The 57,671-nt window shown below is 60.3% G+C and carries 45 protein-coding genes (2 of these 45 cut by a window edge); 9 read left to right on the forward strand and 36 right to left on the reverse strand.

Features of this window, described 5'->3' with window-relative positions; all coding sequences use genetic code 11:
- The 10 genes from CFU_RS11285 to deoC all read right to left on the reverse strand — a co-directional run.
- On the reverse strand, positions 1 to 4,012 hold the 5' portion of the coding sequence (locus CFU_RS11285; RefSeq protein WP_050808561.1) for a non-ribosomal peptide synthetase. The gene continues 12,059 nt to the left of window position 1, outside the view; the window shows 4,012 of its 16,071 coding nt (coding positions 1-4,012); it begins with the start codon at positions 4,010 to 4,012; its stop codon lies beyond the left edge, outside the window.
- A gap of 72 nt (positions 4,013 to 4,084) precedes the next feature.
- Positions 4,085 to 5,485: an MFS transporter gene (locus tag CFU_RS11290; RefSeq protein WP_014006168.1), complete on the reverse strand. Its 1,401-nt coding sequence runs from the start codon at positions 5,483 to 5,485 to the stop codon at positions 4,085 to 4,087.
- A gap of 604 nt (positions 5,486 to 6,089) precedes the next feature.
- On the reverse strand, positions 6,090 to 7,127 hold the full coding sequence (locus CFU_RS11295) for an ABC transporter permease (RefSeq protein WP_014006169.1): 1,038 nt from the start codon (positions 7,125 to 7,127) through the stop codon (positions 6,090 to 6,092).
- Positions 7,124 to 8,701, reverse strand: coding sequence for a sugar ABC transporter ATP-binding protein (locus CFU_RS11300; protein WP_081466456.1), 1,578 nt, complete (start codon positions 8,699 to 8,701; stop codon positions 7,124 to 7,126). Before CFU_RS11300 ends, CFU_RS11295 begins: the two co-directional genes overlap by 4 nt.
- Positions 8,702 to 8,772: 71 nt before the next feature.
- On the reverse strand, positions 8,773 to 9,783 hold the full coding sequence (locus CFU_RS11305; protein WP_014006171.1) for a substrate-binding domain-containing protein: 1,011 nt from the start codon (positions 9,781 to 9,783) through the stop codon (positions 8,773 to 8,775).
- Positions 9,784 to 9,799: 16 nt separating this feature from the next.
- A complete protein-coding gene (locus tag CFU_RS11310; RefSeq protein ID WP_014006172.1) occupies positions 9,800 to 10,837 on the reverse strand; it encodes an ABC transporter permease in 1,038 nt (345 codons plus the stop codon).
- A gap of 32 nt (positions 10,838 to 10,869) precedes the next feature.
- Positions 10,870 to 11,811 (reverse strand): ribokinase, encoded by a 942-nt coding sequence (locus CFU_RS11315; protein WP_014006173.1) that lies wholly within the window; start codon positions 11,809 to 11,811, stop codon positions 10,870 to 10,872.
- A gap of 4 nt (positions 11,812 to 11,815) precedes the next feature.
- A complete protein-coding gene (locus CFU_RS11320) occupies positions 11,816 to 12,268 on the reverse strand; it encodes an RbsD/FucU family protein (protein WP_014006174.1) in 453 nt (150 codons plus the stop codon).
- 56 nt (positions 12,269 to 12,324) lie between these two features.
- Complete coding sequence (locus tag CFU_RS11325; RefSeq protein ID WP_014006176.1) at positions 12,325 to 14,715, reverse strand: aldehyde dehydrogenase family protein; 2,391 nt, start codon at positions 14,713 to 14,715, stop codon at positions 12,325 to 12,327.
- 3 nt (positions 14,716 to 14,718) lie between these two features.
- Positions 14,719 to 15,783 (reverse strand): deoxyribose-phosphate aldolase, encoded by a 1,065-nt coding sequence (gene deoC, locus CFU_RS11330; RefSeq protein WP_014006177.1) that lies wholly within the window; start codon positions 15,781 to 15,783, stop codon positions 14,719 to 14,721.
- Between the two features lie 288 nt (positions 15,784 to 16,071).
- On the opposite strand from deoC, the gene CFU_RS11335 reads away from it, so the two are divergent.
- Positions 16,072 to 16,863: a DeoR/GlpR family DNA-binding transcription regulator gene (locus CFU_RS11335; RefSeq protein ID WP_041743347.1), complete on the forward strand. Its 792-nt coding sequence runs from the start codon at positions 16,072 to 16,074 to the stop codon at positions 16,861 to 16,863.
- A 94-nt stretch (positions 16,864 to 16,957) separates the two neighbouring features.
- Here CFU_RS11335 and CFU_RS11340 read toward each other — a convergent pair whose 3' ends face one another.
- Positions 16,958 to 17,521, reverse strand: a complete 564-nt coding sequence (locus CFU_RS11340) for a hypothetical protein (RefSeq protein WP_014006179.1) — start codon at positions 17,519 to 17,521, stop codon at positions 16,958 to 16,960.
- Here CFU_RS11340 and CFU_RS24880 point away from each other — a divergent pair.
- The gene (locus CFU_RS24880) at positions 17,520 to 17,690 is read left to right on the forward strand and encodes a hypothetical protein (RefSeq protein ID WP_190275144.1); all 171 of its coding nucleotides are present in this window, start codon (positions 17,520 to 17,522) and stop codon (positions 17,688 to 17,690) included. The genes CFU_RS11340 and CFU_RS24880 overlap by 2 nt on opposite strands.
- Positions 17,691 to 17,840: 150 nt before the next feature.
- Entirely contained in the window at positions 17,841 to 19,295 is a 1,455-nt protein-coding gene (locus tag CFU_RS11345) for a sensor histidine kinase (protein ID WP_041741792.1), read from the forward strand.
- 33 nt (positions 19,296 to 19,328) lie between these two features.
- On the opposite strand, the gene CFU_RS11350 is transcribed toward CFU_RS11345, so the two are convergent.
- The 8 genes from CFU_RS11350 to cyoA form a co-directional block, all read right to left on the reverse strand.
- Positions 19,329 to 19,868 (reverse strand): acyl-CoA thioesterase, encoded by a 540-nt coding sequence (locus tag CFU_RS11350; RefSeq protein ID WP_014006181.1) that lies wholly within the window; start codon positions 19,866 to 19,868, stop codon positions 19,329 to 19,331.
- Positions 19,869 to 20,017: 149 nt separating this feature from the next.
- Complete coding sequence (locus tag CFU_RS11355) at positions 20,018 to 20,554, reverse strand: response regulator transcription factor (protein ID WP_041743349.1); 537 nt, start codon at positions 20,552 to 20,554, stop codon at positions 20,018 to 20,020.
- Positions 20,544 to 21,893 (reverse strand): ATP-binding protein, encoded by a 1,350-nt coding sequence (locus CFU_RS11360; protein ID WP_050808562.1) that lies wholly within the window; start codon positions 21,891 to 21,893, stop codon positions 20,544 to 20,546. Before CFU_RS11360 ends, CFU_RS11355 begins: the two co-directional genes overlap by 11 nt.
- Positions 21,883 to 22,731, reverse strand: a complete 849-nt coding sequence (locus tag CFU_RS11365) for an SURF1 family protein (protein WP_014006184.1) — start codon at positions 22,729 to 22,731, stop codon at positions 21,883 to 21,885. Before CFU_RS11365 ends, CFU_RS11360 begins: the two co-directional genes overlap by 11 nt.
- Entirely contained in the window at positions 22,728 to 23,213 is a 486-nt protein-coding gene (gene cyoD, locus CFU_RS11370) for a cytochrome o ubiquinol oxidase subunit IV (protein WP_014006185.1), read from the reverse strand. Before cyoD ends, CFU_RS11365 begins: the two co-directional genes overlap by 4 nt.
- Positions 23,210 to 23,839, reverse strand: coding sequence for a cytochrome o ubiquinol oxidase subunit III (gene cyoC, locus CFU_RS11375; protein ID WP_041741793.1), 630 nt, complete (start codon positions 23,837 to 23,839; stop codon positions 23,210 to 23,212). Before cyoC ends, cyoD begins: the two co-directional genes overlap by 4 nt.
- Positions 23,832 to 25,835, reverse strand: coding sequence for a cytochrome o ubiquinol oxidase subunit I (gene cyoB / locus CFU_RS11380; RefSeq protein ID WP_041741795.1), 2,004 nt, complete (start codon positions 25,833 to 25,835; stop codon positions 23,832 to 23,834). The genes cyoC and cyoB overlap by 8 nt, the downstream gene beginning before the upstream one ends.
- Positions 25,836 to 25,934: 99 nt before the next feature.
- A complete protein-coding gene (gene cyoA, locus CFU_RS11385) occupies positions 25,935 to 26,888 on the reverse strand; it encodes a ubiquinol oxidase subunit II (protein WP_014006188.1) in 954 nt (317 codons plus the stop codon).
- Between the two features lie 170 nt (positions 26,889 to 27,058).
- On the opposite strand from cyoA, the gene CFU_RS11390 reads away from it, so the two are divergent.
- The gene (locus tag CFU_RS11390) at positions 27,059 to 28,402 is read left to right on the forward strand and encodes an MFS transporter (protein ID WP_041743354.1); all 1,344 of its coding nucleotides are present in this window, start codon (positions 27,059 to 27,061) and stop codon (positions 28,400 to 28,402) included.
- Positions 28,403 to 28,455: 53 nt separating this feature from the next.
- Here the strand turns inward: CFU_RS11390 and CFU_RS23300 are convergent, their stop codons facing one another.
- Complete coding sequence (locus CFU_RS23300; RefSeq protein WP_014006190.1) at positions 28,456 to 28,923, reverse strand: transposase; 468 nt, start codon at positions 28,921 to 28,923, stop codon at positions 28,456 to 28,458.
- Positions 28,924 to 29,024: 101 nt separating this feature from the next.
- Positions 29,025 to 34,598, reverse strand: coding sequence for an ESPR-type extended signal peptide-containing protein (locus CFU_RS24485; RefSeq protein WP_014006191.1), 5,574 nt, complete (start codon positions 34,596 to 34,598; stop codon positions 29,025 to 29,027).
- 512 nt (positions 34,599 to 35,110) lie between these two features.
- Here CFU_RS24485 and CFU_RS11410 point away from each other — a divergent pair.
- A complete protein-coding gene (locus CFU_RS11410) occupies positions 35,111 to 36,355 on the forward strand; it encodes an ectonucleotide pyrophosphatase/phosphodiesterase (protein WP_041743361.1) in 1,245 nt (414 codons plus the stop codon).
- A gap of 32 nt (positions 36,356 to 36,387) precedes the next feature.
- Here the strand turns inward: CFU_RS11410 and CFU_RS11415 are convergent, their stop codons facing one another.
- Complete coding sequence (locus CFU_RS11415) at positions 36,388 to 37,047, reverse strand: class I SAM-dependent methyltransferase (RefSeq protein ID WP_041741797.1); 660 nt, start codon at positions 37,045 to 37,047, stop codon at positions 36,388 to 36,390.
- 205 nt (positions 37,048 to 37,252) lie between these two features.
- On the opposite strand from CFU_RS11415, the gene CFU_RS11420 reads away from it, so the two are divergent.
- The 3 genes from CFU_RS11420 to CFU_RS11430 all read left to right on the forward strand — a co-directional run bounded on the left by CFU_RS11420 (position 37,253) and on the right by CFU_RS11430 (position 40,582).
- Positions 37,253 to 38,215 carry a sulfonate ABC transporter substrate-binding protein gene (locus CFU_RS11420; RefSeq protein ID WP_041741799.1) on the forward strand — a complete coding sequence of 321 codons (963 nt, stop codon included), beginning with the start codon at positions 37,253 to 37,255 and terminating at the stop codon, positions 38,213 to 38,215.
- Positions 38,216 to 38,251: 36 nt separating this feature from the next.
- Positions 38,252 to 39,553 carry an LLM class flavin-dependent oxidoreductase gene (locus tag CFU_RS11425; protein ID WP_041743362.1) on the forward strand — a complete coding sequence of 434 codons (1,302 nt, stop codon included), beginning with the start codon at positions 38,252 to 38,254 and terminating at the stop codon, positions 39,551 to 39,553.
- Positions 39,554 to 39,847: 294 nt separating this feature from the next.
- Entirely contained in the window at positions 39,848 to 40,582 is a 735-nt protein-coding gene (locus CFU_RS11430) for an SDR family oxidoreductase (protein WP_014006196.1), read from the forward strand.
- Between the two features lie 179 nt (positions 40,583 to 40,761).
- Here the strand turns inward: CFU_RS11430 and CFU_RS11435 are convergent, their stop codons facing one another.
- From CFU_RS11435 to CFU_RS11450, 4 genes are read right to left on the reverse strand one after another with little or no spacing between them, the layout of a single operon-like run.
- The gene (locus CFU_RS11435; protein WP_014006197.1) at positions 40,762 to 41,082 is read right to left on the reverse strand and encodes a hypothetical protein; all 321 of its coding nucleotides are present in this window, start codon (positions 41,080 to 41,082) and stop codon (positions 40,762 to 40,764) included.
- An 8-nt stretch (positions 41,083 to 41,090) separates the two neighbouring features.
- Positions 41,091 to 41,984: a type II secretion system F family protein gene (locus CFU_RS11440; protein WP_014006198.1), complete on the reverse strand. Its 894-nt coding sequence runs from the start codon at positions 41,982 to 41,984 to the stop codon at positions 41,091 to 41,093.
- Positions 41,985 to 42,017: 33 nt separating this feature from the next.
- On the reverse strand, positions 42,018 to 42,875 hold the full coding sequence (locus CFU_RS23305) for a type II secretion system F family protein (RefSeq protein WP_014006199.1): 858 nt from the start codon (positions 42,873 to 42,875) through the stop codon (positions 42,018 to 42,020).
- Positions 42,868 to 44,718, reverse strand: a complete 1,851-nt coding sequence (locus CFU_RS11450) for an ATPase, T2SS/T4P/T4SS family (protein WP_202946118.1) — start codon at positions 44,716 to 44,718, stop codon at positions 42,868 to 42,870. Before CFU_RS11450 ends, CFU_RS23305 begins: the two co-directional genes overlap by 8 nt.
- Between CFU_RS11450 and CFU_RS23310 the strand changes: the two genes are divergently transcribed.
- On the forward strand, positions 44,717 to 45,055 hold the full coding sequence (locus CFU_RS23310; RefSeq protein ID WP_014006201.1) for a DUF192 domain-containing protein: 339 nt from the start codon (positions 44,717 to 44,719) through the stop codon (positions 45,053 to 45,055). The two genes, CFU_RS11450 and CFU_RS23310, sit on opposite strands and share 2 nt — an antisense overlap.
- Positions 45,056 to 45,070: 15 nt before the next feature.
- On the opposite strand, the gene CFU_RS11460 is transcribed toward CFU_RS23310, so the two are convergent.
- The 10 genes from CFU_RS11460 to CFU_RS11505 form a co-directional block, all read right to left on the reverse strand.
- Positions 45,071 to 46,732: a type II and III secretion system protein family protein gene (locus CFU_RS11460; protein ID WP_190275145.1), complete on the reverse strand. Its 1,662-nt coding sequence runs from the start codon at positions 46,730 to 46,732 to the stop codon at positions 45,071 to 45,073.
- A gap of 26 nt (positions 46,733 to 46,758) precedes the next feature.
- Positions 46,759 to 47,742, reverse strand: coding sequence for a Flp pilus assembly protein CpaB (gene cpaB / locus CFU_RS11465; protein WP_041741801.1), 984 nt, complete (start codon positions 47,740 to 47,742; stop codon positions 46,759 to 46,761).
- A 101-nt stretch (positions 47,743 to 47,843) separates the two neighbouring features.
- Positions 47,844 to 49,142 (reverse strand): TadE/TadG family type IV pilus assembly protein, encoded by a 1,299-nt coding sequence (locus CFU_RS11470; RefSeq protein WP_014006204.1) that lies wholly within the window; start codon positions 49,140 to 49,142, stop codon positions 47,844 to 47,846.
- A 23-nt stretch (positions 49,143 to 49,165) separates the two neighbouring features.
- Complete coding sequence (locus tag CFU_RS11475) at positions 49,166 to 49,372, reverse strand: hypothetical protein (protein WP_041741803.1); 207 nt, start codon at positions 49,370 to 49,372, stop codon at positions 49,166 to 49,168.
- A gap of 25 nt (positions 49,373 to 49,397) precedes the next feature.
- The gene (locus tag CFU_RS11480) at positions 49,398 to 50,111 is read right to left on the reverse strand and encodes a hypothetical protein (protein ID WP_148264824.1); all 714 of its coding nucleotides are present in this window, start codon (positions 50,109 to 50,111) and stop codon (positions 49,398 to 49,400) included.
- Between the two features lie 24 nt (positions 50,112 to 50,135).
- On the reverse strand, positions 50,136 to 51,311 hold the full coding sequence (locus CFU_RS11485) for a hypothetical protein (RefSeq protein ID WP_148264825.1): 1,176 nt from the start codon (positions 51,309 to 51,311) through the stop codon (positions 50,136 to 50,138).
- 24 nt (positions 51,312 to 51,335) lie between these two features.
- Positions 51,336 to 53,741: a Tad domain-containing protein gene (locus CFU_RS11490; protein ID WP_238531294.1), complete on the reverse strand. Its 2,406-nt coding sequence runs from the start codon at positions 53,739 to 53,741 to the stop codon at positions 51,336 to 51,338.
- 201 nt (positions 53,742 to 53,942) lie between these two features.
- Entirely contained in the window at positions 53,943 to 54,233 is a 291-nt protein-coding gene (locus CFU_RS11495; protein WP_041741812.1) for a Flp family type IVb pilin, read from the reverse strand.
- Between the two features lie 180 nt (positions 54,234 to 54,413).
- Positions 54,414 to 54,737 (reverse strand): MerR family transcriptional regulator, encoded by a 324-nt coding sequence (locus CFU_RS11500; protein ID WP_238531295.1) that lies wholly within the window; start codon positions 54,735 to 54,737, stop codon positions 54,414 to 54,416.
- A gap of 1,017 nt (positions 54,738 to 55,754) precedes the next feature.
- Positions 55,755 to 57,671 carry the end of a putative Ig domain-containing protein gene (locus CFU_RS11505; protein WP_050808565.1) on the reverse strand. Its footprint extends 3,816 nt past the window's final position, so the window shows 1,917 of its 5,733 coding nt (coding positions 3,817-5,733); the start codon falls outside the window, past its right edge — the gene reads right to left on this strand; its stop codon occupies positions 55,755 to 55,757.

Below are 57,671 nucleotides of genomic sequence, written 5' to 3' on the forward strand. Positions count from 1 at the left end.
GCCGCGCCGCCAGTTCGGACGGCAACGCCAGCCTGGCTTGTGCGACTTGCGTACCGTCGCCCTGCACATCCAGCAAGCCGAACGGCGCTGTCGGTTCATCGACATCCGCCAGCATCTGCTGGAAAAAATCCTCGTGCTCGGCTTGGCTCACGCCCAGCCTCGCCTGCGCCACAAAATTGCGGAACGGCACGGGCGCAGGAAGTTCAGCCTGGCGGTTCTGCAAGACCATCACCACTTCCTGCAGGATCAGCTCGGTTGTAGTGTGATCCAGTGTCAGGTGATGGTGCAGAAGTTGCAGCAGCCAGCGCTGGCCGGCGGCATCGTGGGCGGCAAAACCGCGCAGCATGGGCGCGCTGCGCACATCGAGCCGGAAACGGCGGGCATCGGCGTGTTGCTGCAGCTGGGACTGGATGTCGCCCTGCTCCGCCTCGAGCGGCAGCACCTGGACCACCAGCGCGGCATGACGCCAGACCACTTGCAGCGGCTGGTCCAGTCCTTCCCATAGCACCGCCGTGCGCAGGATGTCATGGCGCGCGATGACGGCATTGAGCGCATCTGTAAAACGATCGAGCCGGTCCTTGCTGTCGAAGCGCAGCAAGGCCGGCAACACATAAGCATCGCCATCGGTCTGCAGCATGTGGTGAAACAGGATGCCTTCCTGCAGCGGCGCCAGCGGGTAAATATCCTGGATATTGCGCATGCCGCCGGAGACGACGTCGGCGACCACGGCGATCTGCTCGGCGCTTAACCGTACCAGCGGCAGCATTTCGGGCGTGATGGCGTCGCAGTCGTGGGGAATGCCGTTGGGCGGCGCCACCGGCTGCTGCCGGTCCGCTTGGCGGGCCAGCGCAACGGTCGCAGCCAGCGCGGCCAGGGTCGGTTCGGCGAAAAAGCTGCGGATGTCCGAGAAATATCCCTTGCGCTGCATGCGCTCCAGTAACTGCACCGCCAGTATCGAATGTCCGCCCAGTTCAAAGAAGTGATCACGACGGCCGATGCTGTCGACCCCGAGCAATCCCGACCACATCTGCGCCAGCGCCTGTTCGATCTCGCCTTGCGGCGCCTCATAGGTGCGCTGGATGAGGGCATCTCCTTCCGGCGTCGGCAGCGCCTTGCGGTCGAGCTTGCCGTTGGGCGTCAGCGGCAAAGCTGCCAGCGATACGTAAGCCGCCGGCACCATGTACTCGGGCAGCTGCTCCTTGAGCTGCGCACGCAACGCGGCCGGCTCCGTCAGCGAAATGCCTGCTTGCGCCAGCAGGTAAGCCACCAGCCGTTTGTCTCCGGCCTGGTCTTCACGCACTACTACCACTGCTTCACGCACGCCGGCCACCCGCGCCAGCTGCGCTTCGATCTCACCGAGTTCGATGCGGAAGCCGCGGATTTTCACCTGGCTATCGTTGCGCCCCAGGTATTCGAGGCTGCCGTCATGCAGGTAACGTCCCAGGTCGCCGCTGCGATACATCCTGGCGCCGGCCGTTGCGCTGAAAGGATCCTGGAGGAAGCGTTCGGCCGTGAGCTCGGGCCGCCTCAGGTAGCCGCGCGCCACGCCGACGCCGCCGACATATATTTCTCCCGTCATGCCGACCGGCGCCGGCCTGCCCTGCGGATCCAGCACATACAGGCTCAGGTCGGGAATGCGCACTCCGATCGGACTGGGTCCCGCCCGCTCCGCATCGGCCGGGACCAGCAGCCGGCAGGTCACGTGCACCGTGGTTTCGGTGATGCCGTACATATTGACCAGGCGCGCGCCATGGTTGCGCGCCGACGCATACCAGGGTTTCAGGCTGGCGAGTTCCAGCGCTTCGCCGCCGAAAATCACGTAACGGAGCTTGTGCCTGGCGCCGGCATCCTGGTCGGCCGCGATGAACTGGCGGAACGCGCTGGGCGTCTGGTTCAGCACCGTGACCCCATGTTTGCATACCAGCCGGTGGAACTCCTGCGGCGAGCGGCTGGCGGCCTGCGATACGATCACCAGCTTGCCGCCGTGGATCAAGGCGCCCCACAATTCCCAGACCGAAAAATCAAAGGAAAACGAATGGAACAAGGTCCAGACATCGTTATGATCGAAATGGAAGCAATCCTTGGTAGCGGTAAACAAGCGCGTGACATTGCGGTGCTCAACCATGACACCCTTGGGCGCGCCGGTAGAACCGGAGGTATAAATGACGTAAGCCAGGTGCGAGGCGTCCAGGCAGGCATCGGGATTGCCGCTTGATGCATTGGCCCAGGCCGATTGCGCCCACGGCACGGCGTCCATCACCAGCAGCGGGCAATCCTGCGGCGCTTCGATCTGGCCGGTCAGGCTGGCTTGGGTCAGCAAGGCCAGCGGCGCGCTGTCCTGCAGCATGTGCGCCAGGCGTTCCGGCGGATACACCGGATCCAGCGGTACATAAGCAGCGCCGGCTTTCAGCGTGGCCAGGATCGCCACTACCATTTCCAGGCCACGCTCCATGCAGATCGCCACCAGGTCGTCGGGCCGCAGGCCGAGGCCGCGCAGGTGATGGGCCAGCTGGTTGGCGCGCCGATTGAGTTCCTGGTAGTTCAGCTGCCGGCCGTCGTATTCCACGGCAGTGGCGTCAGGATCACGCAACACCTGCTGCTCGAACAATTCATGGATCAGCGTGTTCGTAGCAGTTGCCAGCTGCGGCTGGTTGAAGACATGCAGCAGCCGGCTGCGTTCGGCCTCATCCAGCAAAGGCAGGTCGGACACTTTCATGCCGGGGGTGTCGATGGCGGCCAGCACCAGCCGCTCGATGCGTTTGACGTGGTTGCGCACGTCTTCCGGCGCCAGCACGTCCGGGTCGAAATTGAACTCGATGTGGACAGGCTTGTCCTGCTCGTAATCCCGGACATAGATGGCAAGCGGCTGCCGCTCGTAACCGTTATGCAAGGGAAATACCGCCGTACGGACTTCGTCTTCGAACGCGAGGTCGCCCTGGAATCCTTCGACGGAGAGAGATATGTCAAACAAGCCGCGGCGGTCGCTAGCGCCGGCCAGCAGATGGCGATGGATTTCTGCCAGCGGAAAACGCTTGTGCCGATAGCAGCGCTTCAGCTCGGCAGCGACCTCTTGCAGCAGGCTCGCGAACGACTGAGCGGGATCGACCGCGATGCCGACCGGGATAGCAGAGGAAAACATGCCTATCGTGCGCCGCTGCAGCGGGCCGGTGCGGTTATGCACCGGCATGCCGATGACAACCTCGTCGCGGCGGTTGAAGAAGCGCCAAAAATAGACCGCCAGCGCCGCCAGCAGGAAATGCGTGCTCGAACCACCCTGCGCGGCCGCCGCCTGGTTCAGGCGCGAAAACGCTTGCCGCTCGAGCTGCCACACGACTTGTCCGAACAGGCGGCCGGAACGTCCTCTGCGCCCTGAGGCTGCTTCGAACAACGGCTCAGGCAAGCTGGCGAACCGCCCCAGCCAGAACTCGCGATCCTTGGCGAAACGCAGGGACGACAGGTATTCGCTGTCCTTCGCCAGGAAATCGCCATACGAAGCCGCCGCGCCGCCCACGGTCAGCGGTTCGCCGCGCCGCAGGCGGTTGTAGGCTTCTACCACGGCGCTGCCGACCAGCGAGATCGACATGCCGTCCGCCACCAGGTGATGGAAACATAACAGCCAATAGGCGCGCTCTGGTCCCGCCTGCAGCCACTGCATGGTCCAGAGCCGGCCGCCATACAGTTCGAAAGGCGTGCCGAATATTTTCCTGATATGCGACCAGGCCTGTCCCTGCGGGTCATCGTGCGCAGAGAAATCGAAGCGCTGCAACGACGGCCGGCCATCTGCTGCAAAGCGCTGCATGCAGCCGCCCTGGTCCTGTTCCAGCATGATGCGCAAGGCTTCGTTTGTTTCGGCTACGTGCCGGACCGCCGCTTCGAAACGATCGACATCGTGCAAGCCATCCACCTGGACCGCGGTGCCGATGTTATAGCAAGGCAGGTCCGGCGCCAGGAGCTGGTCCAGCCACACCGCTTGCTGGGTTGAACTCAAAGGGTAAAGGACATCGTTGCTCATGGGATGGGCTCGCGGTTGACAGCTCAAGGAAGGGAAGCGCGGCAGCGGCGCATGCAAGGAACCGGCATAGGCTCAATCCTCTGCTCGCTCTGGCACCAGCACATCGAGCCGCCGCAAGCGGCTGCTGGCGAGGGCCAGCAAGGTCAGCGCCAGGCCGCAGAGACCGCACAGGAAAAACAGGAAACCGATGCCGCGTCCCTTGCCGCTGCCGAACCAGCCGCCGATCGAGGCGCTCAAGGCGCCGCCGGCGGCAAACGCCGGTTCCAGCACCGCGTCGGCCAGGTAGCCGCCGGCCAGCAGCACCAGGCACATGACCAGCATGTTGGACGCCGCCAGCAGCGCAAAGACGCTGCCCTGATGGGCCAGCGGCGCCTTGCGCATCCATAGCGCGTATGAGCAGGCGACCGAAGTGCTGCCGCAAAACAGGCAGGCGAATGCGCATGCGCACCAGACCGCAACCGAAGTCGACAGGCCGGCGCCGAGGACCGCTGCAGACTGGACCGCATCGCAGACCAATATCCACAGCATCAGGTCGCGCTTGATGACTGAGCTCGCCACCAGCATCGACCCGGCCAGGCCGCCGACGATGCCGACCGACATCACCGTGCCGAGCGCTTCGGTGGCATGGGTCGACAGCACCATCGGCGTCAGCATGGTGGTCGCCAGCACCATCAGGCATTGCACCAGCGCGCCGTACAGCAGCAGGCTGCGCATCAGAGGCTGTTCTTTCAGATAACCCAATGCACCGGAAAAACTGGTCCTGGCGCTGGTCCAGAACGAACCCTGCGCCAGTGCGGCAGAGGCAGAGCCGCCGCGCGCCGCGCCGCCGGCCCTGGTCAGCGCGCCGAACACCAGCAGCGCGCCCGCCGCCAGCAGGCAGAACTGCACCGCCATCACTGCCTGCAAGCCGAAATACGCCATCAGGAAACCGGACGCAGCCGGCGCCCCGACCTGCACGATGGATCGCGAAATGCCGGTCAGTCCGCCGACCTGGGCAAACCTGTCCTTGGGAATGAAATTGCTGACCGCAACCCGGATCGCCGGCCGCCGCAAGGCGCCGATCGCTGCCGCGGCAGCTGCATACAGATAAAAGGCAGTGACGCTCATGCGGTCCGCCAGCAGCGACAGCAGCACCGCAGCCGTACAGAGGATGGCGGCAACATCGCAGCCGAGCACTACCCAGCGCCGGTCGTAACGGTCCGCCAGCGCGCCTGCCACGGGCGTCACCAGCATCGACGCCAGCGCCGCCGCCAGCACCGACAAGGAGTAATCCTGGGCCGAACCCGTATGGGAAAAAATCCAGACGCCGACGGCGAAGCTCACCAAGGTGCTGCCGAGATCGAACGCGGTTTCGCTCAGCCACAGCAGCCCGAATGTCAGCCGGGCGACTGCCGGCGATGCGGCTTGGCGGAACTGCTTCCTTACTTCTTCGTTCGACGAGGGTAGCTGGCCTTCAACGCTTACCTCAGGCATACGTCAGCCGCGCCTGCATGGCGGCAGGATTGATCGTGCGGCCGCAGCGGCGTCGCGCTGCAGCCACGGCGTAGGAAAGGTGCGGTCCCGGCAATGAAGTTTTTGATGCAATGCGCTGTCATGGAGTAGTCCATCCTTTTGATTAATCGATAGCACTGCGCGATAGCACGGCGCAGCAGCGCTTCGGAAAAAATTAGGCATAGCCGCGCTTCGCGGGACACAACCCTTTCATCTCGGAAAGCTTTCCTTGGAGATATGGCCATCGCTAAAGTTTCAAAAAATACTCAAATAAAACAATTATTTTAAATTTACCTAAAAATATCGGATAAATATAACGAATTAATTGTTTTTTAATTGAATTCCATGACAGTAAAGTCAATATGGATGAGCAAATTGACATGACGACAGGGCCATATGCGCCGTGGACTGCCTTGGGAAAAACAAGCTTAGTGGAGTTTATTTGGACTATCTACTGTCGGAGTTGACAGGATTTTTCCGGGCAGACGAAGCCGGATGCAAGCGTCCCGTGCTCAGCGATCAGGCACGGGACTTTATGCAAGAGGATAGACGGATGCGCCGCCGGGGTTGCGAGTTTGCCGCTGGTTCAGTCGACACGCTTGCTGGCGAATACCGTGCCGGCCAAGACGATGAACGCGCCGACAATCACCTTTTGCCAGGTGCTCGGCACGCCGGCCAGGATCAGCACATTATTGATCAGGGTAACCAGCACCACGCCCAGCAAGGTGCCGACCACGGTGCCGCTGCCGCCGGTGATGCGGGCTCCGCCCAGGATCACGGCGGCGATCACGTCCAGTTCGCTGCCCACCAGGTCAAAGGGATTGGCCAGGCGCGTGCTCGATACGTGCACGATGCCGGCCAGGCCCGACAGGAAGCCGGCGTAGCCGAAGACAAACAGGTGCACGGTGCGCAGGTTGTAGCCGAGCCGCTCGGCAATCGCCAGGCTGCCGCCGATGGCATACACCGCCCGTCCCATCAGCGTACGGTTGAGCAGCCACCAGGTCAGCAAGCCCGCGGCGACCAGCACCAGCACCGTGGCCGGCAGCACGGCATGCAATCCTTCGGCAGTATCGTGGCGCCACAGCGCCAGCTTGCCGAACGCGTCCATCGAATGCGGGATGTTCATGAAGAACACGGTGCCGACAAAGGTCAGCAACAGCCCGCGGTACAGGTATTGCGTGCCTATCGTCACGATCAGCGACGGCGCCTTGAGCCAGTCCACCAGCAGGCCGTTGAGCACGCCCAGTGCCGTGCCGCCGACAGCGCCGCTGGTCAGTATCAGCGCCATGCTCGCGTCCGGGAAATAAACCAGCACGACCTTGGTGATGCTGTACATCGTCAAGGCGGCGATCGCCGCAAACGAAACGTCGATGCCGCCGGCCGCCAGTACGATCATCACGCCCAGGGAAAACAAGCCCAGCACGGTGCAGGCGCGAACGATGTCGAACAGCATCGCCAGCTGGAAGAAACCCGGGTTGAGCGCGCCGATGGCGATGCAGACCAGGACGATCAGCAGCAGCGTGAATGCGGAAGGATGGCGGGTAAGCCAGCTGCGCAGCAGAAACTTGCGCCTGGCCGGGCTCGCGGCCGTGGCAGCGTTGGTGGACAATATAGTAGTGTTCATGCAGTTGCCTTAGGAATGCTGTCGGAGACCAGGGTGCGGTACAGCTCGCTTTCGGTCAGCCCTTCGACGTCGAAATTGTGGGCGATGCGTCCCTTGCGCATCATCAGGATGCGGTCGCAGTTCTGCAGCAGCTCCGGCAGGTCGTCGCTGACCAGGATCACGCCCAGACCCTCTTCCGCCAGGCGCTGCACGATCTTGTAGATGATGTCCTTGGAGCCGACGTCGACGCCGACGGTAGGCCCGTGCAGGATCAGCACCCGCGGCCGGATGGCGAGCCAGCGGCCGATCAGGACTCTCTGCTGGTTGCCGCCCGACAGCGACTGCACCGGCCGGTCCACATCCGGCGTGGCGATCTGCAGGCTGGCCACGGTGTCTTCCGCCAGTTGCTGGCTGCGGCGCGCGTCGAGTGCGCCGCAGCGGCCGCGCAGGCTGTTCAGTACGGTGGTGATGATGTTGTCGCGGATCGATTTGTCGAGGAACAGGCCTTCGCTGAGGCGGTCTTCCGGCACATAACCGATATTGTGGCGGATGGCGTCGCCGGGCGTGCGCAGAACCACCTCGCCGCCTTCCAGCGCGATGCGTCCCCGGTCTGCTGCCTGCACGCCTGCCAGCGCCAGCGCGAGTTCGTTGCGGCCGGAGTCGAGCAGGCCCGTGATGCCGAGGATTTCTCCCTTGTGCAGCACGAAGTCGACATCCCTGAAATAATCTTTGCGGCCCAGCCCTTGCACCTCCAGCAATTCGCCGTTGCCGTACGAGCGATTGCGGTAGCGGGCGCCGTCCAGCTGCTTGCCGGTCATCCAGTGCGCCAGCTGCGCCTTGGTGAAACCCGCGATCGGTCCCTGCACCACCTTGGCGCCGTCGCGAAACACGATGGCCTGGCCGCCGATGGCAAAACATTCATCCAGCTTGTGGCTCACGAACAGCACCGCCACGCCCTGGGCGCGCAAGCCCTCGATCACCGCCACCAGGTTGTCCACTTCCTTCTGCGTCAGCGAGGTGGTCGGCTCATCCATGATGACCATCTGCGCGCGAGTGGCGATAGCCCTGGCAATCGCCAGCAGCTGCCTGGTGGCGATCGGCAGTTCGTCGGCGCGGGTGGCGAGGAAGGCGGCGTCGGTCGGCAAGTTCACTGTCGCCAGCGCCCGCATGGCGGTGGCCTCGACCGCGCGCCGATCGAAACGCCGCACCAGCTTGCCGTTGCCGTTGACCAGCTGTTCGCTCAGCGCCACATTTTCCGCCACGCTCATGTTGGGCAGCAGCGACAGGTCCTGGTACACCGTTTCAATGCCTAGCGTCAGTGCTTGCAGCGGCGACAGCGAGGCGTGCGATACGCCGTTGATCAGCAGGCGGCCCTGGCTCGGGGCCTGGGCGCCGGAAATGATCTTGATCAAGGTGCTCTTGCCGCAGCCGTTCTCTCCCAGCAGGTGGTAGATTTCTCCGGCCTCGATAGTGAGGTCGATGCCGCGCAAGGCGTGCACGCCGGCAAAGCGCTTGTGCACATCCTGCACTTCCAGGAATACGCGCTGGCGGTCGTTGGAGGCCGCGCCGTCTTGGCTGAGCATGGTACTGGTCATGGATAGCTTCTTTCTGCGATAGTCATTGCTGCTTTCGGGGCCGGCCCATGCGGTCCGGCCCGGAACAGATACTAGAACGCGTACTTCTTGTAATTGCTCTTGTCGACTTCGACCCATGCCTGGCCGGTGACGATCACGCCGGCGCCCGGGCCCTTTTTCACCGCCACCTTGTTGTAGCCGGACACACCCATGTCCATGCCGTCGGTGATCTTCTTGCCCTGGACCAGCATCACCGCCGCCTTGTTCATCATGATGCCGGCGTCTTTCGGATCCCAGAAGGCAATCCCGCCGACCGCGCCGGATTCCAGGAACTTGGCGGCCTCGCTAGGCAAGCCGGTGCCGTAGACGCAGATCTTGCCTTGCAGGCCGGCCTCTTCCACCGCTCGCCCGATGCCCAGCACGTCGAGCGACGAAGAGCCCTGGAAACCCTTGATATCGGGATGCTTGCGCAGGATTTCCTTGGCCTTGGAATAAGCTTTCTCGGCATCGTTGGCAGACTCGTTCTTGGCGTCGACCAGGGTCATGCCAGGATATTTCTTGGCGGCGTTGGAAGCGCCGCCGTCGGCCCATTGCACTTGCGACTGGCTGCCCAGCGAACCGACCAGCGACGACCATTTGCCCTTTTGTCCCATGCAGGCGGCGAGCCGGTCGTTAAGCCGCGCACCGTAGGCGGTATTGTCGAAGGCTTCGATGTCGACCATGGTGTTCTTTTGATTATCGGCTTCATGCGTCACCACCTTGATGCCGCGTTCCATGGCGCGCTTGAGCACCGGCTCCAGCGTCGGCGGATCCATCGACACCACGGCGATGGCGTCCACCTTCTTGGCGACCAGGTCTTCCACCAGGCGTTGCTGCTGGGCGGCGTCGGACTGTGCCGGACCGATCTGCCGGGTAGTGACGCCGGGATTGCCGGCGCCGAACTCCTTGACCCCGACTTCCATCCGGTTGAACCAGCTGATGCCGGTGATCTTGACCACGGTGACGACGTCAATCGGTTTGTTTTCTGCCTGGATTGCGCCGGTATAGGCCAGCGAGGCCAAGGCGCCCAGGACCAGCGCAGCGCATGTAGTTTTTTTTAGCATGATGTCTCCTACCCCTCTAAAGGTTCGGCGTTTTTCCAGGAGGGGACTGGTTCAACGGTGCGCTGTTGCGCGATGAAAACGGATGGAAATCCTTCAGGTTGATACGGGCGGACGCCAGGAAGCACAGCAACAGCAGCCCCCATGCGCAGTCGCGGAAAAAATTCGAGATATCCAGCAGGTTGAAGGTGCTGGACAGCAGCTGCAGCGCCATGGCCGAGAAAAACAGGCAGACCATGCGCCCGTATCCGCCCTGCGGCCGCACTCCCGCCATCACTGCGATCAGGATCGCGATCAGCAGGTAGGAGCTGCCGTAATCGGCCTTGACGCTGGCGGTGCGCGCCGCAATGATCACTCCCGCCACCCCGGCCAGCAGGCCGCACAGCGTGTAGGTGGCGATCAGCATCCGCTCGCCGGGGATGCCGGCGTAGCGCGCCGCTTTGGCATTGGTGCCGAGCAGGAACAGGCGGATGCCGAACGGGCTGTAGCGTAGCAGCCAGCCGATGCCGACCAGCAGTAGCATGAAAATGACGAAGGGAATCGGCACTCCGAACAGCATTTCGTTGCCGATGGCGGACATCGGATCGACGCTGCTGATGCGCAAGCTGGAGCCGTTGGTCAGCACCACCGCCAGGCCGGTAAAAATCAGCTGGCTGCCCAGCGTGCACAGGATCGGCGTCAGGCCGACGCGGGCAATCAGCCATCCGTTCAGGAATCCGCCGGCCAGTCCCACGCCCAGCGCCACCAGCACGAACGACCCGGTGTACAGCCACGGCGAGGTATCGGCAACCACCAGCTGCGGCACCACGCTGGCGGCGACCACTCCCGCCAGGTTGGCGAGGCCGACGCCGGACAGGTCGATGCCGCCGTTGCCGGAAATCATCGCCAGCGCGACGCCGATCGCCAGCAAGCCCAGTTCAGGCAGCTGGCTGGCCATCGACTGGAAATTGTAGATATCGATGAAACCGCCGTGCGAGAGGACCGTCGCGGTCAGCAGGATGAGCGCATTGATGCCCACCAGGAAATTGAGCTGAGGATCGGCAAACTTGAATTTCATGGGCGTGTCCAGTCGTAGTGGCGCGGCAAGGGTTATGCCGCCGAGCGCAGCAGCGCATCGATTTCGGCGCGGGCCGGCATGGAAGGCGCGGTGCCGGCGCGGGTGACGGAAATGGCTGCGACTGCAGAGGCAAAGCGGGCGGCGTCCCTTGGACTGGCGCCCTCTGCCAGCGCGGTGGCGAAGCCGCCGGTGAAGGCATCGCCGGCGCCGGCCGTCTCGACCACCGGGCCGACGCTGAATGGCGCGATCAGCACCGACTCGCTGGCGCTATGCAATAAAGCGCCCTGCGCGCCGAGTGTGATCAAGGCGCAGCCCACGCCCCTGGCAAGGAATACATCGCCGGCGCGGCGCGCCTGTTCAAGCGTAGTCACCGGCAAGCCGGTCAGCAGCGCGGCTTCGTGTTCGTTCGGCGTGATGTAATCGCACAGCGGATAAAAAGCGCTGTCGAACTCTACTGCCGGCGCCGGGTTGAAGACAGTGATGGTGCCTGCGGCGCGGGCGATTTCCAGTCCGCGCCGGGCGGCGGCAGCCGGCTGTTCCAGCTGCGTCACAAAAACGCAGGCGCCGGCGATGGCGTCGGCGGCGGCCTCGACGTCAGCGGCGCAGATCAGGCTGGCGGCGCCGGGCACCACGATAATGGCGTTCTCGCCGTTGCTGTGATTGATATAGATGAAGGCGGCGCCGGTAGGCTGGTCGGCTACCTGCTGCACGCGCGGCACGATGCCTTCGCCGGCCCACAGGGCCAGTGCGTTATCGGCAAACGGATCGCGTCCGATGGTGGAGATGAAACTCACCCGGGCGCCGGCGCGGGCGGCGGCCACGGCCTGGTTGGAACCCTTGCCGCCCGGCCCCATCGCAAAACCGGAGCCGGCGATGGTCTGGCCCACGCCCGGCATGTGGCTGGCGCGGAAAGCCAGGTCGGCGACATAAATGCCCAGGATGGCGACACCGGAGCGCTTGACGAACGCAGTCATGGATTCAGGCCTCAGGGGCGATGACGCCCTTTTTGAACAGGAAACAGCCGTAGAAACGGCGCTCGCCGGTGGCGATGACGCAGTAAGCCTTGCGCGCCGTCTCATAGAAAGCGAAGCGCTCGACCGAACCCATGACGCGCACCCGGCCTTCAGCCTGGTCGATTTCCAGCTGGACTTCCTGCTGCACCGGCGGCACATTGCCGGGTTCGCCGGCGACTTCCATGCGCCTGGCCGGAGCGTCGACTGCGTTATCCAGCGGCAGCACTGACAAGATGGCGCGCGCCGCTTGCGCGGTGCCGACGCCGTCAATCCGCAACAGCCGCCCGAGCGTGGTCTGGCGCGCCACCGAATCGGCCGGGAAGTTGGCGTCGCACAGCACCAGTTCATCGCCGTGTCCCATGGCCCGCAGGGCATACAGCACATCGGCGTTGAGCAAGGGATCAATCAGTTTCAGCATGTGTTCTCCTGGAAAACGGACTTGGGTTGGATCAAGGTTGCTGCGCGGCCTACTGTTTACTCTCCGTACGGAATCCAGATGTTCTTGACTTGCACCGCATGGCGCAAAAAGGCAGGCCCTTCGGCCACCATCGCATCGTGCCAGTCGGTAGCCAGTCCGTAGTCCACCAGCGTCCGTTTCAGGTTGCCCGCGGACAGCCGTTCGGCGGCCTGCGACCTGGCCTTGGCGCCGAATGTCCATACGGCGTCGACATCGTCATGTGCAGCCAGCGTTTGCAGCAGGCTGTCGCTGGCGCCGGTGACGATATTGACCACGCCTGCCGGCAAGTCGGAGGTTTCCAGTACCTGGTAAAAATCGGTGGCTATCAGTGGATGGCGCTCGCTGGGCACGATCACCACCCGGTTGCCCATCGCAAGCAGAGGCGCCAGCAGGCTGATGAAAGCCAGCAGCGGCGCTTCATCCGGGCACACTACGCCGACCACGCCGATTGCCTCCACCATGGCCAGGGCCACGCCGCGCAACGGCGGCACGTGCACCGTGCCCTCGTATTTGTCGGCCCATGCGCCGTAGCTGAACAGGCGCTGGATGGATGCCTCTACCTCGGCCTGCGCCGCGCCGGCGCTGACGCCGGTGGAGGCAGCGATGCGTGCGGCGAATTCGGCCGAGCGGGCCGACAGGTTTTCGGCAAGGTAATACAGCCCCTGGGCGCGGCGGTGCGGCGTGGCGTTCGACCATGCGGCAGCGGCATGCGCGGCAGCGACCGCATTGCGGATATCCTTGCGGTTGCCGGCGCCGACCTCGCCGAACAGCTGTCCCGCGGCGCCGAACACGGCTTGCGCATGCTCGCCGTCCGGCCTGACCTGCTTGCCGCCGATGTACAGCTTGGCGGTGCGGTCGAGCGCGGGCAAGCCCGTAGCGCTGCGCGGCTCATGTGCCGCCGGTTCTATGTTCGCGGCGTTCGCGGCAACACGCTGGCGACGTTCAGCCCAGGCCCGCGGTTTAAGATATTCGTAGCAGCCTTCGCGGCCGCCCTCGCGTCCGAATCCCGATTCGCGATAACCGCCGAATCCGACGCCGGCATCGAACAGGTTGGTCGAATTCACCCAGACCACGCCCGCCTTCAGCTGCGGCGCAATGCCCAGCGCCAGGCCGATGGTTTCGCTCCAGACGCTGGCTGCCAGGCCGTAGCGTGTGTTGTTGGCCAGCGCCACGGCTTCGTCGGGCGTGCGAAAAGTCATCGCGGCAAGCACCGGCCCGAAAATTTCTTCGGTGGCCACCGTGGAGCTCGGATGCACGTTGGTGAGCAGCGTCGGCGGATAAAAACAGCCGCCCGCCGGCAAGTCGATAGCCGGCTGGTAGCAGCTGGCGCCTTCCTTGACGCCCAGCTCCACCAGTGTGCGCACCCGTTCAAGCTGCGACGGCGCTATCAGCGAACCGATATCGATGGTCTTGTCCAGCGGCTGGCCGGCGCGCAAGCTTTGCATGCGGCGCTTGAGGCGCGTTATGAAATCCTCGGCGATGCCTTCCTGCACCAGCAGGCGCGCGCCGGCGCAGCAGACCTGGCCCTGGTTGAACCAGATCGCATCGACCACGCCCTCGATGGCGGCGTCGATGTCGGCGTCCTCAAATACGATGAACGGCGATTTGCCGCCCAGCTCCAATGTCAGCGATTTTCCCGATCCCGCGGTTTGTTCGCGGATCAGGCGCCCGACCTCGGTCGAGCCGGTAAACGCAATCTTGTTCACATCCTGGTGCGCGACCAGCGCCGCACCGGTGGCGCCGTCGCCGGTAACCACGTTAAGCACGCCGGCCGGCAGCCCGGCTTGCACCGCCAGCTCGGCAAACAGCAATGCGCTCAGCGACGTGAATTCCGCCGGCTTGAGCACTACCGTATTGCCCAGCGCCAGCGCGGGCGCGATCTTCCAGGCCAGCATCAGCAAGGGAAAATTCCAGGGAACGATCTGGCCGATCACTCCCAGCGGCGCCTGGTCGGCAAATTCGCGTTCCTGCAGCTGCGCCCAGCCGGCGTGATGGTAAAAATGCCGCGCGACCAGCGGCACGTCGATATCGCGCGTTTCGCGGATCGGCTTGCCGTTGTCGAGCGCTTCTATTACTGCAAACAGGCGAGCGTGCCGCTGCACCATGCGCGCCAGCGCATACAGGTGGCGTGCCCGGCCGTGGCCGCCCAAGGCTTGCCAGTCTAGCTGGGCATTGCGCGCAGCCGCAACCGCAGCGTCAACGTCCGCTGCGCTGCCTTGCGCGATGCGGGCCAGCAGCTTACCGGTGGCCGGTTCGGCCGTATCGAAATGGGCGGCAGCCGTGGTAAAGCGGCCGCCGATATGATGGCCGAAGCCGTCGGCATGACGCGCCAGCCACAGGCGGGCTTCGGAATCGCTTTCAGGTGCAGGGCCGTAGTCCATGGTGTCGAAATAATGTGAAACACTCATCGTTTATCCGATCGGGTGATGGTGGAAAGCCGAATAGCGGCCGGTGACGTGGTGCTCCAGCTGACGCTCTATGTCGGCCAGCAGGGAAGAAGCGCCGACGCGGAACAGTTCCGGTTCCAGCCAGGCCCTGCCCAGCTCTTCTTTCATCAGGACCTGGTAATCCAGCATGCCCTTGGCGCTGGATACGCCGCCGGCCGGCTTGTAGCCGACGCGAAAGCCGGTGCGCGCTTCATACAGGCGGATCATGCGCAGCATGACCAGCGTCACCAGCGGCGTGGCGTTGACGGCTTCCTTGCCGGTGGAAGTCTTGATGAAGTCGGCGCCGCCCATCATGCATATCATGGAAGCCTTGGCGACGTTGCGCATGGTCTTCAGCTCGCCAGTCGCGAGGATCGCCTTGACATGGGCGCTGCCGGCAGCCTGGCGAAAATCCTGCATTTCGGCATACAAAGCGCGCCAGTTCCCGGTCAGCACATGCTCCCGGGTAATGACGATGTCGATTTCCGCGGCGCCGTCGCGCACCGAAGCTTCGATTTCCTTCAGCTTCAGCTCGTGCGGAATCAGTCCCGCCGGAAAACCGGTAGACACGGCTGCCACCGGAATCCCGGAATCGCCCAGCGCCTGCACCGCCGTGCTTACAAAACGGTGGTAGACGCACACCGCGCCGGTATGCAATGTGCGTTCGCCGAAGCCGAGCGCGTTCAACAGGTCCGGACGCACCGGCATGATGGCCTTGGCGCACAGGCGTTTGACGCGTTCGGTAGTGTCGTCGCCGTTGAGGGTGGTCAGGTCGATGCAGGTGACGGCCTTCAGCAACCAGCCCGCCTGCGCATCTTTCTTCACCGAGCGGCGCCCGGGCAACGTTGCTATGCGGCGCTCCGCCGCGGACAGGTTGACGCGGATGTCGTCGATCCAGCTGCTGTCGAAGCTGTGGCCGGCATTGCGGGAGTCTTCGTGCAATCCGCCAGGATTGCCGACGATGGGAGCGCTAACAATCTCACTAGCGGGATTGAGCGCAACGGCGCGCGGACGCGGCACGGCGCTTGGTGTTTTGGAGGCGGATGTCATAATTGTGGCGACGCCGCGAAGGCGTGCGCAAACCGGGTCGAGAGGATGCTGGCAACAGGCATGTCGGTTATCTCCGTGAACGCATTGAATGCGTTTCCTTTTTTGGCGATCATGCGGACTGGTCGCCGCCGGCTGGTTTTGGCGGGACTGAAGCACGCAAGTTCACAATGGGTTTTATGTTACGCCAATAACATTTATTCCTGCAACATATTTTTTGTAATAACATATCGGCTAACATTGCATCAAATGACATCAAAATCGATCAACACTCACAACGGAAATTCCAAGATGCTGCAAACCGCTGGCGCCAAAGCCCGAACTCTCCGGCTGGTTCGGATGCAGGAACTGATCAACAGCAAGGGCCCGACGCAACTCGGCAAGGTGGCGGAACAGCTGGGCGTGACGGAGATGACGATCCGCCGCGACCTGGCTTCGGCCGATTCGCCGCTGGCCTGCCTGGGCGGTTTTGTGCTGGAGGCCACCTTGCCGAGCGCTGACGAAAAATATTCCCTGGACGAAGAAATCGACCACCACACGGTACGCAAGCGCCTGGCCTGCCAGCGCGCGGCGCAGTGGGTGGAAGACGGCGACAGCCTGTTCATCGATTGCGGCACTACCATGATCCATTTCGCCGAGGCGCTGCCGCCCGCCATGACACTCAGCGTGGTGTGCTATTCGATGAATATCGCCGCCATTGTCAGCCGGCGACCGAACACGCAGCTGATCCTGCTGGGAGGTTTGTACCACCCCTCCTCCGCCACTTTCTACTCGGACGAGGCGGTGCACTACCTGGGCAGCCTGGGCGTGAACAAGGCTTTCCTGTCGGCCGGCGGCGCAGACCTGCAGCGCGGCGCCAGCTGTTCGAATTTCCACGAAGTGGCGGTCAAGCAGGCGGCGATACGCAGCGCCGGGCAGAGTTTCCTGGTGGTGGACGAGAGCAAGCTGGGCCGTGTGCGGCCGGCGTTTTTCAGTCCGCTGGACGTTTTTTCGCGGATTGCGGTGGGAGGCGTGCCGGATGCTGCGCTACGCAAGCAATTCAAAGGGCTGCCCTTGGATGTAGCGGCTCCGCCCGTGACCTGAAAACATGCGAATCAGGACGAGGAATGGAAAGGTCGAGACTGCATATATCTCGACCTTTCCAACTATGTAGCGATGCTGGCAAAGAGCGCCGGACCTAGTGGCTGACTACCTGCACTGCTTGGTAAAGGAAAGCGGAAGCCACCGGCGCACCGTCCATTTTTGCAGGAGAAAAGCGGGTCGACTGCAGTGCCTTTATTGCGGTATAAGCCAGAACTTTTTCATTGTCGGTGAGCGTCATTTCGCCGTTTTTTTCCGCGCCCATGATGTCGACGGCGTTAACGACTCCATCGTCGCCGACATGCACAACCAGCTTCACGTCTTCCCGGTGCGAAGTAATATTCAGCGAGCGGTATTCTTGCGGCGAAACCAGTTTCCGCAACAGGCTACGAATGTTTGGCGTCGGGAACGGCGGCGTGATTTTTTCATCCGTCATGGCGACAAATTTGCGCCACAGGGATTTTTCGTCGGTAGAAAGCTCATCCCAGCTTTTATTGACGTCGATGTTGAGTCCAAGCGACGCACGGTCTTTGCTGAGGGACGATCCGGTCCTGGCGTCGCCGATGGGAATTGAATAGTTCGCCTCCTCCGCATATGCTGGCAACAGAAAGCCGGCAGCGAGCACAATCGGGCAGACAGTCCTGAGGCACAAAGCAATCATGTATTTTTATCCCTATGAGGAAATTGCAAGCGGACGCAGCAGCCAGCCGGCGCTGCAGATATATCAAGTTGTAGTTTTTAACACCTTTCTTTCTGCCAGTAAAGATAGGCATGCGGGCATCGGTAGCTATAATCATTCAGTAAAAGCGCCACCCGCAGCATTTGAGTGATATATTGCCCTATTGCAACTTATTGTTTGGGTGAGGAGCCGCGTAGTTTGCAGTTATCCATTCCGGCCATACCCGGTGCGGAGTTGTGAGTTATATAATGGATAACTTGCGCCACGGCCACTGCGCGGAACCCACCCTTAGACATTGCCAATGTACTCATTATTGCCCGCCTTAGTAGCCTCGGTTTTCCTCGGCTACGGCTTGTATGTACTTTGCACGCAGGGGTTCACCCGCATCGGCATCAGCTTTTCCGTGCTGTGCATCATCTCGGCGTTCTGGCAGGGAACCTGGGCTGTGCTGTTCCAGGTCCATAGCCCTGGCCCGGCGATGTTCCTGATCAAGTTCGGCTACCTGCTGATCCTGTTCCTGCCGACCAGCCTGTACCATTTCCTGACCGAGGTCTCGGACCGTCCCGGGGAGCGCCACCTGGTTTACCTGTCGTACGGGATAGCCTCGGTCCTGGCGATTTTCCTGGTCGGCAGCGACCTGTTCATTGCCGGCTTCTACGAATATTTCTGGGGCTACTACCCCAAGGCAGGATTGCTCCATCCCATCCACGTGCTGCAAACGGTGGTGGTGGTCAACCGCGGCCTGTACATCACCTTTCTTCAGCAGAAGAACGCGCCGCCCAACAAGCGCATCAGGCTGCGCCTGTGCATCGCCGGCATCCTCACTTATTTTTTCGCCGCGGTCGACTACCTGTGCAACTACGGCTTCGAGTTCTATCCGCCCGGCGTGCTGTTCATCGCCGTCAGCCTGGGCATCATCACGGTGGCGATCGTGAAATACGGATTATTCAATCCGATGGCGATCGCCGCCAGCGTGGCCCATGAAATGCGCACGCCGCTGCTGTCGATCCGCAACCAGGCGCAAGGCATCAACAAATACATTCCCACGCTTCTGCACAGCTACGAGCTGGCGGTTGCCAACAACCTGTGCGAATCCTCGCTGCCGCCGTTCGCAATGAACTACCTGGCCACCATCGGCAAGACGCTGACGCACGAGGTGGACCGCACCAATGCGGTGCTGGACATGATGCTGGCCTCGATCAAGATGGACCAGATCGACAAGACCAACTTCAGCCAGCACGGCATAGGGCATTGCCTGGCCGAGGCCGTCGAGCGCTACACCTATGACCGCCAGGACCGCGAGCGCATCGTGGTCGCCAATGCCGAAGAGTTTCGTTTTTACGGTTCGGATACGCTGCTGATACTGGTGCTGTTCAACCTGCTGAAAAATGCGCTGTACGCCATCAAGGTCGCCGGCAAGGGCGAAATCCGCATATCGACGGCGCGCGGCCCGACCGTCAACCGCATGTATTTCAGCGATACCGGAACCGGAATAACAGGCGAAGCGCTGCCGAATATTTTCGACGGTTTTTTTACCACTAAACAAAGCGGCGGCACTGGCGTCGGCCTGACTTTTTGCCATCGGGTGATGGCGTCTTTCGGCGGCCGCATCCTGTGCGATTCGGTGGCTGGGCAATATACGACATTTACCCTGGAATTTCCGATGGTGGAGAACACATCGGGCGACCTGTTTGCGGCATTGACGCCGCGCCAGACGGAGCAAGAGGCTGCCGCCTCTCCTCCGCACGGGCCTTAGAACAAGAGCTGGCTAAAGCAAACCGCTACGCCGTCACTCCCCTTTCTCGACTTCATATTGCCGGATCTTTTCAAGGATGTGTTCCGGCAGCCGCGAGATTTTTTTCTCCTTGTTGGCGAAAACTATCTGCTGCTGGCCGGTCGCCACAAGCTTGCCGTCCACCAGGAACCGGAACGCCAGCGAAAACGAACATTGTTTGATGGCGAACGTATTGACCTCGCACGCAATCTTCTGGAATGCAAATGTCTCGCACACATACTGTTGCTGCGCCTCCTTGGTGATGAAGACGCCGAGCGACTGCAGCATGTCGGCGGAAATGCATTCGAAGAACCAGCGTTCGCGGCAAATCCCTTGCCACTCGAAATGCCGGGCAAAATAAATGTTCCCGGTGGCGTTCGAATCCTTTAGGTAAACGTCGATCGAGTGGTGGAAAGTTTTAGGCTGGGGCGCCCGCAAATAGCTGAGCGGGAAAGCAATGGCTTCTATTACGGTTTCTTGGACGACAGGACGCTGAGTCAGGATTGCAGACATGATGGTAACTCCCATAAGCAAATGGAAAATGGCTGGTTTCAACAGCCGCTATTGCCTCCCCGCCCGGTCCAGGCGCGGTGAAGCTGCTTATAGTGTTAATCATGTGACGCCACTTACAAGTAAGGGTGCGACAAACGGCCGCCCGGCGGCAAACGGCGATATGTGGTAGTCGCAGCGGCTTATTACGATGGTTATTTGATACGCTGTTTTTCCAGCTTGCGCGCCAGTGTGCGCCGGTGCATTCCCAGGCGCCGCGCCGTTTCGGAGATGTTGAAGCCGGTTTCCACCAGCACTTCGTGGATGCGCTCCCACTCCAGCGTCTTGATCGAGGTCGAGCGGTTGCTCAGTTCAATCTCGGCGGCGCCGGCGACATGGCCGAAAGCCGCCTCGATATCGTCGGTATTGGATGGCTTGGCCAGATACTGGCAAGCGCCGAGCTTGATCGCTTCCACCGCCGTGTTGATGCTGGCGAAACCGGTCAGCACCACGATCAGCATGGCCGGGTCGTGCTTGTGCAGCATCTGTACGCAGGCCAGCCCGGAGGTGCTGTCGTTCAGCTTGAGGTCGACTACCGCATATCCCGGCGAATGCTGGCGCAGCAGCGCAGCGGCCTCGCCCAGATTCGAGGCCAGCAAGACGGTGTAGTCGCGGCGCTCGAACGAGCGGCCCAGGGTGCGCGCGAACGTGGCGTCGTCCTCAATGATCAGCAGCAGACGGTCAGTCGCCATGTTCAGCATCCTGTTCAAGGCTGATCGAGGCCAGCGGCAAAGTCAGCTGGACCAGCGCCCCGCCCTGCTCCCGGTTGCGCGCCGTCACGGCGCCGCCCAGCTTGCGGGCGACATTGACCACAAAAAACAGCCCGAGGCCGCTGCCTGGCCGCCCCTTGCTCGACTGGTAAGGCTTGCCCAGGTGCGCCAGCATGGCAGGCGCAAAACCGGGACCGCTATCGGTCACCACCAGGGTCAGCGCGTCGGCTTCCCGCGTTGCTTCCAGGCTGACCCACTGCGGCGAGGCTTCCAGTGCATTGTCGAGCACGTTGCAGATCATCTGCTTGAGGGCGGAATCGAAGGCGACCGGCATATCCTGCTCTATCCGGTTTTCATAGGCAAATGAAACGATAGGACGGGTCGCGCACCATTCCTTGGCCAGGTCGTTGAGAAAAGTGCTGATGGTGGTCTTCACCGACGATTCGCCGCGCGCCTCGCCGGCCGACAGCAGGATGCCGCTGACGATGCTCTTGCAGCGCTGCAGCTGCGCCTGCATCTCGCTGATTTCTTCCAGCAGTTCGCTGTTCTTGCTGAACTCCGGCATGCGCCGCCAGTCGCCCAGGATTACCGACAAGGTGGCCAGCGGCGTGCCGAGCTCGTGCGCAGCGCCGGAAGCCAGCAGGCCCATGCGCACGATGTGGTCTTCCTCCGCCGCGCGCTGGCGCAAATCGGCCAGCTGGGCGGCGCCGGCGCGCAGGTTGCGGCCGATGCGGGTGATGAAAAACACCAGCAAGGCGGCGTTCAGCACAAAACAGATCAGCAGACCTTCGACATACAGGCTGGACAAGCCATTGCCATGGTCGGGCGGCAGCGCCAGCGGTTCGGAAAACAGCGACAGGCCGGCCAGGCAGGCGCTGGTGACGGCGACGATAGTCCAGGTCGACCAGGTTTCCAGCAGCACCGCACTGAGGATCACCTGCAACAGGAAAAGGAAGGCAAACGGATTGGTGATGCCGCCGCTGAAATACAGCTGGGCGGTGAGGATGCCGACGTCCACCAGCAGCGCCAGGAACAGCTCGCCGTTGCTGGCCACGCGCCGTTCATGCCAGCGCAGGTGGCTGGCGATGTTGAACGCTACCAGGCACGCCAGCACCTTCAGCATGTGCGGCAACGGCAGGTGGATGCCGAAACCGGCGATCACGAAGGCAATGGTGGTGATCTGCCCGATCACGGCGATCCAGCGCAGCTGGATCAGCTGCAGCATGTTCTTGTGGCCGGCAGCGCTTTCAACGCCGGCCGCTATCGTCCAGCGCCGTTTCAGATTGTCTGTATTTGCAAGAATATCGATTTTACTTGCCATCTTCACTTTCACGGTCGATCCCATCGGCATTGGCGGCGGCGCTTGGCGCAGAGCGCCGGCGCAGATTGCGCTCTTCCCGTCCCACCCAGAAACAGGCGCCTGCCACCATCAAGGCAAGAGCATACCAAGTGAGAGCATAAACCAGATGGTTATTGTGAAAGGCGATCACCGTCAGGCCGCCGACCGGGCGGTTGCCGCCGGTATCGTGGCTGGCCGTAGCCGCGTCTGCATCGATGAAATAAGGCGCTGCCGGTGACAGGCCGCGCGCCGAGGCAATCGCTTGCACGTCGCGCGAATACCAGCGGTCGGCCGCGGGATCGTTGTGGCGCAGGAAACCGCCGCCCGGCTCGCTCATGCGCAGCAGCCCGCTTACCTCGGCGGGGCCGACCTCGGGCGTGCCGGATTGGACGTCAGCCTTGGCCGGCACAAAACCGCGGTTGACCAGCACCACGCTGCCGTCGGCGGTGCGCAACGGCGTCAGCAGCCAGAATCCGCCGCCGAGTTCGGTCGAAGCCTGGACCCGGGCTGTCAATGCATAGAGGAAGGTGCCGCTGAGGCGCACGCGCCGGTATTCGTCGGCATCGGCATTGATCTGCGGCCAGCGCTCAGGGCCGGGAGCGGCCACGGCCGGTGCGTGTACTCTTTGTTCAACCCGCTCGATCAGGTCGAGCTTCCATTGCAGGCGCTTGAGCTGCCAGGTCCCTAGTGCGAAGAAAGTGGCGAACACCAGTCCGGCGCAGATGGCCAGCGCCAGCAGCACAGCTGGGGAGCGGGTCCTTGGCGCAACCGGCGCTGCGCCTTGACCATCCTTCACCATGCCGCGCGGCGCCTGTTTCATTGCATGTTTTGCATATGCTGCATATGTTGCATATTGTGCATCTTTGGCATGTCAGGCATTTTCTGCATCGATTCCGGCACCACTTCCGTGGTGTCAGGCATCATGCCCGGCATCATGTTGTGGTTCAGGTGGTACATCACCCACAGCGAACCGCTCAGCATGATGAACACCAGCATGATCGTGAAGATCAGCGCCAGCATCGACCAGCCGCCTTCGGATTTGGTGTTCATGTGCAGGAAATACACCATGTGCACCACGATCTGCACGGCGGCGAAACCGAGCAGCACCAGTCCGGTGGTGCTGGACTTGTCGAATACCTTGGCCATCACCAGCCAGAACGGGATCGCGGTCAGGATCACCGCCAGCACGAAGCCGGTGGTGTAGCTTTTCAAGCTGCCGTGGTCGGCATGGGTATGGCCGTGGTGATCATCGTGATCGTGGCTGACGGCGCGCGCCGGGTGTTGTTGATGTCCGCCGCTCATGGCAAAACTCCCATCAGATAGACAAAGGTGAAGACGCCGATCCAGACCACGTCCAGAAAATGCCAGAACATCGACAGGCACATCAGGCGCCGGCCGTTTTCAGCGGTAAGCCCGTGGCGCTTGACCTGGAACATCAGCGTGACCAGCCAGACGATGCCGAAGCTGACGTGCAGGCCGTGGGTCGCCACCAGTGCGAAGAACGAGGTCAGGAAGCCGCTGCGCTGCGGGCCGGCGCCTTCGTGGATCAGGTGTACGAATTCGTACAGTTCGAAGCCGATGAAGCAGGCGCCGAGGATGCCGGTGACGGCCAGCCAGGCCAGCGTTGCGCCCTGGCGCTTGCGCTGCATTTCCAGCATGGCGAAACCGTAGGTGATCGACGACAGCAGCAGCAGCGACGTGTTGACCGCCACCAGTGGCAGGTCGAACAGTTCGGCGCCGGTCGGGCCGCCTGCATAGTTGCGGCCCAATACGGCGTAAGTCGCGAACAGGCAGGCGAAGATCAGGCAATCGCTCATCAGGTACAGCCAGAAACCGAGCAAAGTGCCGTTTTCCGGATGGTGTTCGCGGGTGTAGAAGCGCGCGCTCGGGTCAGCCGCGCTGTTGGTATTCATAGTGATATCAGACATGGCTAGCCAGCAATCGTGTGCGTTCACCCTCGGTGCGGACGACTTCGTCCGCCGAGATGTGGTAATCGCGGTTGTAGTTGAAGGTGTGGATGATGATGGCTGCCATCATCGCTGCAAAGCCGAGGCCGGCCACCAGCCACATGTGCCAGATCAGGGCAAAACCGACGGCAGCGCTGAGCGCGGCGATAATGAAGCCGGCCGCGGTGTTCTTCGGCATGTGGATAGCGACGAAGTCCTTCAGCGGACGCGCATAGCCGTTGGCCTTCATGTCGGTCCAGGCGTCGTTGTCATGCACCACTGGCGTGAAGGCGAAATTGTAGTCCGGCGGCGGCGACGAAGTCGACCATTCCAAGGTGCGTGCGCCCCATGGATCGCCGGTGGTGTCGCGCAGCGATTCGCGGCGGCGGAAGCTGACCACCAGCTGCACGATGAAGGAAGCGATGCCGAGCGCGATCAGGACAGCGCCGAAGGCGGCGATCTGGAACCAGATCTGCAGCGACGGATCTTCGAAGTGGCCGAGGCGGCGCGTCACGCCCATCAGGCCCAGCACGTACAGCGGCATGAAGGCGATGTAGAAACCGATAGTCCAGAACCAGAAGCAGCACTTGCCCCAGAAGTCGTCCAGCTTGTAGCCGAAGGCTTTCGGGAACCAGTAGTTGATGCCGGCAAACATGCCGAACAGCACGCCGCCGATGATCACGTTATGGAAGTGGGCGATCAGGAACAGGCTGTTATGCAGCACGAAGTCGGCCGGCGGCACCGCCAGCAGGACACCGGTCATGCCGCCGATGACGAAGGTGATCATGAAGCCGATGGTCCACAGCATCGGCAGCTCGAAGCGGATGCGGCCGCGGTACATGGTGAACAGCCAGTTGAAGATCTTGGCGCCGGTCGGGATCGAGATGATCATCGTGGTGATGCCGAAGAACGAGTTGACGCTGGCGCCGGAACCCATGGTGAAGAAGTGATGCAGCCACACCAGGTAGGACAGGATGGTGATCACCACGGTGGCGTAGACCATCGAGGTGTAACCGAACAGGCGCTTGCTGCTGAAGGTCGAGACCACTTCCGAGAAAATGCCGAAGGCCGGCAGGATCAGGATGTAAACCTCGGGGTGGCCCCAGATCCAGATCAGGTTGACATACATCATGGCGTTGCCGCCCATGTCGTTGGTGAAGAAGTTGGTGCCGACGATACGGTCCAGCGACAGCATGCCGAGCACGGCGGTCAGCACCGGGAAGGCGGCGACGATCAGGACGTTGGTGCACAAGGCGGTCCAGGTGAACACCGGCATCTTCATCATGTTCATGCCTGGTGCGCGCATCTTGACGATGGTCGCTATCAGGTTGATCCCCGATAGCAGCGTCCCGACCCCGGCAATCTGCAAGGCCCATATATAGTAGTCGACCCCGACGTCCGGACTGGCGAGGATGCCTGACAGCGGCGGATAAGCCAGCCAGCCGGTGCGGGCGAATTCGCCGACGAACAGCGAAGCCATCACCAGCATGCCGCCGAAGGTGGTCATCCAGAAACTGAAATTGTTCAGGAAAGGAAAAGCAACGTCGCGCGCGCCGATCTGCAGCGGCACCACGTAGTTCATCAGGCCGGTCACCAGCGGCATGGCGACGAAGAAGATCATGATGACGCCGTGCGCCGTGAAAATCTGGTCGTAGTGGTGCGGCGGCAGGAAGCCGGCCGAATCGCCGAAGGCAAACGCCTGCTGGGCGCGCATCATCAAGGCGTCGGCGAAACCGCGCAGCAGCATCACCAGGCCCAGCACCACGTACATGATGCCGATCTTCTTGTGGTCGATGCTGGTGAACCAGTCGCGCCACAAGGTGCCCCAGACCTTGTAATAGGTCAGCGCGCCAAGCACTGCTGCGCCGCCGATGGCGACCATGAGGAAGGTCGCGATAAGAATCGGTTCGTGGTAGGGAATCGCTTCCCAGGTGAGACGGCCGAAGATCAGCTTGGTCAGATCAATATGGTCTAGCATCGTTACTTTCCGGTGAAAAAGGGAAACCTGGCGCCTGCCATACATGCAGCGGCGCCACTGCTGGCAGAACGGAGCACTGCCGGCTCTTGTTGCAAATGATTATTCATGGTGCTTGGCCGGATCTTCCGCCTGGTGTCCAGCCATGCTGTGGCCGCTGTCGGCCGCCATCATCTGGTCCATGCACATCTGGCCCGGCTCGATGCAGCGGTTAAGGATGGCGTGGTACAGGCTTGGATCGACAGTGCCGTAGTGGCGCACCGGCTCCTTCTCGCTCGGCTTTTCAAGCTGCAGGTAGTCGGCGCGGTCCAGCTTGCCGCTGGCTGCCTTGGTGGTCTTTACCCAGTTCTCGAAATTCTCCGCGGTCATGCCGTGGAACTTGAATTTCATGTCGGAAAAGCCGGCGCCGCTGTAGTTGGCGGAGAAACCGTCGTATTCGCCCGGCCGGTTGATCACCGCGTTCAGGGAAGTCTGCATGCCCGGCATGGCGTAGATCTGGCCGGCCAGTGCAGGAATGAAGAAGGAATTCATGATGGCAGACGAGGTGATCTTGAAGCGGATCGGCATGTCGACCGGCGCTGCCAGCTCATTGACGGTGGCGATGCCTTGCTCCGGATAGATGAACAGCCATTTCCAGTCCAGCGCCACCACTTCTACCGTCAGCGTCTTGGTGTCGGCGGGGATCGGGCGGTTCGCGTCCAGGCGCGACAGCGGCCGGTATGGATCCAGGGTATGGGTGCTGATCCAGGTCAGCAGGCCAAGGGCGATGATGATGAGCAGCGGCGCGCCCCAGATCACCAGCTCCAGCTGGGTCGAATGGTCCCAGTCGGGTTCGTAGCGTGCGGCGGTATTGTTTTTACGGTAGCGCCAGGCAAACCAGATGGTCAGCGCAATCACCGGAACGATGATCAGCAGCATCAGGATCGTGGAAACCACGATCAGGCGGCCCTGCTGGGAGGCGATATCGCCAGACGGATTCATCACCACCGTGTTGCAACCAGCCAACAAAATGAGGGGAAGGAGGAGCAATCCACGCCGAGATAAGAGGGAAACCATAGAGTAAAAGTACCGTCGAAGCTATCAGATTGTGATAATGTACACTGACTGGTATGCGTTGGCGATTGGACGTTTTGTCCTACCCTGCACTCATAACATCGGGAAGGGTTCGACACGGCTGGTTGGCATGGCCAGTATTAACAGAAACCCACTAGAGACAAAATATCATGATGACGAGCACCCATAGCCGCAATGGCGAAGTTTCCGCTGATTTCTCGTCGCATTCAACCATCAATGATGCGCAGAATGCCAAACCAGACTCCATCGCCCCCGGCGAGATCGCTATCGGCGTAGTAATAGGCCGTGCGTCTGAATATTTCGACTTTTTCGTGTACGCCATGGCGTCGGTGCTAGTGTTTCCCTCGGTGTTCTTCCCGTTCGAGCAGCAGCTGGAAGGCACGCTTTACGCCTTCGTGATTTTTTCCTTTGCCTTTTTGGCAAGGCCTTTCGGCACCGTGCTGTTCATGGCGATCCAGCGCCGCCTCGGGCGCGAAGTCAAACTGACGGCGGCGCTCTTCATATTAGGCATCTCTACCGCCGGGATTGCGTTCCTGCCAACATACCAGCACCTGGGATTTTACGCCATTGTCTTGCTGGCGCTGCTGCGCATCGGCCAAGGCATTGCGCTGGGCGGCTCCTGGGACGGCCTGCCGTCGCTGCTGGCGCTGAATGCGCCGCAGAACCGGCGCGGCTGGTACGCCATGCTGGGCCAGCTGGGCGCGCCGGTCGGCTTCATGATCGCCGGCGGCCTGTTTGCCTACATGCTGTCGAACCTGACCACCGAAGATTTCCTCGACTGGGGCTGGCGCTATCCGTTCTATGTGGCGTTCGCCATCAATGTCGTCGCCCTGTTCGCCCGCCTGCGCCTGGTATCGACTCCGGAATATGCCCGTTTGCTTGACGAGCGCGAGCTGGAACCGACCAACGCCCTGGAAATGACCCGTTCGCAAGGACGCAACGTCATCATCGGCGCCCTTGCGGCCCTGGCCAGCTACGCCCTGTTCCACCTGGTGACCGTGTTCCCGCTGTCCTGGATCACTCTGTATTCGATGCGCTCGGTGAGCGACTTCCTGATCATCCAGGTCATCGGCGCCGGGCTCATGGCGCTGGGCGTGGTCGCTTCCGGCCTGATCGCCGACCGTCTCGGCCGCCGCACCACCCTGGGCGCCTGCGCGGTGCTGATCGCGGTGTTGAGCGCGTTCGTGCCGGCCCTGATGAACGGCGGTGAATTTGGCCAGAACACCTTCATCCTGCTCGGTTTCATCCTGCTCGGCTTGTCCTACGGCCAGGCCGCCGGCGCCGTCACCGCCAATTTCCCGGCGAAATACCGCTATACCGGCGCTGCCCTCACCTCCGACCTGTCGTGGCTGGTCGGGGCCGGCTTCGCGCCGCTGGTGGCGCTTGGCCTGTCGGCGCATTTCGGTCTGGCGTACGTCAGTTTCTACCTGCTGTCGGGTGCGGCCTGCTCGCTGGCCGCGCTAAGCCTTAACCGCGCCCTGGAAATCCGCGACTGATTGTGAAAAAAGCCTGTTTTCGCATGAAAACAGGCTTTTTCGATTATCCGGCCTTACAATTTTCCGCCATCGCTTACCAGGCTTAACCAATGCAAATTGGCGTCGTCCGCGCTTGAAAGCGAACTCCCCACATTTCCGACCTGCCATGCGCGCTGGTTAAAATTTTCCCGCCCGTTTTTCTGCGCCGCCCTTAACAAGGTCCGTTTGATGCGCTGATCGCCGTAACTGGCGATCTTCTCGATGACGGCCCGCAACTCGGGATCGCCGCGCAGCTTCTCAAGCAGCTGATGCCAGAAACCGCATTCATGCCAGCGCCCGAAACGCTTGTATGCAGCACTCCAGTTGCCCAGATAAGACGGCAGGTCGCTCCACCTGCGCTGGTGGCGGGCTTGCCACAGCACCGCCTCGACAAACAGGCGGTTGTTGTGGCCGTGCAGTCCTGGATCGCCCTTCTTTCCCAGCAACAGTGGTTCCAGCCTGCGCCATTGGTCCTCTTGCAGATACATGCGTGATTCAGACATTTTTAGGCTTTTCCAGAAAATGTTTCAAGCAGCAGGCCCTTGGTCCATATCGCCGTTCCCTGCCCGCGCCGTCGGCAGCGAGCAGAGAACGGCATACCCGATTACCAGGAGTAGCCAATCCCGGCATTGATCAAGGTACGGGTGCCGGAAGTGGTGCTGATGCCGAACTTGACGACGGTGTCGCGATTCACGTGGGCGCTTGCGCCAATCGCCAGCGCGGTATAGCCGGCGTAGCTGCCGATGCCAGCGCCCAGGGCGAAGGTCTTGCCTGTTTCGACCTGCGGCAAGCCCGCCAGTGCGCCGGCCATCGCCACCCCGCTGTAAGCCAGGCGTTGGACATCACCGACTTGCGAAGCGACCTGGTTCAGCTGCGAAACATTGACCGCGTCGGTCGGATTGACGCCGGCGGCCACATTGGTGATACGGCGTTCGCTGCCGGCAGCGCCGACCGATACCGTACTGGCCTGGTCCGCCACCGAATTGGCGCCCAGCGCCACCGAATTGTTGGCGGTTGCCTGTGCGCCGGCGCCCATCGCTACCGAATCGTTGCCGGAAGCCAGCGCATTGTTGCCGATCGCTACCGTCGGATCGCCGGTCGCTCGTGCGTTGTAACCGATCGCCACCGAGCCGGCTTGCGAAGCCAGGGCACGGAAGCCGACTGCCGTGGTGTTGGTGTCGGTCGCCTGGGCGTTCGAGCCGATCGCCGTTGCACCGTCCTTGGTCGCCTGTGCGCACAGGCCGGTGCCGGTGGCGTCGACGCCGTTGACGCTGCCGCAGGTAGCGGCGTTCACATTGTTGACCGCCGTGCCGCTGGTGCCGCGGGTACGCACCGTGCCGTCGCTGTTGGCGCCGCCTATGGTGGTGGCGCCGATGGTCGCACCGTTGGCGTTGGCGGCATTGGCGCTGTCCACCAATGGCTTGAGCGAAGTCGACAGCGAAGCTGCGCCATTAGTAATATTGTTTATCCCGGTCGAGAGCGAGAACACCTGGCTCAAGCCGGTCGACAGCGAGGAAATGCCAGTCGACAAGGACGCGATTCCGGTCGAAGCCGAGGTCGACAGCGATGCCGCATTGCTGTTGGTTGTCGACAGTCCGGTCGACAGTGAGCTGACGTTCGAGGTATTGGTGGAGAGCCCGGTCGACAGCGAATTGATGCTGCTGGTGTTGGTCGACAAGCCGCTCGAGATCGAGGTCGACAGCGAACTCACATTGCTGTTGGTGGTGCTCAGACCGGTCGAAGTCGACGTCGACAACGATGCAATTCCGGATGAAGTCGTGGTCGACAGCGACGTCAGCTGGCTGACATTGACAGCGTCGGTATTTGCCGTACCGGCCGCCAGGTTGGTGATTTTCTGGCCGCTGTTGTTGATGCCGTTGGTGGTGGTCTGTCCCGTTACCGTCAATCCGGCGGTGGTGATGCCGGTCGACAGCGAAGTGATCGTCGTGCTCAGGCCAGTGGACAGCGACGACACCCCGCTTTGCGCCGTGCTGATGCCGGTCGACGCCGAGGTCGACAGCGACGTGACGTTGCTGACGGCTGCACTCAAGCCGGTTGAGGCTGAAGTCGACAATGACGCAATGCCGGTTGAAGCCGATGTCGACAGCGATGAAACATTGCTGTTGGCGGTGCTCAAACCGGTCGAGCTTGAAGTCGACAAGGAGTTCACGTTGCTGTTGGTGGTGCTCAGGCCAGTGGACGTTGACGTGGATAGCGAAGCAATACCGGTTGACGCCGAAGTCGACAATGACGAGACATTGCTGTTGGTCGTGCTCAGTCCTGTGGAGGTCGATGTCGACAGGGAATCGACGTTGCTGCTGACCGTGCTCAGGCCGGTCGATGTCGATGTCGACAGCGACGAGACCGTGCTGTTGGTCGTGCTTAAGCCGCTGGAGGTTGAAGTCGACAATGAGCTGACATTGCTGTTTGTGGTGCTCAGACCGGTAGAACTCGAAGTCGACAACGAAGCCACGTTGCTATTTGTGGTGCTTAAGCCAGTCGAAGTCGATGTCGACAGCGATGAGACGTTACTGTTGGTTGTGCTCAAGCCTGTTGATGTCGACGTGGACAGCGATGCGATACCAGTCGACGTAGAGGTCGACAACGAAGTCACGTTGCTGTTCGTGGTGCTCAGACCTGTTGACGTGGAGGTCGACAGCGACGAGACATTGCTGTTCGTTGTGCTCAAGCCAGTCGATGTTGACGTGGACAGCGATGCAATGCCGGTCGACGTTGAGGTCGATAACGAAGTCACATTGCTGTTAGTGGTACTCAGACCGGTCGAGGTTGAAGTCGACAGCGATGCAATGCCGGTCGACGTTGAGGTCGATAACGAAGTCACATTGCTGTTAGTGGTGCTCAGCCCCGTCGAGGTTGAAGTCGACAGCGACGATACATTACTATTGATTGTGCTCAAACCGGTCGAAGTCGACGTGGACAGCGATGCAATGCCAGTCGAAGTCGAGGTCGATAACGAAGTCACGTTGCTGTTGGTGGTGCTCAAGCCGGTCGATGTCGACGTGGACAGCGATGAAACATTGCTGTTCGTTGTGCTCAAGCCAGTCGACGTCGAGGTCGATAACGAAGTCACGTTACTGTTAGTGGTGCTCAGACCTGTTGAGGTTGAAGTCGACAGCGATGAAACATTGCTGTTCGTTGTACTCAAACCAGTCGATGCCGATGTGGACAGAGATGCAATGCCGGTAGACGTCGAGGTCGACAATGAAGTTACATTGCTGTTAGTGGTGCTCAGACCGGTCGATGTTGAAGTCGACAATGACGACACGTTGCTGTTAGCTGTACTCAAGCCAGTCGATGTTGACGTGGACAGCGATGCAATGCCGGTCGAAGTCGAGGTCGACAACGAAGTCACGTTGCTATTTGTAGTGCTCAGACCTGTTGAGGCTGAGGTCGACAGTGAAGAAACATTGCTGTTCGTTGTACTCAAACCAGTCGAAGTCGACGTGGACAGCGATGCGATGCCAGTCGAAGTCGAGGTCGATAACGAAGTCACGTTGCTATTTGTGGTGCTCAGGCCTGTTGACGTTGAGGTCGACAGCGACGAGACATTGCTGTTCGTTGTACTCAAGCCAGTCGATGTCGATGTGGACAGAGATGCAATGCCGGTCGAGGTCGAGGTCGACAACGAAGTCACGTTGCTGTTGGTGGTGCTCAAGCCGGTCGATGTCGACGTGGACAGCGATGAAACATTGCTGTTCGTTGTGCTCAAGCCAGTCGACGTCGAGGTCGATAACGAAGTCACGTTACTGTTAGTGGTGCTCAGACCTGTTGAGGTTGAAGTCGACAGCGATGAAACATTGCTGTTCGTTGTACTCAAACCAGTCGATGCCGATGTGGACAGCGATGCAATGCCGGTAGACGTCGAGGTCGACAATGAAGTTACATTGCTGTTAGTGGTGCTCAGACCGGTCGATGTTGAAGTCGACAATGACGACACGTTGCTGTTAGCTGTACTCAAACCAGTCGATGTCGACGTGGACAGCGATGCAATGTCGGTCGAAGTCGAGGTCGACAACGAAGTCACGTTGCTATTTGTAGTGCTCAGACCTGTTGAGGCTGAGGTCGACAGTGAAGAAACATTGCTGTTCGTTGTGCTCAAACCAGTCGAAGTCGACGTGGACAGCGATGCAATGCCAGTCGAGGTCGAGGTCGACAACGAAGTCACATTGCTGTTAGTGGTACTCAGACCGGTCGAGGTTGAAGTCGACAGCGATGAAACATTGCTGTTCGTTGTACTCAAACCAGTCGATGTTGACGTGGACAGCGATGCGATGCCAGTCGACGTCGAGGTCGATAGCGAAGTTACGTTGCTGTTAGTGCTGCTCAGGCCTGTCGAAGTTGAAGTCGACAGCGACGAGACATTGCTGTTGGTTGTACTTAGGCCAGTCGATGTCGACGTAGACAGCGATGCAATACCGGTCGACGTCGAGATCGATAACGAAGTCACATTGCTGTTAGTGGTGCTCAGCCCCGTCGAGGTTGAAGTCGACAGCGACGATACATTACTATTGATTGTGCTCAAACCGGTCGAAGTCGACGTGGACAGCGATGCAATGCCAGTCGAAGTCGAGGTCGATAACGAAGTCACGTTGCTATTTGTGGTGCTCAGGCCTGTTGACGTTGAGGTCGACAGCGACGAGACATTGCTGTTCGTTGTACTCAAACCAGTCGATGTTGACGTGGACAGCGATGCGATGCCAGTCGACGTCGAGGTCGATAGCGAAGTCACGTTGCTGTTGGTCGTGCTCAAGCCGGTCGATGCCGATGTGGACAGAGATGCAATGCCGGTCGACGTCGATGTCGACAACGAAGTCACGTTGCTGTTAGTGGTGCTCAGGCCTGTCGAGGTTGAAGTCGACAATGAAGAAACATTGCTGTTGGTCGTGCTCAAGCCGGTCGAGGTCGAGGTCGACAGCGAAGTCACGTTGCTGTTGGTGGTGCTCAGACCGGTCGATGTTGAAGTCGACAATGACGACACGTTGCTGTTAGCTGTACTCAAGCCAGTCGATGTTGACGTGGACAGCGATGCAATGCCGGTCGAAGTCGAGGTCGACAACGAAGTCACGTTGCTGTTGGTAGTGCTCAAGCCCGTCGAAGTTGAAGTCGACAGCGATGAAACATTGCTGTTGGTTGTGCTCAAACCAGTCGATGTCGACGTGGACAGCGATGCAATACCGGTAGAAGTGGAAGTCGACAGCGACGAGACGTTGCTGTTCGTGGTACTCAGACCGGTCGAGGTTGAGGTTGACAGCGACGACACATTGCTGTTCGTTGTACTCAAACCAGTCGATGTCGATGTCGACAGCGATGCAATGCCAGTCGACGTCGAGGTCGACAACGAAGTCACGTTGCTATTGGTGGTGCTCAGACCGGTCGAGGTTGAAGTCGACAGCGACGACACATTGCTATTGGTCGTGCTCAATCCCGTAGACAAAGAGGCTTCCGCTGCCCGTGACGTGCTGAGGCCGGTCGAAGTGGATGTCGACAGCGACGAGACATTGCTGTTGGTTGTGCTCAAGCCGGTCGAAGTCGACGTGGATAGCGATGCAATACCGGTCGACGTCGAGGTCGACAGCGAAGTCACATTGCTGTTCGTGGTGCTCAGCCCCGTTGAGGTTGAAGTCGACAGAGACGACACATTGCTATTGGTAGTGCTCAGGCCAGTCGAAGTCGAAGTCGACAAGGAATTCAGCTGGCTGACATTGGTGGCGTCCGTATTGGCGACGCCGGCCGCTACCCCGGTAATTTTCTGGCCATTCAGGTCCAGTCCGTTAATGACAGATCCTGTGCTATTGACGTTGATTTTCCCGCCAACGGAAATGTTTACCGGGTCGGAAGCCGTAGCGCCCGTGCTCGTCTGGTAGAAGATAACGCGGTTGGTCTGGGTCGTCACATTGCTGGTGCCGCAGTTCGCATTGACTATCTGGGTGGTCCCGCCATCCGCAACCTGGCTGCAGGCGGTGTCGTTATTATCATTAACATAAATGCCTCCGCCCGCGAAAGCCGCACCCGGCAACAGCAGTTCCCCCATGGCAAGGGCGGCAACCACGGCAACCATTTTTTTGCTGCTGCGCTTGCCGCGAGCCTTGGTATTCTCCGATACGGCTACCCAGATACCTAACGCTTCGTTGTAGACGGTGCGATAAACTTTATTCATGGTTGGCTCTATACAAAGATGGATGCGGTTCGGGGATTTCGCTCAGATCAGTCACACAGGAAAACTGGGCCGGGCAATGGCAAGACTGCGGCTGGTGCTTAAAACAGGAATGCAGGACGAGCGAAATTTATCACCATCTAATGTTCTATTTTTCTCAACTTAACAATCTTTGACTACATGTAACATTTGTTCACACATTAATTTCCTTATTCCAATTATTTGTCTCCCCAATGCCACTAAATTGACGTATCGAATGCATGCCGATCCATCCTCCAGTATTTCCGGAGAGAACATTTCAATTCACTTGCCGATCCCGGGCTGGCCGGATTTTCCATACCCGCCCACTCTCGCTCGCGCAACAATTCATTAGGTCGTAATAAATTGCATGTATCTTCAGCATGCAAGCCATCCGCTTGACGAAGCGACCAGAGCAAAACATGGGTCCCCGTTTCCGCAGCATCGGCAAGCTCTCGTCCTGGCCACGCCGCCATCCCTGTCCTCAGAAAAATATTGTGAAAAACCTGCCTCCCTATTCGGCTCTACGCAGCCTGTTTTGCTTATTCCTGGCAGCAGCAATCGCCGGATGCGCGCCAGCCAGACCGCAACTACCGGTACAAACCGGAAAACCGCCGCTCATCCTGGTATCGATTGACGGTTTCAAGCCGGATTACCTGAGCCGCGGGGTCACGCCGAACCTCAACGCGCTTGCGGCGCAAGGAGCCAGAGCCGAGGCCATGCGGCCATCGTTTCCATCGATAACCTTCCCCAACCACTACACGCTGGTGACCGGACTAAGGCCGGATCGCCATGGCATTGTCGGCAACACCATGGAAGACAGCAGGATTCCGGGAGTCCGTTTCAGTCTGGGCAACCGGGAGGCGACCAATGACCGTCGCTGGTGGGACGAAGCAGAACCGATATGGACCACCGCGGAGCAACGCGGCATACGCACCGCGACCATGTTCTGGCCGGGTTCCGAGGCCGCCATCCACGGCGTTCGTCCGAGCGAATGGCGCAGCTACGACAGCAAATTGCCTGCGAGCCAGCGCGTCGACACCTTGCTGGGCTGGCTGGACAAGCCGCTTGCATCGCGCCCGGGTTTCCTGACGCTGTATTTTGAGGATGTCGATCACGCCGGACACGAATACGGCCCGGATGCAGCGCAAACCACGCAGGCTGCGGCGCACGTCGATGAAGCGATAGGCAGGTTGATAGCCGGCCTCCAGGCGCGCAGCATCAAAGCCAATATCGTGATCGTATCCGACCACGGCATGGCCGCCACGAGCAAACAACGGGTTATCCGGTTGGACCAGATAGCTCCGGCCGGCAGCTATCGGATAGTGACAGGCGGCACTTACGCCGGACTTGAAGCAAAACCGGGGAAGGACAGCGCGTTAGCCGATGCACTGCTGAAGCCGCAAGAGCATATGCAGTGCTGGCGCAAGGAGGCAATACCGCCTCGCTTCCACTATGGCCGGAATGCGCGCGTGCCTAGCTTCATCTGCCTGGCTGAAACCGGTTGGCAGATTGCAGCCGATGCGCGTTCTGCCGAACGGACTCCGGCGGGAGGCCATGGATATGACAATATGACCGCCGAGATGCAGGCAATTTTCATCGCAGCAGGGCCGGCATTCAAAACCGGCGTGGTCCTGGCGCCATTCGACAATGTCGACGTCTATCCGCTCATGATGAGCTTGATCGGCTTGCAGCCGTTGTCGTCGGACGGCGAACTGACGCTGGCGCCAGCCTTGAAATGAGCCGGGAAAATAGGGACAGCGGCACTCAACGCTCAGCGCTTGCGCGCCAGCGTCAAGCCGTCGCCCACCGGCAGCATGGACAGGTCGATGCGTTCATCCCGGTGCAGCTTGCGGTTGAGATCCTGCAAAGCGGCGGTGTCGTTGTCCTCCGCGACGGCGGCGACACTGCCATCCCACAGCACGTTGTCGATGGCGATCAGGCCGCCCGGCCGCAATAACTGCAGGCAACGCTCATAATAGGCGTCGTAACCGGTCTTGTCGGCGTCGATAAAGGCAAAATCGTATTGCCCTGCGGCGCCGGCGGCCAGGCGGGCATCGAGGGTCGCCAGCGCCGGCGCCAGCTGCAAATCGATCTTGTGCGCGACTCCCGCCGCTTCCCAATAAGGACGCGCAATGCTGGTGTACTCATCGCTGATGTCGCAGGCCAGGATGCGGCCGTCGTCGGGCAGCGCGAGCGCCACGGCCAGCGAGCTATATCCCGTGAACACGCCGATCTCGATCGTATTGCGAGCGCCCATCAAACGTATCAGCAAAGCCATGAACTGGCCCTGCTCGGGTGAAATCTGCATGCCGCCGCGCGCATGTTTGGCGGTTGCTGCGCGCAACGCGGTTTGCGCCGGATGTTCGCGCAGCGAATGAGTCAGCAGGTAATCATAAAGAGTGTCGTCAAGATTCAGTGTGCGACTGGACATGGATTGTGCTCCCGAGATGAAGGAAACCAATTTACCACACCCGCCATGGCTCGGCTGCCAGCGGATATGAAGCCGCGGGAAGCGCTTATACAGAAACCAATTTAGCATCGTCGAAAGACTTCGTTCCCCTTCCCTCGCGCTGCGGCTAGCATGTTCGTTTGCATACGGCACAAATGCGGCAAATCCACCGAGGGAACCAGCAGAAATGACGACCACATCAAACAAGAGGCGCCTGGTATTGCAGGGGCTGGCTGCCGGCGCAGCGGCCGCCGCAATGCCGGCTTTTGCAGCTGACGAACGCACGCTGCGCATCGGTTACCAGAAATTCAACACCCTCAACATCCTGAAAGGCAGCGGCAACCTGGAACAGGCTTTGCAGCCGCTGGGGTGGAAAGTCAAATGGTTCGAATTCGCGGCCGGTCCGCAGTTGACCGAGGCCTTGAACAGCGACGCCATCGATTTCGGCCATGCCGCCGACACGCCCTCCGCCTTTGCCAACGCAGCCGGCGTCAATGCCGTGTACCTGGCCGCCGAACAGCCCTATCCAAAAGGCATAGGGATTTTCGTGGCGCAGGATTCGCCTATCCGATCCGTCAAGGACCTGAAGGGCAAGAAAATCGCCCTCGGCCGCGGCTGGAATGTGCAATACCTGCTGGTGCGGGCGCTGGAAGAAGCCGGCTTGAGTTATAACGACATCATTCCGGTCTACGTCACCAACGCGGCAGACGTGCGCGCGACTTTCCAGTCCGGCAATGTAGACGCGGCGACGCTGTGGGATCCTTACCTGGCCGGCCAGCAGATCTCGACCAGCCCGCGCATCCTGCGCGACGGCACCGGCCTGTCCAACAACCGCACCTTCCACCTGGCCAACCCGGGTTTCGTCGACCGCAACAAGAACATCATCCGCATCCTGTTTGCCGAACTGAAAAAAACCAACGCCTGGGCCCAGTCGCATCCGCAGGAAACCGCAGCCCTGCTGGCGCCGCAGCTGGGCGTCGATCCCAAGGTGCTGCAGCTGGCGACCGAGCGCCGCAACTACACCACAGTGCCGATCGACGCCGCCATCATCGCCGAACAGCAGCAGATCGTCGAAGTCTTCTACAAACTGAACCTGATCAAGACCCAGGTACAAGTCAAAGACAAGGTTTACGCCGAGGCCCTGCTGTAGCAGTTGCCGACCTATCGTTACGGAAAAAACACCATGATGCATCTTGCCGCTTTCCTGATCGCCGGCAATGCCGCCCACAGCCAGGTGTTGTGGCGCCACCCGGAAAGCAATCCGGGCGGATTCCTGAAACTCGACTATTACGCACGCGTCGCGCAAACGCTGGAGCGCGGCAAATTCGACCTGCTGTTTTTCGCCGACCGGCTGGCGGTCTCGACCCGCTTCGGCGGCGACCATCGCTACGGCGTCGGCCATGGCGACCAGGATGCCACCCGGCTTGATCCGCTGCCGGTGCTGGGCGCACTGGCAGCGCTCACCAGCAAGATAGGACTGGGCGCGACACGCTCGACCACCTACAGCCAGCCGTACAGCCTGGCGCGCGAATTCGCCACACTCGATCACCTGTCGTCCGGCCGCGCAGCATGGAACGTGGTGACTTCGGTCAACCAGGGCGAGGCTGACAATTTCGGCTTGCGCCAGACCTTGAGCCACGATGCACGCTATGACCGCGCCGACGAGTTCCTCGACGTCGCCCATCAGCTGTGGGGCAGCTGGGCGCCCGACGCGCTGCTGCTGGAGGCAAGCAGCGGCCGCTATGCCGACGCCGACCGGGTGTCGGCGATCGCCCACAGCGGCGCTTACTTCAATGTGCGCGGTCCGCTGAATATTCCCGCCTCGCCGCAGCACGGGCCGGTCATCATCCAGGCCGGATCGTCGCAGCGCGGCCAGGATTTCGCCGCGCGCTGGTCGGAAGTAGTGTTCGGCATACAACCCGACCTGGCCCGCATGCAGCGCTTTTACCACGACCTGAAAGGCCGCGCCGCCAAATTCGGCCGCAAGCCGAGCGACATCAAGGTGCTGACCGCGGTCATGCCTTTCGTCGGCGCTTCGCGCGCGGAGGCCGAAGACAAGCGCGCCCGCCACAATGCGCTGGTCGACCCTATCGTCGGCCTGTCGACGCTATCGAGCCACATGAATGTGGATTTTTCGGGCTACGTGCTGGATGCGCCTGTCGCCGACCTCGAGGTGGCCGGCATGCAAGGCTTGTTCAGCCTGATCCGTGAGCTATCCGCCGAACGCCAGTTGACGCTGGCGGATATCGGCCGCATGTACGCCAGCGGCGTGCTGGTGCCGCAAGTAGCCGGCACAGCCGCCGACATCGCCGACTGGATGGGGCATATCGTGGCGCAGCAAGGCGCCGACGGTTTTGTCATCACGCCGGTGCATTTGCCGCACGGCTTCGACGATTTTGTTGACCTGGTAGTGCCGGAACTGCAAAAAAGAAAGCAGTTCCGCCTTGACTACCAGGGCGACACCTTGCGCAGCTACCTGCAAAGCTGACGCCCCGGCAAGACATCGCGCCAGCGACCCGCCACGCCCTCCTCAACTCACCTGCCGCGCGCAGGTGAAACTTGCTATTTACCCATTTGTAGCCACCGACCGCAACAGCCTTCCCAACCCAGGCTGCCGGTCGATTCCGCCCAATTGTTGACCCTTATTGAATAGTGTTGCCAATTACAGCCAGTTTATCCATTGAAAATTAACCGGCATGATGCACTCACTGCCTGGCACGCCGATATCCAGAACCCCAAAGATGGCTAAGGCAACACTCAAACCAACTTCAAGGAGCTTTAAATGAACAATGCAAAAGTAGCTATCGTCACCGGATCGTCGCGCGGCATCGGCGCAGCGGTAGCGCAGCGGCTGGCGGCCGACGGTTTTGCCGTCGTCATCAACTACGCCGGCAGCGCTGCGGCAGCCGAAACCGTGGCCCGGCAACTGCTGCAGCAAGGCGGCCAGGCGCTCGCCGTGCAAGCCGATGTCAGCGACCCGGCTGCGGTGCGCGCCCTGTTCGATGCAGCAGAACAGGCATTCGGCGGCGTCGACGTGCTGGTCAACAACGCCGGCATCATGCTCAATGCGACCATCGCCGACACCGATGACGCTGCTTTCGAGCACCAGGTCGCCATCAACCTCAAGGGCAGTTTCAACACCCTGCGCGAAGCCGCCAAACGGCTGCGTAGCGGCGGCCGCATCGTCAATTTTTCGTCGAGCGTGGTCGGCATGCTACAGCCCTCCTATGGCGTGTACGCCGCCACCAAGGCCGCGGTGGAAGCAATGACCAGTGTGCTCGCCAAGGAATTGCGCGGCAAGAACATCACGGTCAACGCCGTGGCGCCGGGGCCGACCGCTACCGACCTGTTCCTCAACGGTAAACCGCAGGAAGTGGTCGAGCGCCTGGCCAAGCTGGCGCCGCTCGAACGCCTGGGCCAGCCGCAGGACATCGCCGCCACTGTCGCCTTCCTGGCCGGCGCCGACGGCGGCTGGATCAACGGCCAGGTGCTGCGCGCCAACGGCGGCATCATCTGATCACAGGAGCGAGAAGCTATTTTCGATATCTGAGAAAGGAAAACATCATGCAACAAGTCTTCGCAAGACGGCTGCGAGATCGTCAATGGCGGCCCCGACCGACCGCGTGCGCAACGAGATGTTCCGCCGCATCGGGCTGGAAGACTTGCTGCACCCGAAGGTAATCGCTTGATGAGGTATTAGCCGGCCTTCTTCAGGCAAGCCGCCTTGGCCACATCGAGGCGCTTTTCCAGGTTGGCTTCGAGCGCCGGCGATTTGCCGGTCTGCACCAGCAGGTTGTATTCGCTTTGCGGCACGCTGTCCCAGTAGGCATCGGACACGCAGCCGCAAAAGGCCGGCATTTTTTCCGGCGCTTTTGGGGCGCCGCGGGCTGACCCGCCCATCTTCAGGCAGATTTCGGTATTCGCCTTCTTTAACTCGGGCATGACCTTGGCGCCCCACGCCAGCTGACTGGCGGCGGCCAAGGAAAACGCGGCGATCGCAACGAGGATTCTTTTCATCTGGTCTTTTATTTGAAATTCATCAGGATAGTCATCACTATCGGGAAAGCGATGATGATAAAGGTGATCGGGAAGATGAACATGATCAGGGGTGCGATCATTTTCATCGGCGCTTCCATCGCCAGCTTCTCGGCGCGCTGGAAACGCTCGGTGCGTTTCTGTTCGGCGAACTTGCGCAAGGTCGGTCCCAGCGGCACGCCTAACTTGTCGCATTGCAGGACAATGCCGACAAAACGCGAAATGTCGACATTGCCGGTGCGGCGCGCGAATTTTCCCAAGGCATCGGCGCGGCCGGCGCCGGTTTTCATGTCGCGCACCACCCGCTCGATCTCATGGCGCAAGATGCAGTCGGGACCACGTTCGCAGAAATTGACGATGGCGGTATTCAAGGTCAGGCCGCATTCGCAGCACAGCGTCACGATATCGACGAAGGACGGGAAATAGCGCGAGATTTCAATGTTGCGCTTCTTCTTCTGGTCGCGGATCCACATCAGCGGATAAAACCAGCCTATCATTCCCAGCACCAGCATGATGATGAGCACCGTGTAACTGATGCCAAACGCCGCCAGGCCGGCCAGCACCGCGAAAAAAAGCGCCACTGCCAGCGAGAAGAACTGCAAGGCGTAAGTCTCGCCGGGGGTCATGAAATACTCCAGGCCGGCTGTGTTAAGCATCTGCTTGCGTTTCAGCAGCCGCGCCTCCGACACCGTGGCGCCTAAATAGAAGTCAAAAAACATTACTCCGTTCCAGACTTTTTTCAGCAGCGGCGGCAGAGGATCCATGTTCGGCCGGAATTTGGTGACCTTGACATTGGCCACCAGCCGAAACAGGTAAAACATGAACACGCTAAGGCTGCCGAAGGCCAGTATGATCGCGCCGTAAAGATAGATTGAACTGTTCATGGCATGTATCCGATAACAATATGTCCGCGGCCGTCAGACATCGATGGCCAGGATTTTCTGGATCACCTTGTGGCCGATATAGGCCATGGTGAGACAGATGAAGAGTACGATCTTGCCGTAAAGCGTGGTCAGCAGCAGGCCCATTTCTTCCGGCTGGATGAAGAACAGCGCAACCCCGACCAGCGCCGGCAGGCAGATCATGACCCAGCCCTGCATCTTGCCCTGCGCCGTCAGCGACCGGATCTTGCCCTCGATCGTCAGTTTTTGCTGGATGGTGTTGGACAGGCTCATCAGCGTTTCCGACAAATTGCCGCCCACCGATTTCGAAATCCGGAAGGTCATCACCAGCAGCTGGAAATCGACCAGGTCGATGCGCTTGCCGACTTCTTCGATCGCCGTTTCGAAATCGACGCCCACCTTCTGCAGCCGGATCACGTGCGCGAATTCGCTGGCCAGCGGCGAGTTGCTCTCCTTGGAATAGGATTGCAAGGCAATGCTCAGGGACACGCCGGCCGTCAGGCTGGAAGCAATTACGGTGAGTGCCGTCGGCAGTTCATATTCGATGCTGTTGAGGCGCCGCTTGCGTTTGTAATTACTGATCCAAAGAGGCGCCTTGAAGATAAAGTAACCGATCAATAGCACCAGGAAGATGTTACGCAGCACAAAATAAATCACCAGCACCAGCATCAGCGCCGCCGCAACCTGTGCGAACAGCACCATGTAGACGCGGCCGTCGCGCAGCCCGGTCCATTCCTTGATGTGGCCGATGTAGCGCACGTGCATGTCGAACAGCACCTTGAGGAAGTAACTCTTCGAGTTCATCAGCGACCAGGCGATGAACAACACCAGTGCAAACAGGATCGCCGAAAACAGCAGTATCTGGTTACTCATTTTCCATCCTCTCCATAAATACCGGCTTCATGCCCGAATAGCGGAATTCGCCATAGGTCTTGCCGTTCTGGTCAATGCCTTCCCTGTGAAACTTGAAGATATCCTGCAGCTGGACGGTTTCCGATTCGATGCCGACCACTTCGGTGATCGCCGTCACCTTGCGCGCGCCACAAGAGTAGCGGGTGAGCTGGATGATCAGGTGCACCGCCGACGAAATCTGTTCGCGGATCGCCCGCACCGGCAGGTTCATGCCGGCCATCAGCACCAGCACCTCCATCCGCGCCAGCGCATCGCGCGGCGAGTTGGCGTGCAAGGTGGTCATCGAGCCGTCATGGCCGGTATTCATGGCTTGCAGCATGTCCAGCGCTTCGCCGCCGCGGCACTCGCCGACGATGATGCGGTCCGGCCGCATCCGCAGCGAATTGCGCACCAGGTCGCGGATCGCCACATGGCCCTTGCCTTCGACGTTGGGCGGGCGGCTTTCCAGCGACACCAGGTTCGGCTGCGACAGCTGCAGTTCGGCCGCATCCTCGATGGTGACGATCCGTTCGTCGTTCGGCACGAAGGCCGACATCATGTTGAGGAAGGTGGTTTTACCGGAACCGGTGCCGCCTGACACCACGATGTTCAAGCGCTGCTCGACCGCGCTGCGCAGGATATCCAGCATGTCCTCGGTCATCGAACCATACTTGATCAAATCTTCGGCCACCATCTTGCGCCGCGAGAATTTCCGGATGGTCAGGGTCGGCCCGCGCAGCGACAGCGGTGAAATGATCGCATTCACCCGCGAACCGTCGCGCAAGCGGGCATCGACCATCGGCGAACTTTCATCGATGCGCCGGCCGAGCGGCGTGACAATCCGCTCGATCGCGCCCAGCACCGCCAGGTCGCTGGTGAAGGTAGCACTAGAGAGTTCCAGCCGACCGCCGCGTTCGACCCAGATTTCGTCGTGGCGGTTGACCATGATTTCGGTCACGCTTTCGTCAGCGATCATCGGCTCCAGCGGCCCCAGGCCGACCGCTTCGTCCAGCACTTCCTTGGTCAACAGCTCGGTGTCTATGTTGTCCGGCAGGGTGAAGGTGGTGCTCAGCAACTCCTTGATCAGGCTCTTGACGTTGGCCTTGAGATCGTGCTCCGACATCTTGTTGGCGTCGATGCGGCGCAGGTCGATTTCGTGCAGCACCGCTTCGTGCAAGGTCTTGCGCCAGCGCGAAAATTCAAAATCGATCACGCGCGCCGGGATATTGGCGACCTGCTTGCCGCCGGCGCCCGGGCGCGTCCCTGGCTGCTGCGGAGCTGGGGCTGGGGCCGCTGCGGCTGCAACCGGCGCTGCACGAGGCGGCGGTGGTGGCGGCGCCTGGACCGGCTCGGCAAATTGCTGGCGCGGCGCGGCGGCAGGACGCGGCTGGCTTGCCTGTTTCGGCGGGCGTTCCGCCACCAGCACCTCTTCGTAGTCTTGCTCGATGGCGCTGATCGCATGGTTGACGGCGTGGTTCTGCCGCTCGCGGCCGGCGCCGGTTTCATGTCTTTCCTGGTTGGTATGCAAGGTCAGGCTGTAGTTGCCGATCTTGATCACCGTATTGCTGCTCAGCGGACCGAGGCGGTTGATGCGCTCGCCGTCGACCCAGGTGCCGAAGATGCTGCCGCTGTCTTCAATGAAGACGCTGCCCTCGTTCAGCAGGAAAGTCGCGTGCAGCTTGCTGACATTCCAGCCTTTGAGGCGCAGGTCGCAGCTCTCCGCCTTGCCGAGAACGAAGCGATCCTTGTCGACGAAAACTTCATCGAGTATGTCATAATCGTCCGCGACCACCATCAACACAAATCCACTTTGGCTCTCTGCCATGAAAATTATTCCCGCATATAAAAACAATCAGATCATCATCGCCAATGTCACCATCGGAGATACGTTTTTCGGCCGCGCCCGCGGCCTGATGTTCACCAGGACGCTGGCGCCTGACAGCGCCTACCTGCTCAAGGACTGCAACTCCGTCCATACTTTTTTCATGCATTTCACCATCGGCGTGGTGTATCTGTCGCAAGACTTCGTCATCACCAAGATTGTCCCGGTGCTGGCGCGCAGAAGTCTTTCCTCCGACCGCTCCGCACGCCATACCCTGGAACTGCATCCAGCCACCCTTGCCGCGCTGTCCCTGCGCGTCGGCGACCAGCTGAGCTTCTAGCCGGCCGCCGCCAAATCAATGATTGCCGTATTCAGGCGGCATTGCCGGCTCAGGCCGCAGCGGTGCTGCCTGGAACGGCGACTTCACCGGAATTTCCTTCTGCAGGTTGCGCAGGGTCGGCAATTCTGCCTCCTCCGGCATGCCCACCGCCTTGCGCGCCTGGTTGATGCGGCTGCTTATATTGCGTAAAGCGTTCGAGCTTTCTCCCGGCTCCCCTTCCTGCGTATGCGGAATCGCCACCAGGTACACCTCGGTCTGGTTGCGGCTGGTGCCGGTGCTCTTGAACAGGTTGCCCAGCAGCGGCACATCGCCCAGCCCTGGCACTTTCTGGATATCGGTGCTGCCGTCCTGGCTGTACAAGCCGGACAAGATGATGGCGTCGCCGGTCTTTACGGAAAAATCGGTCTCGGTACGGCGCGTGGTGAAGCCTGGAATGCCGCCGACGCTGACGGTCGGATCGATCTTGCTGACCTCGGCCTTCAGGATCCCGGTGATGTTGCTGAACGCATCCAGCTTCGGTGCAATCTCGATCAGGATGCCGTAAGGCTTGAAGGTGACATTGGTGCCGTTCTGGCTGACCGTCGGGATCGGCACTTCGCCGCCGGCGACGAACCTGGCCTGGCCGCCGTTGCGGGTCGCAATGCTGGGCGAAGCCAGCACAAAGGCGTCGCCGCTGTCGACCGCCAGCTGGATCACAGAGGGAATCGCGATCGCGGCGTTGACGCTGGCGGCGACGCCGCGCAGTTTCTGGTCAGGCAGATCAAACTTGCCGCCAGTGCCTGTGTCTTGCGGCAAGGGCCGCAGGTTGACCGCGCCGCGCGAAGCTTCACCGAAGATGCCGATGTTGAAACCGTTGAAACTCTTGGCCCAGTTGACGCCGAGGTTTTCCAGGTAGCCCTTCTTGAATTCGACAAAATACAGGTCGAACACCAGCATCTGTGATTCCTGCTTGTAGGCTGGCACGGTGTCGATGTCGAGCTTGGTGCTGTTGATCAGGTTGGCGTACTGGTCGGTCAGCGCCGTGATCTTGGAAAGATCTTCACGCGAGCGGATATTGCCCTCTACGTAGAGGCGGTCGCCGCGGCGCACCACATCGATATCGGGCAGGCTCGACAGCGCAGCCTTGATGTCGCGCTGTTGCTTGATGACGTTGAGCGCGGTCACCCGCAGGCGGATTTCGCGCGAAAAATTCGGCTTGTTCCAGAGCAGGATGTTGGTCAGGCCGACTTCCTGCGCAATGATCAGCAGCCGGGTCTTTTCGATTACGGCAGTCGAAGCAATCTTGCCGTTGCCGATAGCGATGCGGTTGACCGCACCGACCTCGATCACCCGCGCCTCGCCGGCGTACATGACCAGTTCGTCGTCGACTGCCTGCTGCGCCTTCGGTAAGCCGCCGTGGCCGGTCGAAGGTTTCAAGGCAGCGAGGTCGCCGGCATTACGGATAGGAATCCCTTCCGGCGCATTCATCAGTTTTTTTTGTTCGATCGCATTGCCGTCCAGGTACTCGACGCCGCCGTCGCGGCTGCTGCGGACTTCATTTTGGACCTGTTTTTGGCTGGTTTTTTGTGTCTTGTTCTGGTTTTGCAAAGTCTCCGGCAAAGGTGTAGCTGCAAAGGCGCGGCTGCCAATCAGGGCGGACAACAGCAGGCAGGAGCGGAAAGTTCTTGGATTAGTCATGTTATTGCGTGGCTTTTTGTTGGATATCATTGTGGGTTACCGGCTGCGCTGCCCAGAAGGCGCTTGAAGGCCTCAAGCTTCCTGGCCTGGTCCTCGCCGCCGTCGGCATATTCGCCGGTCTTGAAGCGGCCGCCGATGATGTAGTCGACCTGCGGCCCCGGCATTTGCAGGCGGCGCTTGGCGTCCGGATCGATGACATCGGACAGGAACAGTCTTTTCTCGGCGTCGCCCTGGTCGTCGGGACTGCGCAGCACGGCCACGATGCGGGCGCCGGTCTGCACCAGGATCACTTTCTGGGCATCCGCGGCCGGCACCGAAATCGTCACCGTGCTGTAAGTGGCGCGCCCGGCCTGGCCTTGGCGCTCGCCAAAACCGGCTTCACGTGCGCGGTCGGCCGCCAGTACCTCGCGCACCGTGGTCTGGCCGGTGGCGCGCACTTCGATATTTTTCAGCAATGGCGCCAGCACAGTGTCTTCCGGCTGCGGTCCAGCGCTGGGCGGCCCTTCCTGCGGCCGCTTCATCATATAGAACAAGTCGATGTGGTCGCCGGCGCGCAGCAGGCCGGAAAAGGAATTGATCTCGTCGACCGGAATCGTGATGGCGCGGCTGCCGGCGTCGATCGACTTGGAAAACGGCACCGATTCGTACAGCAGGAAATACGATTCCAGCAAAGGCGTGCCCTTGCGCACTGGACGGATGATCTTCTTGCCGATATAGGCATCGATCTGGTCCGGCGAGATGACGTCGAAATTCATGTATTCCTTGGGCACCGTGCGCGAAGCCAGCTGCTCCATGGTCAGCACGTCGCCAGGGTTGAGGTCGATGCGCGGCACCGTCACCGTGGTGCGCACCTTGCTGGCTTCGTCGCTCAGGCTTTTTTCGATTTCACTGGAACGGGTTTTCAGGTAATTGTTGGCGAGGAAAACGGCGAACGCGGCAATCAGGACAATGATGACCAGCGGCAGCGCCTTCTTGATTTTTTGCAGGTTGATGAAACGTTTTATATTCATGATGTGAGAGTAAAAGTAATCGTCGTTGCCAACTGGCGAGAGTCGCTGCTGGTCTTGAAAAATCGGGAGTATTGCGGCTCTGGCGGCACATGCGCAACAGCCTAGTGGGTTGCTTTGTCATAGCTTTCACCCCACCAGTGTTCTTTCACATCGTTCTTCTCGCCGGCAGCCCAGTCGCCCATGTCCATTGCGCCCAGGCAGAAACCGATCTGCGGCTCGGCCGGATCGAATTTCCCTTCCAGCCGGCTCAGGATGCTGTTCCAGATCAGCCTGACCACATCGAAGGCCTGGTAGCCGCCGCTGCCGCCGATAGGCGGCGATTTGGTTCCCAACGGGTAGAAGGGATGCCAGTGCAAGGCGTTTTGCGCCCGGTAGCTGGCCGACGAGCTGAACGGATAGCGGCCGCGCTCCAGCGCCTTGGCCTGGAACGACGCCGCGATGCCGGAACTCTGGCTGCTGTTGCCAAACAGGCGGGTAATGCCGATGATGATGCTGTTGGCGATAGGCACCTTGAGCGGATAGCTCCACCAGATTTCGATCGACAGCACGGTATTTTCCTGGATGCTCTTGTTGGTGATGTCGCCTTTCAGCTTGCTGTCGGAAAGATTTTCGCCGCCATCGGGAGCGACCGTGCCTAGCGGTGTGCGAAAGCGCATGTAGTCGGCCGGCAGCTTGAGGATGCCGTAATCGAGTCCCTGCAATTCGATCACGCCGGATTCGAGGAAGGCGGCCTGGGTCGGATTGTGGTACAGGATGCAGGAATTGAACATGGCGTCTTTGTAGGCTTCGACCTGGGCTTCGACTACCGCGCCCTTGCCGGTGTCATTACCCATGTACATCGGCGTGATGCCGTTGATGTAGCCCTGCAGGACCGAGCTGTCGCCATAGCGCATCAGGCCCTTGACGAAGGTCCACACGGCCGGGCCGATTTTCTGCTTGGCCTTGCCGAGGAAACCTGAGATCGGTCCGGCGCGGTTTGCCGCTTCGTCGGGGTCGCCGCTGGACGAGCCGGCGGCATTGTTGACCGGCACGCCGTTGCTGGCGGCTTCAGCCTGGCCGGAGCCGGCCAGCTCATTGCCGGGGGTGGTGACAGTCGACGTCACGTCACGCCCGGAGGAATCCTTGCTGTGCACGACCTTGCCGACCGCCGCATAACCGAGATTGCCCAGCTGCGCCGTCAGCGGATCGGTGACAAAACGCGGCACCACGCGGCCGTTGCTCATGGCGCCTATGCGCGCCGCTTCCTGCACCGCAAAGTTATGCGCCAGCTTGGCCCGGTACATCAAGACCATTTGCAGGCACAGCAAGGCAAAGATCAGCACGATGGGGATCGCTACGACGAATTCGGCCAGGCTGGCGCCGCGCCCCAGTTTCAGATTTCTTCCGACTTTGATCAACATATATTGCGCTCTCGGCTTGTTTGCTAAATTGGCGTGGCGCTGACACCTAAGCCGTTGATGTAACTGAAATTCAGATGACGTATCGCGTCCAGCAGCAGGCTAAGCAAAGACACGCCGTCCACCGACACAAACAGCACCAGCGCCACACACACCAGCAGGATCGAATATTCAACCGCGACCTGCCCATGTTGGTGTCGATTCATCGCCGTTCCGGCACGCATCGCTTTCATTGCTTTTCCTTCATCAGCCGCGCCTTCATCGTGTAATCCAATTGACCACGACATAGGTCTGGCCGGCATTCCTGGTAAAGGTGTAGGTCGCCTCCTGCTGTTTGGGCGAGACATAGCGCATCACCGTGCCGCTGTTGTCTTCCGCGGTTTTCTTGAAGCTCAGCTTCCAGGCTTCGGCGGCGCGGTCTTCCTGGTAAAACGCAATGTTCTGTTCCATGTCGAAATTGTTGGTCATGGTGGTCAGGATCGATTCGCCCGCCATGTCCACCGTGCGTACTTCGTTCAAGATCACCGTGCCCGAGGGCTTGCGCAGATGCTTGGCCAGCACCGGCGCCTTGGTGTCGATGTCCTGCTCCATGCGCGCCGGCAGGTCCGACATGCTGAGATAGCCTTGGGTCTGCTTGCGGTTGCTGCTGCTCAGGTTGGCCTGCTTCAGCCAGCCGTCCTTGACCGCCACGATCTGCACCTCATGCCCGGCTGCCTTGGTGGTGACTTTCCACCGGGCCTTGGCCCACGCCCCCGCCAATATCACCGCCGCTTCGCGCAGCGGCTGCGGTCCCTCGATTTCATAAATCAGCATCGGCAAGCCATTCACCTCGATTTCATCGGCCAGGCGGGTCTGCTGCCAATTGTCCGGTACACCGTCCAGCATCAAGCCTTCCACCGATTTCCATTTATCCGCCGCATAAACGCCGGTGCACAGGAACAGGCACCAGCCAACCGCCATCAACACTTTCAAATAAATCCCCTTCTACCTTGTCTATTACGGCGCCGGAGAAAAGCGCCATGCCGGGTTGTCAAACATGGAGATGGTGCGCGCACGCATGATGCCGGCCGGGCACAGCTCATCCTGGGTGTATTGGGTCAGCCGGATATCGCGTCCGGGTGCGGATGTGCATTTCACCGCCATATAGTCTGCTTCGGCCATGCTGCCGGCCAGGCTCAGGTTTTCCTTGTAGTCGTCGGTAGACTTGTATGCCTTGATAATGCCGCCGGGGCTTTTCAGGCTGTCGAAATCCAGCCCCATGCCTTGCGACACCAGGGACGACACCTGGGCCGGGTTGATGCCCGCCAGGTCGACCCGGAAATTGCCGCCGAAGCCGGAAGCGCCGCCGATCAGTCCCGGCAGGTTGAAATAATTACTGTTGAGTATCTTGCCGACCGGATTGCCAGTACTGCCGGAGCTGGCAGCGCCGTCGTAAAAAGGGCTGAGCTGCTCGGCGATGCGATGGTTTGCCACCGGCACCGGCGCCGACCAGGAATTGGTGACCATGGTCAGGCTGCCCAGGCTACGCGGACCGAGGCCGCCGGCGGGCATGCCGGTCTCGCCTTTAGCGATGCCGAAAGTCCTTTCCATGAAGGTCTTGATGAAATCGCTGAGGCCGATCGAGCCGTTGACCTGCACCCGCTCGTAGGGTTCGCGGTCGAGCGTCAGGTTGGTCAAGGTATTGCCGGTCGGATCGAATCCCATCGGTCCGCCTGGCGATTTGCTCGAATTGGTAGAAATATTCAAGGCGCCGTTGCTGATGGAGCCGAATGTGGCGCTATCGAATTTATCGGTAAAAAACCGCGCCGCGGTGCTCATCCAGTCGGCATGGTCCTGCAGCAGCGCGGTGCTGCCTTCGGCCTGGCTCTGGCGCGCGCCGCGCGGCGTCAGGTAGACGCTGCGGAACACCTTGGGCGCCAGGTCGGCATCGGCGCTATACAGCGATTTGTAATCGGCATCGCCGTTCGCCTTGTAGGCCGTGCGTTCCCATACCGCAAACCGCGCCGCTTCGGTATTGAGCTGCTTGAGCTCGCCGAAGCGCCACACCCATTGCAAGCCGAACAGGAACAGCATCAGCACGCTGCAAGCCAGGATCGACTCGAACAGGGCCTGGCCCCGCTGGCCCGGTCCGGACATGCGTGGCAAGGCGAAGGTTCTGGATGGGATAGGCATGGGGTCGCGGCTCAGTAATTGTGTTCAGTTAATTGTGAAAAACAATAATTTTTCCGGATAATTCAAGCCTTCCAGCCGCGCGTTCCAGTAAGGCAGCATCAGGTTGGCGTGCGACACCACTTGCATGCGGCTGGTCCAGCGTTCGACCGGAGCCCGGTAATACACCCGCGCCTTGCCCATCGCCTGCAGGTAATCCTGCTTGATTTCGGTGTCGTAATCCTTGATCGGCGTGCGTCCCAGGTTGAACTTGCCTTCCGCTTTCAACGGCGACTTCATGGCGCCTACCGTTTCCTGCAACCCGACCACGAACGATGGTCCCAGGTCCTTCAAGGCGTTGTCCTGTATTTCCTTGGAAGCGACAAACAGGTTGCTGGCCGCGCGGTCGCCGATCTGGTAGTTGCCGATGTTGGCGTCGCGCATTTCCCAGAAACCGAAACGTTCTGCCGGCAAGCCCATGTCGGCCGCCACCACGCCGCCCAGGCCGGGCCGCTGGAACAAGGTCTCGGTGCCGCGCGAGGTACGCATGTTGATGAGATCGATCAGATCGCCCAGGCCCAGCGCATTGAGCAGGAATTTCAGGAAACCGTTGACATTGTTGAGCGGATCGCCGGCTGCTTCCTCGCCCATTGTAAATCCTTGTCCCAGTACATTCGATACGGAACCGGCCACATTGCTACCCAGGTTCGAGAGGCTCTGGAAATTCGCCGCCTGCTGCGCCAGTGCTGTCGCCAGCTCCACTTCCGGTTCGCCGCTGCCCGGACTCGGCGCATCCAGCGATGAGCCGGAAGCCGGCATGCCCGCGGGAGAGCCGCCCAGCACGCTGCTGGTGCTGCTGTTAAGCATGTTGATCACGCTTCCCGGCGAGTTGCTTGAATTGAGGCTGTTGCCGGCGGCTTCCAGCGCCGGCTCCAGCGGCGCCACGATGGCGTTGTTGAGCGTGCTGGTGGCACTGGCGGTAGCGGATTGCCCTTTCATCGCGCTGTTGCCGGCCGCCCTGGCGATATTCATGACGCCGCGGTTGTAGTATTTTTTTGCCGAACCGGCCGCCAGCGAAGCACATGCGCCACTCTTCCCGCCCAGGCGCGGCGCATAGATCTCACCGCTGGGCAGCGTGAAATACATGCAATCGTCGAGACCGGTCGCTTCGCCCCAATAGGCTTTTTTGGCAGCGTCGTCAGCCTTGACCACATCCGAGAATTTTTTCATGTCCTCGGGAATTTCCTGGTTCGCATTCACACCCTGGCGGCCGACCTTGGACATGGTCACGGCGCCGGCAAGGGGAATATGAATATTGAACAGGTGCGGATTGATGTCGATCACATCGAAGTTGCTCCAGCCGTAGGTGCCGTCCTGCATCTGCATCATGCGCGTGCCGCCGGTGCGTTCATATAGGCACATGATGGGGCTGACAATGACGCCCACCGTGTTCATGAAGGCCTCAATCACGGGGCCGACGACATCGGCTGCGACATTGCCCTTCAGCGCCGGCACGATCTGCTCCAGGCCGTTGGTTTCCAGGCCGGTCAGCATGCCGTTGATAGCGGAAAGATTGCAGCCGTCGACCGCCCACAGGCCAACCGCGTTCGGGAACAGGCGGCGGCCGCCGCTGCCGCTGGTGAAGTTGAACATTTCCTTCATCATCAGATGATGGACCAGGTTGAACTCAATCTTGTCCTTGTTATCCTTTTCCCCTGCCTCCTTCATCTTGTTCAAGCCGAGGAATTTGCGCGGCGGCTGGTGGAACTTGATCATGCTGCCGAAGTCCACCATGCTCTTACCGATCTGGTAGACGATGGTTTGCGGAATATATTCGGCCTGCGGTGCGTTGGCCGCCAGCAGGTCGTTCTGCATGCTGATCATGGAAGACACCGTGGTCGCCAGGTGCAGCTGCTGCGAGGCGAAGATCGCATAGTTGGACAGGGAAACGGTGGCGGTGCCGGCATTGGCCAGCACCTGGCTGGTCAAGCGCACGCCCTTCACTATCTTTTCCCAGAAGTCGCCGAACTTGGAGATGGCGTTGGTGACGCCCGACAAGGCGGAGCCGATATAGGGAATGAATTTGGTCAGGGCAGCAATGCCCTTCAATACCGTGCTGTTATTTTTCCAGTACTGGTCCGACATGCCGACGCTCGACCACATCGCTGTCAACTGGCCGACCGCCTGGTAATTGGAAATCATGGCGCGATTGGTGTATGCGGTGTAGTTCAAGCCTTCGGCGGCAACGTTGGCTGTGCTGAAAGCGATGGCGTCGGCGGCATTCACCAACTGCCGCTTCTCGCTGGTCACCTGCGCCATGTTGTAGACCGCAAACAGGCCCACGCACAGTACCGCAAAAAAGAAGATGGCTATAGGCAGCACCGCGCCACGCTGACGCCAGCCGCCATGAGTCCGGGATCTGCCGGCCCTGCCCTGTTCCGATGCCCGTTTCACTATGCGCTCCCTATCAGAAATCAATTATTGATGATTGACTGCCGGTCTCCGGCCAAACCAATTTTTACTTTTCTGATGAAAGTATTTTTCTGCTCGCAGCGGAAATTCCCGGCCGCGAAAAGCCCCGCCAAACGAAGCGTGCTAGTTGATATTCAAGGAATTTCTCCAGCCTGCGGCGACGCAGGCTGGAGCGCAGATCGATCAGCGGTTGTCGGTGCCGTAATCTTTCATGGTGCGTTGGGTAGCTGCCTTCTTGGTAGCATCTTTTGCCGCCGTACCAGCCGCGGTGATTTCTGTCGAACCATCATTGCCGGACAGTTCATTTGCCATGCCCGCTACCTGGTGGCGAATGACGCCGCCAAAAGCAGCAAACACGCCGATGCTGACAACCGCAATCAGCGCCACGATGATGATGTATTCCGACATGCCTTGGCCGCGTTGGAGCAATGCGGTTTTGATGCGACGGGATGAAGCGTTTAATAAAGTTGCCATTTGAATCTCCTGAGGCTGGTGGTGGTGGGACAATTCCCTGTTGCTAAAACTGAGTACGTTCAATTTTTAGTCTATCCAGCTACCGTGTTTTCTATGTCTTCGCGAAACACTGTCGCAGCCTATCCCGCGCCATCGTCAACAACGATGGCGTGCCTGAATCATTCGAATGATTTTTTTGTTTTACTTCACCGATGCAGCGGCGCGAGAATCGAACAATGCAATGCGCTCGGAGAGCCGGCGCCGGCGTTCGGTCAGCACGTCGATCAGACCATCCAGTTCGTGAAGTTTCTCTATATGCGGCGCCAGGTCCGCGGCGCCTTGTTTTGGATCAAAATTTTCGCTTCCGGAAGACTGCAAGAAAGTGCCAATCTGCCGCGTGCTGAAACCGCATTCAATCAGGTCCTTGATCTGCCTGACGATCTCCACTGTCTGCAGCGGGTAATCGCGGTAACCATTAGCCAGACGCTGCGACAGAATCAGTCCTTGCGACTCGTAGTAACGCAAAATACGTGCGCTTACTTTTGCTCGATTTGCTATTTCTCCTATTCGCATTTCGCCTTTGCCTTGTTAACAAATAAGCGGTCCGGATGGCGGTGCAAACAAGGTAAAGAGATGACAGATATTTTTGTGCCAGCTTTTCATAACGTATTGCGATCCGTCCGAATTGCCTGATCCGATTAATAAAACGTTCTACTAACTGCGGTCTTTTACACAGGTGAAGATATGCTACCAACCTTGTCACGAGGCGCCTGGAAACTACTGACGATACGCCGCGCAAGCGCTCGTCTCCTTGATTTGATGCAAGACATGTGCCATTCGAAGCGAATGTAAATACGTGTCTTTTATTGTCAAACAATGTTGAAGTAAGGTAACTATAGAACATTGACACTAATGAGAACGTCAAGAAAAAAATCACTTCATTCCATACAAGTGAGCAGTAATTCGTTGTTTAGTTGCAGCAATATTTTTGTTTAGTGGCAATGATGTTTTGTTTAGTCGAAACAAAAATTGTCATCCATATTTCCCAGTGGCGAGGCCGATGTGCTGTCATTTTCGTCTCCACAATACAATCGACTGCGAGCAGCCTTTCATTCGGAAAAGAAATGTTGAGGACAATATGTTTATGGTTTAAAAAGTTGAAAAATTAAGATTTAGGATGTATCTCAAATCGTCAGAAAATGCTTGCGGCGCGTGTCCCCAAGTTGCTGCTGCGGATTTGGAAAAATTATTTTGATTTGAAAAAAAACGTAGCGATGCCACCATTGTGGATTTGGCTCGCCACATGCGATGTCAAGGTTTAGTAAGGTTTGAGTTAGCTGAATATCGTCATTACAGCTTCCGTTCGGATCGGGCGGCATGCATTAATCCGCTGCATTCGGCAGATGCGCCGCACTATTGTAGAACCGCCTTGGAAATCCCGAGATATTGTGTGCCGTTGCAGTGCAGCCATGATTGCCGTTTTTATAAAAAAAAAAGCCCGGGCAGCAAGCGCGGCCCGGGCGTATCTGATGCAGGAGCAGATCAGTTAAGCGGCAGTTCCAGGCCGAACATGATCGACTGGCTGCGGCCGTTGCCGACATTCAGATTGCTGCTGTAGTCGATCGTAAACATCACGCCATTGCGCATCACCAGCTTGGCGCCGAAGCCTGCGCTCCAGTTGCCGGTGTCCTGGCTGGTGGTATGGACGATATAGGCCGGCCCTGCCGCCGCCAGATCGGCGTAGGCCAGGCTGGCGTCGTCCTGTCCCTGGAACTGATGGCGGAATTCCAGCCGCGCGCGCGGTCCCCATGTGCCCAAACTCGTCACATACTGACCTTCCGCGCGCACACCCAGGCTGCCGCTGCTGGTGCGCACGGTCTGCTTGAAGTAAGTCAACGCATTGAGGCCGCTGGCGGTCTCTGTGTACTGGTCAAGCGTGGCCGACATCAGTTCTACCCGCCCATACGGCGACCACATCCAGTTTTGCTGGCGGAACTCGATGCCGCTGACGATGGCGCCGAACACCTGGTCGCCGTGCCGCAAGCCGGTGGCATAACCGCCGCCGTCGGTGATGTAACGCGTGGCGTTGAAATTCAGCGTACCGTAACCGAGGACACCGTCGATGAACACATTCTTGGTCGGACGCAAACTGCCGTACATGGCCGCCACCACGCTTTCCGCCGTGCTCTTGGTGCCGTTGTCGCCGACATCGCTGCTGTCGCGGCTAAAACCTGCGCCAAGGCCGATGCTGGCGAAATCGTTGATCCGGTAGTCGCCGCCGGCGCTGACGCCGTTAGTGGTGAAGCGGAATCCGGTCTGGCGGCCATTCACGTTGTGCTGGCCGAAATCGACCGCGCCGCCCATCCATAATGACAAGGGCTGCTTCGGATTGTCTTGGCGGGTCGGCATTTCCGGCAGGCCGGCGACTGTCGACTGCGTATCGTTGGCGGCCAGCACCGGTCCATTACCGCTGCCGTTGCCGCCCGCGGCTCCGGCCCTCTGCGCAGCCGCCGATTGCAATGGCCAGCCGACCTTGCGCATGTTCGGCTGCAACGGCGAGCCCAGCATGCGATCGACATCGCTGTTCTGCCACTGTGCGGCGTTGCTGCCCGGGCGGTCGGTTGTCGGCGGTGCAAAGCTCAGGCCGAATCCCGAGCTGCCCCAGCCGTCGCCGTGCAAACTTTCCAGGCGGCGGGTGAAGTTCGAGATCTGCGCGGTGGCGAAGCGCCTGGCGCTGTCGGCCTGCGCCGCCAGCAAACCGATCACTTCAGGATCGGTCGACATGTCGCGGCGCGGCGTCACGGTGATATTGACGCTGCCTGGCGCGGAAGTCGCAAAGGTGTTGCTCAGCGTGTAGCTGACCGCAACCGATCCGGCAAAGGTGCTGGCCGCGGTGAAGCTCATCTGGTACGCCGGCTTGCCGGCCGTGCCGACATCGCGGATCGCTGCGCTGCCCGCCGCTGCCGGCGATACTGTAACCACGCTGGCGGCCGTGAACGGACCGCCGCTGGCGCCGGCCATCAGGTCGACATTCACCGTGGCGCCGGCGCTGACGGTGGCGCTATGGGCGCCGGCTACCGGCATCGGATTGACGCTGATGGTTGCCATCACCGGCGCCGAGACCCCGAAGGCATTCGCCAGCGTGTAGCTGAAGCGGATATCGCCGCTGCTGCCTATCACCGAGGTATACAAGATATCGGTGCCGTTGACGACCGCAGTCCCGGCGCTCGGCGGACTGACAACCGCGGCTACGGTAAACGGACCGCCGCTGGCGCCGTTGGCGCCATGCACGGTGACCGCCTGGCCGGCCAGGACGGTGGCCGTTTGCGGCACGGCTACCGGCACTGCCAGCGGTGTCACGGCCACGGTCACGCTGGCCGGGGCCGAAGTGCCGCCTGGCCCGGTTGCGGTATAGCTAAGGCTATCGCTGCCGAAATAATTGCCGGCCGGCGTATAGAC

The sequence above is a fragment of the Collimonas fungivorans Ter331 genome, from assembly GCF_000221045.1.
Taxonomy (GTDB): Bacteria; Pseudomonadota; Gammaproteobacteria; order Burkholderiales; family Burkholderiaceae_D; genus Collimonas; species Collimonas fungivorans_A.

What these genes read in the sequence shown, in the direction of transcription:
- CFU_RS11470 (WP_014006204.1), bottom strand. Translation starts at nt 49,142, where the DNA reads ATGTTGATCAAAGTCGGAAGAAATCTGAAACTGGGGCGCGGCGCCAGC.
- CFU_RS11345 (WP_041741792.1), top strand. Translation starts at nt 17,841, where the DNA reads ATGTACTCATTATTGCCCGCCTTAGTAGCCTCGGTTTTCCTCGGCTAC.
- CFU_RS23310 (WP_014006201.1), top strand. Translation starts at nt 44,717, where the DNA reads ATGAAAATTATTCCCGCATATAAAAACAATCAGATCATCATCGCCAAT.
- CFU_RS11340 (WP_014006179.1), bottom strand. Translation starts at nt 17,521, where the DNA reads ATGATTGCTTTGTGCCTCAGGACTGTCTGCCCGATTGTGCTCGCTGCC.
- CFU_RS11355 (WP_041743349.1), bottom strand. Translation starts at nt 20,554, where the DNA reads ATGGCGACTGACCGTCTGCTGCTGATCATTGAGGACGACGCCACGTTC.
- CFU_RS11430 (WP_014006196.1), top strand. Translation starts at nt 39,848, where the DNA reads ATGAACAATGCAAAAGTAGCTATCGTCACCGGATCGTCGCGCGGCATC.
- CFU_RS23300 (WP_014006190.1), bottom strand. Translation starts at nt 28,923, where the DNA reads ATGTCTGAATCACGCATGTATCTGCAAGAGGACCAATGGCGCAGGCTG.
- CFU_RS11495 (WP_041741812.1), bottom strand. Translation starts at nt 54,233, where the DNA reads ATGGCAACTTTATTAAACGCTTCATCCCGTCGCATCAAAACCGCATTG.
- CFU_RS11360 (WP_050808562.1), bottom strand. Translation starts at nt 21,893, where the DNA reads ATGGCAAGTAAAATCGATATTCTTGCAAATACAGACAATCTGAAACGG.
- cyoC (WP_041741793.1), bottom strand. Translation starts at nt 23,839, where the DNA reads ATGTCTGATATCACTATGAATACCAACAGCGCGGCTGACCCGAGCGCG.
- CFU_RS11435 (WP_014006197.1), bottom strand. Translation starts at nt 41,082, where the DNA reads ATGAAAAGAATCCTCGTTGCGATCGCCGCGTTTTCCTTGGCCGCCGCC.
- cyoA (WP_014006188.1), bottom strand. Translation starts at nt 26,888, where the DNA reads ATGGTTTCCCTCTTATCTCGGCGTGGATTGCTCCTCCTTCCCCTCATT.
- cyoB (WP_041741795.1), bottom strand. Translation starts at nt 25,835, where the DNA reads ATGCTAGACCATATTGATCTGACCAAGCTGATCTTCGGCCGTCTCACC.
- CFU_RS11290 (WP_014006168.1), bottom strand. Translation starts at nt 5,485, where the DNA reads ATGCCTGAGGTAAGCGTTGAAGGCCAGCTACCCTCGTCGAACGAAGAA.
- CFU_RS11305 (WP_014006171.1), bottom strand. Translation starts at nt 9,783, where the DNA reads ATGCTAAAAAAAACTACATGCGCTGCGCTGGTCCTGGGCGCCTTGGCC.
- CFU_RS11325 (WP_014006176.1), bottom strand. Translation starts at nt 14,715, where the DNA reads ATGAGTGTTTCACATTATTTCGACACCATGGACTACGGCCCTGCACCT.
- CFU_RS11390 (WP_041743354.1), top strand. Translation starts at nt 27,059, where the DNA reads ATGACGAGCACCCATAGCCGCAATGGCGAAGTTTCCGCTGATTTCTCG.
- deoC (WP_014006177.1), bottom strand. Translation starts at nt 15,783, where the DNA reads ATGACATCCGCCTCCAAAACACCAAGCGCCGTGCCGCGTCCGCGCGCC.
- cpaB (WP_041741801.1), bottom strand. Translation starts at nt 47,742, where the DNA reads ATGAATATAAAACGTTTCATCAACCTGCAAAAAATCAAGAAGGCGCTG.
- CFU_RS11450 (WP_202946118.1), bottom strand. Translation starts at nt 44,718, where the DNA reads ATGGCAGAGAGCCAAAGTGGATTTGTGTTGATGGTGGTCGCGGACGAT.
- CFU_RS11365 (WP_014006184.1), bottom strand. Translation starts at nt 22,731, where the DNA reads ATGAAACAGGCGCCGCGCGGCATGGTGAAGGATGGTCAAGGCGCAGCG.
- CFU_RS11295 (WP_014006169.1), bottom strand. Translation starts at nt 7,127, where the DNA reads ATGAACACTACTATATTGTCCACCAACGCTGCCACGGCCGCGAGCCCG.
- CFU_RS11460 (WP_190275145.1), bottom strand. Translation starts at nt 46,732, where the DNA reads ATGACTAATCCAAGAACTTTCCGCTCCTGCCTGCTGTTGTCCGCCCTG.
- CFU_RS11415 (WP_041741797.1), bottom strand. Translation starts at nt 37,047, where the DNA reads ATGTCCAGTCGCACACTGAATCTTGACGACACTCTTTATGATTACCTG.
- CFU_RS11440 (WP_014006198.1), bottom strand. Translation starts at nt 41,984, where the DNA reads ATGAACAGTTCAATCTATCTTTACGGCGCGATCATACTGGCCTTCGGC.
- CFU_RS11300 (WP_081466456.1), bottom strand. Translation starts at nt 8,701, where the DNA reads ATGACCAGTACCATGCTCAGCCAAGACGGCGCGGCCTCCAACGACCGC.
- CFU_RS23305 (WP_014006199.1), bottom strand. Translation starts at nt 42,875, where the DNA reads ATGAGTAACCAGATACTGCTGTTTTCGGCGATCCTGTTTGCACTGGTG.
- CFU_RS11335 (WP_041743347.1), top strand. Translation starts at nt 16,072, where the DNA reads ATGCTGCAAACCGCTGGCGCCAAAGCCCGAACTCTCCGGCTGGTTCGG.
- CFU_RS11315 (WP_014006173.1), bottom strand. Translation starts at nt 11,811, where the DNA reads ATGACTGCGTTCGTCAAGCGCTCCGGTGTCGCCATCCTGGGCATTTAT.
- cyoD (WP_014006185.1), bottom strand. Translation starts at nt 23,213, where the DNA reads ATGAGCGGCGGACATCAACAACACCCGGCGCGCGCCGTCAGCCACGAT.
- CFU_RS11485 (WP_148264825.1), bottom strand. Translation starts at nt 51,311, where the DNA reads ATGCCTATCCCATCCAGAACCTTCGCCTTGCCACGCATGTCCGGACCG.
- CFU_RS11420 (WP_041741799.1), top strand. Translation starts at nt 37,253, where the DNA reads ATGACGACCACATCAAACAAGAGGCGCCTGGTATTGCAGGGGCTGGCT.
- CFU_RS11475 (WP_041741803.1), bottom strand. Translation starts at nt 49,372, where the DNA reads ATGAAAGCGATGCGTGCCGGAACGGCGATGAATCGACACCAACATGGG.
- CFU_RS24485 (WP_014006191.1), bottom strand. Translation starts at nt 34,598, where the DNA reads ATGAATAAAGTTTATCGCACCGTCTACAACGAAGCGTTAGGTATCTGG.
- CFU_RS11310 (WP_014006172.1), bottom strand. Translation starts at nt 10,837, where the DNA reads ATGAAATTCAAGTTTGCCGATCCTCAGCTCAATTTCCTGGTGGGCATC.
- CFU_RS11320 (WP_014006174.1), bottom strand. Translation starts at nt 12,268, where the DNA reads ATGCTGAAACTGATTGATCCCTTGCTCAACGCCGATGTGCTGTATGCC.
- CFU_RS11425 (WP_041743362.1), top strand. Translation starts at nt 38,252, where the DNA reads ATGCATCTTGCCGCTTTCCTGATCGCCGGCAATGCCGCCCACAGCCAG.
- CFU_RS24880 (WP_190275144.1), top strand. Translation starts at nt 17,520, where the DNA reads ATGTATTTTTATCCCTATGAGGAAATTGCAAGCGGACGCAGCAGCCAG.